47 protein-coding genes, 1 tRNA gene and 1 pseudogene (2 of these 49 cut by a window edge) are annotated in these 57,244 nt (G+C 67.8%); 27 read left to right on the top strand and 22 right to left on the bottom strand.

The genetic code is table 11. The features are described from left to right. From GGC47_RS16585 to glpX, 3 genes are all read left to right on the top strand, one after another. On the top strand, window positions 1-503 hold the 3' portion of the coding sequence (locus tag GGC47_RS16585) for a class I SAM-dependent methyltransferase (RefSeq protein ID WP_429068529.1). Its footprint begins 307 nt before the window's first position; the window shows 503 of its 810 coding nt (coding positions 308-810); the start codon falls outside the window, past its left edge; it ends in the stop codon at window positions 501-503. A gap of 78 nt (window positions 504-581) precedes the next feature. After that, window positions 582-1,928, top strand: coding sequence for a homoserine dehydrogenase (locus tag GGC47_RS16580; RefSeq protein ID WP_133565613.1), 1,347 nt, complete (start codon window positions 582-584; stop codon window positions 1,926-1,928). 47 nt (window positions 1,929-1,975) lie between these two features. Then, complete coding sequence (glpX, locus tag GGC47_RS16575) at window positions 1,976-2,974, top strand: class II fructose-bisphosphatase (protein WP_038368195.1); 999 nt, start codon at window positions 1,976-1,978, stop codon at window positions 2,972-2,974. Window positions 2,975-3,140: 166 nt separating this feature from the next. On the opposite strand, the gene GGC47_RS16570 is transcribed toward glpX, so the two are convergent. Further along, entirely contained in the window at window positions 3,141-4,796 is a 1,656-nt protein-coding gene (locus tag GGC47_RS16570) for an FAD-binding dehydrogenase (protein ID WP_142020732.1), read from the bottom strand. Between the two features lie 134 nt (window positions 4,797-4,930). On the opposite strand from GGC47_RS16570, the gene recJ reads away from it, so the two are divergent. Together recJ and GGC47_RS16560 are read left to right on the top strand one after the other, a co-directional pair. After that, window positions 4,931-6,727 (top strand): single-stranded-DNA-specific exonuclease RecJ, encoded by a 1,797-nt coding sequence (gene recJ, locus GGC47_RS16565; RefSeq protein WP_429068528.1) that lies wholly within the window; start codon window positions 4,931-4,933, stop codon window positions 6,725-6,727. 130 nt (window positions 6,728-6,857) lie between these two features. Further along, window positions 6,858-6,932, top strand: a tRNA-Glu gene (locus GGC47_RS16560). A gap of 16 nt (window positions 6,933-6,948) precedes the next feature. Here the strand turns inward: GGC47_RS16560 and GGC47_RS16555 are convergent. The 4 genes and pseudogenes from GGC47_RS16555 to GGC47_RS16540 form a co-directional block, all read right to left on the bottom strand. Then, window positions 6,949-7,485 carry a chromate transporter gene (locus GGC47_RS16555; protein ID WP_142020734.1) on the bottom strand — a complete coding sequence of 179 codons (537 nt, stop codon included), beginning with the start codon at window positions 7,483-7,485 and terminating at the stop codon, window positions 6,949-6,951. Between the two features lie 6 nt (window positions 7,486-7,491). Continuing rightward, window positions 7,492-8,100: a chromate transporter gene (locus GGC47_RS16550; RefSeq protein ID WP_142020735.1), complete on the bottom strand. Its 609-nt coding sequence runs from the start codon at window positions 8,098-8,100 to the stop codon at window positions 7,492-7,494. 348 nt (window positions 8,101-8,448) lie between these two features. Then, window positions 8,449-9,243: pseudogene (locus GGC47_RS16545) on the bottom strand (endonuclease/exonuclease/phosphatase family protein); the annotation flags it as partial. Window positions 9,244-9,330: 87 nt separating this feature from the next. Next, the gene (locus GGC47_RS16540; protein ID WP_142020737.1) at window positions 9,331-10,785 is read right to left on the bottom strand and encodes a phospholipase D-like domain-containing protein; all 1,455 of its coding nucleotides are present in this window, start codon (window positions 10,783-10,785) and stop codon (window positions 9,331-9,333) included. A 157-nt stretch (window positions 10,786-10,942) separates the two neighbouring features. On the opposite strand from GGC47_RS16540, the gene GGC47_RS16535 reads away from it, so the two are divergent. The 7 genes from GGC47_RS16535 (at window position 10,943) to GGC47_RS16505 (ending at window position 22,369) form a co-directional block, all read left to right on the top strand. Then, entirely contained in the window at window positions 10,943-12,685 is a 1,743-nt protein-coding gene (locus GGC47_RS16535; protein ID WP_142020738.1) for an ABC transporter ATP-binding protein, read from the top strand. Window positions 12,686-12,954: 269 nt separating this feature from the next. After that, the gene (locus GGC47_RS16530) at window positions 12,955-13,836 is read left to right on the top strand and encodes an ImuA family protein (protein ID WP_210245584.1); all 882 of its coding nucleotides are present in this window, start codon (window positions 12,955-12,957) and stop codon (window positions 13,834-13,836) included. After that, entirely contained in the window at window positions 13,742-15,286 is a 1,545-nt protein-coding gene (locus tag GGC47_RS16525) for a Y-family DNA polymerase (protein WP_142020739.1), read from the top strand. Before GGC47_RS16530 ends, GGC47_RS16525 begins: the two co-directional genes overlap by 95 nt. After that, complete coding sequence (locus tag GGC47_RS16520; protein ID WP_429068527.1) at window positions 15,283-18,699, top strand: error-prone DNA polymerase; 3,417 nt, start codon at window positions 15,283-15,285, stop codon at window positions 18,697-18,699. Before GGC47_RS16525 ends, GGC47_RS16520 begins: the two co-directional genes overlap by 4 nt. Window positions 18,700-19,011: 312 nt before the next feature. Continuing rightward, a complete protein-coding gene (locus GGC47_RS16515; RefSeq protein ID WP_142021052.1) occupies window positions 19,012-19,821 on the top strand; it encodes a phosphoadenylyl-sulfate reductase in 810 nt (269 codons plus the stop codon). After that, a complete protein-coding gene (gene cysD / locus GGC47_RS16510; protein WP_112761913.1) occupies window positions 19,818-20,720 on the top strand; it encodes a sulfate adenylyltransferase subunit CysD in 903 nt (300 codons plus the stop codon). The genes GGC47_RS16515 and cysD overlap by 4 nt, the downstream gene beginning before the upstream one ends. Next, window positions 20,720-22,369, top strand: a complete 1,650-nt coding sequence (locus tag GGC47_RS16505) for a GTP-binding protein (protein WP_429068526.1) — start codon at window positions 20,720-20,722, stop codon at window positions 22,367-22,369. The genes cysD and GGC47_RS16505 overlap by 1 nt, the downstream gene beginning before the upstream one ends. Before the next feature lie 82 nt (window positions 22,370-22,451). Here the strand turns inward: GGC47_RS16505 and GGC47_RS16500 are convergent, their stop codons facing one another. The 7 genes from GGC47_RS16500 to GGC47_RS16470 form a co-directional block, all read right to left on the bottom strand. Continuing rightward, entirely contained in the window at window positions 22,452-23,096 is a 645-nt protein-coding gene (locus tag GGC47_RS16500) for an EF-hand domain-containing protein (RefSeq protein ID WP_142020742.1), read from the bottom strand. 139 nt (window positions 23,097-23,235) lie between these two features. After that, window positions 23,236-23,643 carry a RidA family protein gene (locus tag GGC47_RS16495; protein ID WP_142020743.1) on the bottom strand — a complete coding sequence of 136 codons (408 nt, stop codon included), beginning with the start codon at window positions 23,641-23,643 and terminating at the stop codon, window positions 23,236-23,238. A 47-nt stretch (window positions 23,644-23,690) separates the two neighbouring features. Continuing rightward, window positions 23,691-25,331 (bottom strand): benzoate-CoA ligase family protein, encoded by a 1,641-nt coding sequence (locus GGC47_RS16490; protein ID WP_370954148.1) that lies wholly within the window; start codon window positions 25,329-25,331, stop codon window positions 23,691-23,693. Then, window positions 25,297-26,541 carry an acyl-CoA dehydrogenase family protein gene (locus tag GGC47_RS16485; protein ID WP_142020745.1) on the bottom strand — a complete coding sequence of 415 codons (1,245 nt, stop codon included), beginning with the start codon at window positions 26,539-26,541 and terminating at the stop codon, window positions 25,297-25,299. Before GGC47_RS16485 ends, GGC47_RS16490 begins: the two co-directional genes overlap by 35 nt. Before the next feature lies 1 nt (window position 26,542). Then, on the bottom strand, window positions 26,543-27,379 hold the full coding sequence (locus GGC47_RS16480) for an enoyl-CoA hydratase family protein (protein ID WP_142020746.1): 837 nt from the start codon (window positions 27,377-27,379) through the stop codon (window positions 26,543-26,545). Beyond that, window positions 27,379-27,915 (bottom strand): MarR family winged helix-turn-helix transcriptional regulator, encoded by a 537-nt coding sequence (locus GGC47_RS16475; RefSeq protein ID WP_370954150.1) that lies wholly within the window; start codon window positions 27,913-27,915, stop codon window positions 27,379-27,381. The genes GGC47_RS16480 and GGC47_RS16475 overlap by 1 nt, the downstream gene beginning before the upstream one ends. Before the next feature lies 1 nt (window position 27,916). Continuing rightward, window positions 27,917-28,672 (bottom strand): SDR family NAD(P)-dependent oxidoreductase, encoded by a 756-nt coding sequence (locus tag GGC47_RS16470; protein WP_142020747.1) that lies wholly within the window; start codon window positions 28,670-28,672, stop codon window positions 27,917-27,919. A 382-nt stretch (window positions 28,673-29,054) separates the two neighbouring features. On the opposite strand from GGC47_RS16470, the gene GGC47_RS16465 reads away from it, so the two are divergent. Then, complete coding sequence (locus GGC47_RS16465; protein ID WP_142020748.1) at window positions 29,055-31,379, top strand: bifunctional salicylyl-CoA 5-hydroxylase/oxidoreductase; 2,325 nt, start codon at window positions 29,055-29,057, stop codon at window positions 31,377-31,379. Between the two features lie 167 nt (window positions 31,380-31,546). On the opposite strand, the gene GGC47_RS16460 is transcribed toward GGC47_RS16465, so the two are convergent. Further along, on the bottom strand, window positions 31,547-32,803 hold the full coding sequence (locus GGC47_RS16460) for an MFS transporter (RefSeq protein WP_185747828.1): 1,257 nt from the start codon (window positions 32,801-32,803) through the stop codon (window positions 31,547-31,549). A 444-nt stretch (window positions 32,804-33,247) separates the two neighbouring features. Between GGC47_RS16460 and GGC47_RS16455 the strand changes: the two genes are divergently transcribed. Then, window positions 33,248-34,438, top strand: coding sequence for a tlde1 domain-containing protein (locus tag GGC47_RS16455; protein ID WP_142020750.1), 1,191 nt, complete (start codon window positions 33,248-33,250; stop codon window positions 34,436-34,438). A gap of 78 nt (window positions 34,439-34,516) precedes the next feature. On the opposite strand, the gene GGC47_RS16450 is transcribed toward GGC47_RS16455, so the two are convergent. Together GGC47_RS16450 and topA are read right to left on the bottom strand one after the other, a co-directional pair. After that, window positions 34,517-34,747, bottom strand: a complete 231-nt coding sequence (locus GGC47_RS16450; RefSeq protein ID WP_038368152.1) for a hypothetical protein — start codon at window positions 34,745-34,747, stop codon at window positions 34,517-34,519. 32 nt (window positions 34,748-34,779) lie between these two features. Beyond that, window positions 34,780-37,443, bottom strand: a complete 2,664-nt coding sequence (topA, locus tag GGC47_RS16445; protein ID WP_142020751.1) for a type I DNA topoisomerase — start codon at window positions 37,441-37,443, stop codon at window positions 34,780-34,782. A gap of 209 nt (window positions 37,444-37,652) precedes the next feature. Between topA and panB the strand changes: the two genes are divergently transcribed. Beyond that, complete coding sequence (gene panB / locus GGC47_RS16440; protein ID WP_142020752.1) at window positions 37,653-38,474, top strand: 3-methyl-2-oxobutanoate hydroxymethyltransferase; 822 nt, start codon at window positions 37,653-37,655, stop codon at window positions 38,472-38,474. A 7-nt stretch (window positions 38,475-38,481) separates the two neighbouring features. Here panB and GGC47_RS16435 read toward each other — a convergent pair whose 3' ends face one another. Then, on the bottom strand, window positions 38,482-39,618 hold the full coding sequence (locus GGC47_RS16435; protein WP_429068525.1) for a serine hydrolase domain-containing protein: 1,137 nt from the start codon (window positions 39,616-39,618) through the stop codon (window positions 38,482-38,484). A gap of 155 nt (window positions 39,619-39,773) precedes the next feature. Between GGC47_RS16435 and GGC47_RS16430 the strand changes: the two genes are divergently transcribed. From GGC47_RS16430 to dprA, 5 genes are all read left to right on the top strand, one after another. After that, entirely contained in the window at window positions 39,774-40,718 is a 945-nt protein-coding gene (locus tag GGC47_RS16430) for an aspartate carbamoyltransferase catalytic subunit (protein WP_038368145.1), read from the top strand. A gap of 5 nt (window positions 40,719-40,723) precedes the next feature. Next, on the top strand, window positions 40,724-40,966 hold the full coding sequence (locus GGC47_RS16425; protein WP_038368143.1) for a hypothetical protein: 243 nt from the start codon (window positions 40,724-40,726) through the stop codon (window positions 40,964-40,966). Further along, a complete protein-coding gene (gene pyrC / locus GGC47_RS16420; protein ID WP_429068524.1) occupies window positions 40,959-42,275 on the top strand; it encodes a dihydroorotase in 1,317 nt (438 codons plus the stop codon). The genes GGC47_RS16425 and pyrC overlap by 8 nt, the downstream gene beginning before the upstream one ends. 260 nt (window positions 42,276-42,535) lie before the next feature. Further along, window positions 42,536-43,159 (top strand): glycerol-3-phosphate 1-O-acyltransferase PlsY, encoded by a 624-nt coding sequence (gene plsY, locus GGC47_RS16415; protein ID WP_429068523.1) that lies wholly within the window; start codon window positions 42,536-42,538, stop codon window positions 43,157-43,159. Between the two features lie 4 nt (window positions 43,160-43,163). Then, window positions 43,164-44,384 carry a DNA-processing protein DprA gene (gene dprA, locus GGC47_RS16410; RefSeq protein WP_429068522.1) on the top strand — a complete coding sequence of 407 codons (1,221 nt, stop codon included), beginning with the start codon at window positions 43,164-43,166 and terminating at the stop codon, window positions 44,382-44,384. A gap of 33 nt (window positions 44,385-44,417) precedes the next feature. Here the strand turns inward: dprA and GGC47_RS16405 are convergent, their stop codons facing one another. Both GGC47_RS16405 and GGC47_RS16400 read right to left on the bottom strand, forming a co-directional pair. Then, window positions 44,418-44,654, bottom strand: a complete 237-nt coding sequence (locus tag GGC47_RS16405; protein ID WP_113253016.1) for a hypothetical protein — start codon at window positions 44,652-44,654, stop codon at window positions 44,418-44,420. 203 nt (window positions 44,655-44,857) lie between these two features. After that, window positions 44,858-45,820, bottom strand: coding sequence for an AEC family transporter (locus GGC47_RS16400; RefSeq protein WP_429068521.1), 963 nt, complete (start codon window positions 45,818-45,820; stop codon window positions 44,858-44,860). 192 nt (window positions 45,821-46,012) lie between these two features. Here GGC47_RS16400 and GGC47_RS16395 point away from each other — a divergent pair, with 192 nt between their 5' ends. Both GGC47_RS16395 and GGC47_RS16390 read left to right on the top strand, forming a co-directional pair. After that, window positions 46,013-46,408, top strand: a complete 396-nt coding sequence (locus GGC47_RS16395; protein WP_133565593.1) for a hypothetical protein — start codon at window positions 46,013-46,015, stop codon at window positions 46,406-46,408. 159 nt (window positions 46,409-46,567) lie between these two features. Next, entirely contained in the window at window positions 46,568-46,948 is a 381-nt protein-coding gene (locus GGC47_RS16390) for a hypothetical protein (RefSeq protein WP_142020755.1), read from the top strand. A gap of 129 nt (window positions 46,949-47,077) precedes the next feature. Here GGC47_RS16390 and ruvX read toward each other — a convergent pair whose 3' ends face one another. Then, entirely contained in the window at window positions 47,078-47,575 is a 498-nt protein-coding gene (gene ruvX / locus GGC47_RS16385) for a Holliday junction resolvase RuvX (protein ID WP_038368799.1), read from the bottom strand. Between the two features lie 179 nt (window positions 47,576-47,754). On the opposite strand from ruvX, the gene GGC47_RS16380 reads away from it, so the two are divergent. Further along, window positions 47,755-48,339 (top strand): GNAT family N-acetyltransferase, encoded by a 585-nt coding sequence (locus tag GGC47_RS16380; RefSeq protein WP_051988490.1) that lies wholly within the window; start codon window positions 47,755-47,757, stop codon window positions 48,337-48,339. Between the two features lie 115 nt (window positions 48,340-48,454). Here the strand turns inward: GGC47_RS16380 and ade are convergent, their stop codons facing one another. Continuing rightward, on the bottom strand, window positions 48,455-50,155 hold the full coding sequence (gene ade, locus GGC47_RS16375; protein ID WP_142020756.1) for an adenine deaminase: 1,701 nt from the start codon (window positions 50,153-50,155) through the stop codon (window positions 48,455-48,457). A 122-nt stretch (window positions 50,156-50,277) separates the two neighbouring features. Between ade and GGC47_RS16370 the strand changes: the two genes are divergently transcribed. From GGC47_RS16370 to GGC47_RS16355, 4 genes are all read left to right on the top strand, one after another. After that, on the top strand, window positions 50,278-50,976 hold the full coding sequence (locus tag GGC47_RS16370; RefSeq protein WP_142020757.1) for a metal-dependent hydrolase: 699 nt from the start codon (window positions 50,278-50,280) through the stop codon (window positions 50,974-50,976). Window positions 50,977-51,085: 109 nt separating this feature from the next. After that, window positions 51,086-51,373, top strand: coding sequence for an Asp-tRNA(Asn)/Glu-tRNA(Gln) amidotransferase subunit GatC (gene gatC, locus GGC47_RS16365; protein WP_038368128.1), 288 nt, complete (start codon window positions 51,086-51,088; stop codon window positions 51,371-51,373). 83 nt (window positions 51,374-51,456) lie between these two features. Continuing rightward, entirely contained in the window at window positions 51,457-52,971 is a 1,515-nt protein-coding gene (gatA, locus tag GGC47_RS16360; protein WP_142020758.1) for an Asp-tRNA(Asn)/Glu-tRNA(Gln) amidotransferase subunit GatA, read from the top strand. Between the two features lie 202 nt (window positions 52,972-53,173). After that, complete coding sequence (locus tag GGC47_RS16355) at window positions 53,174-53,380, top strand: hypothetical protein (protein ID WP_142020759.1); 207 nt, start codon at window positions 53,174-53,176, stop codon at window positions 53,378-53,380. A gap of 127 nt (window positions 53,381-53,507) precedes the next feature. Here the strand turns inward: GGC47_RS16355 and GGC47_RS16350 are convergent, their stop codons facing one another. Together GGC47_RS16350 and GGC47_RS16345 are read right to left on the bottom strand one after the other, a co-directional pair. Continuing rightward, window positions 53,508-56,708 carry an efflux RND transporter permease subunit gene (locus GGC47_RS16350; protein ID WP_038368120.1) on the bottom strand — a complete coding sequence of 1,067 codons (3,201 nt, stop codon included), beginning with the start codon at window positions 56,706-56,708 and terminating at the stop codon, window positions 53,508-53,510. Window positions 56,709-56,793: 85 nt separating this feature from the next. Then, on the bottom strand, window positions 56,794-57,244 hold the 3' portion of the coding sequence (locus tag GGC47_RS16345) for an efflux RND transporter periplasmic adaptor subunit (RefSeq protein ID WP_038368118.1). It continues 701 nt past the right edge of the window; only the last 451 of its 1,152 coding nucleotides appear in the window; the start codon falls outside the window, past its right edge; the stop codon is at window positions 56,794-56,796.

Raw genomic sequence — 57,244 nt, 5'->3', positions numbered from 1 at the left:
CGGATGAGAGTTTCGATGTTGTCGCCTGCCAGTTCGGCGCGATGTTTTTCCCCGACAAGCCGAAGGGTTATCGCGAGGCCCGGCGTGTCCTGCGGCCGGGTGGGCGCTATCTCTTCAATGTCTGGGATGCGGTCGCCCGCAACGATTTCACGGCGGTGCTGCTGGACGCGCTGGCCGAGGTTTTTCCGGCCGATCCTCCGCGTTTCATCGAGCGCACGCCGCATGGCTATCATGATCTCGGAATGATCGAGCTCGATGTCATGGCCGGTGGCTTCGGGATGCCGGTGATCGAGCGCGTCGAGAAGCGTTCCCGCGCCAATTCCGCGTTGGATGTCGCGACCGGCTTCTGCCAGGGCACGCCGATCCGCGGCGAGATCGAGGCGCGCGGCGCGCCGGGGCTGGCGGCCGCGACCGAGGCCGTGGCGAAGGCGCTGGAGCTTCGCTTCGGCTCCGGCCCGATCGAAGGAGGCATCTCCGCCTTCGTCGTTTCGGCCGAGCGCTAGTCGTGCCGGAGCGATTTCGCAGGGCTGGGAGTGTCGCTCTCCGTTGACACGCATCGCGCCTCATGCGACCCCGCGCCCATGACCAGCGCTGTCCTCCCGAACGTCTCCCAGCCTCTGCGCATCGGCCTCGCCGGTCTCGGCACGGTCGGCGCCTCGGTGCTGAAGATCCTGCAACGGCAGGAGAACGCGCTTGCCGCGCGCTGCGGCCGGGCGATCCGCGTCGTCGCCGTCTCGGCGCGCGACCGCAAGCGCGATCGTGGGATCGATCTCGGCGGTTTCACCTGGTTCGACGATCCGGTGGCGCTGGCGAAATCGGCCGAGGTCGATTGCGTGGTCGAATTGATGGGCGGTTCGGACGGCCCGGCCAAGGCGGCGGTCGAGGCCGCGCTCTCGGCCGGCAAGCATGTCGTCACCGCCAACAAGGCGCTGCTTGCGGCCCATGGCGTCGCGCTCGCGGAACTCGCCGAGAGCAACGGTGTGGCGCTCGCCTTCGAGGCCTCCTCGGCCGGCGGCATCCCGGTGGTGAAGACGCTGCGCGAGGCGCTGGCCGGTAACAATGTCAGCCGCATCTCCGGCATCCTCAACGGCACCTGCAACTACATCCTCTCGCGGATGGAGCAGGAGGGGCTGACCTTCGAAGCCTGCCTGGCGGACGCCCAGCGCCTCGGCTATGCCGAAGCGGACCCGACCTTCGACGTCGAGGGCTTCGACACCGCCCATAAGCTCGCCATCCTGACCAGCCTCTCCTTCGGCACGAAGATCGACGCCGAAGCGATTCATGTCGAAGGCATTTCCGCGATCACGCCGCTCGATCTGCGCATGGCCGACGAGCTCGGCTACCGCATCAAGCTGCTCGGCGTCGCCGAGCGCACCAAGACCGGCATCGAGCAGCGCGTGCACCCGACCATGGTGCCGAAAGCCTCCGCCATCGCGCAGGTGATGGGCGTGCTCAACGCCGTCAGCATCGATGCCGACGCGGTCCGCGAGATCACGCTGGTCGGCCCCGGCGCCGGCGGCGATCCGACGGCCTCGGCCGTGGTGGCCGACATCGCCGATGTCGCGCGCGGCACGGCGGGACTGCCCTTCGGCCTGCCGGTCGGGCGACTGGAGGAGCCGACGCGCGCGCCGATGCAGCGTCACGAAGGCGGCTACTATGTCCGCCTTGCCGTAGCGGACCGTCCCGGTGCTGCGGCTGCGATCGCAACCCGCATGGCCGAAGCCGACATCTCGCTGGAAAGCATCGTCCAGCGCCGCTCGCCGGAAGCCGTGAACCGCGATCCGGGCGGCCGCTCGGGCGCGCCGGTGCCGGTCGTGCTCATCACCTACGCCACGAGCGAATCCGCCATCCGGGCGGCGCTGGAAAAGGTCACGGCCGACGGCCATGTCGCGGAACCGCCGCAAGTCATCCGCATAGAGCGGGAATAGGCCTTCGGGTCGATTCCGCCCGCCATATTGCAAGGGGAAACCATTTCATGTCCGTCGATCTCCGTATCTCCCCGGATCAGATCATCGAGCGCTATCTCTCGATGGAGCTGGTGCGCGTCACCGAGCGCGCCGCCGTTTCCGCCGCGCGCCTGCGAGGCCATGGCAACGAGAAGGCCGCCGACCAGGCCGCCGTCGACGCCATGCGCCGCGAACTGAACCGCCTGCCCATCGATGGCGAGATCGTCATCGGCGAAGGCGAGCGCGACGAGGCGCCGATGCTCTTCATCGGTGAGAAGGTCGGCAACAAGCAGGGGCCGAAGGTGCACATCGCGGTCGACCCGCTCGAGGGCACGACGCTTTGCGCAAAGGACATGCCGGGCTCGATCGCCGTGATGGCCATGGCCGGCGCCGGCAGCCTGCTCTACGCACCCGACGTCTACATGGACAAGATCGCCTGCGGCCCGGGCTATGCCAAAGGCGTGATCGACCTCGACGCCTCGCCGGCCGACAACATCAACGCGCTGGCCAAGGCCAAGGGCGTGAAGCCGCATGAGATCTCGACGCTGATCATGGACCGCCCGCGCCATGCCAAGCTGATCGAGGAGGTCCGCAAGACCGGCTGCTCGATCCGCCTGATCACCGACGGCGACGTGGCCGGCGTGATCTTCTGCACCCAGCCGGAGAAGACCGGCATCGACCTCTATCTCGGCATCGGCGGCGCGCCCGAGGGCGTGCTGGCGGCGGCTGCGCTGCGTTGCGTCGGCGGCCAGATGCAGGGCCGGCTGATCCTCGACACCGAGGAGAAGCGCGTGCGCGCGGCGGGCATGGGCGTCAAGGACCCGAACAAGAAGTACGACATGTCGGAGATGGCCTCGGGCGACGTCATCGTCTGCGCCACCGGCGTCACCGATGGCGGGCTGCTCTCGGGCGTGAAGTTCGGCAAGGACTTCATCGAGACCGAGACGCTGGTCTATCGCTCGATCACCGGCACGGTCCGCCGCATCTTCGGCGAGCATCGCGAATTCTCGAAGTTCCAGCTCGATTGAGCGGAGCCGTGTTTCCGGCGCCGGCCTTTGGCCTGCGCCGGAAATTGCAATAGGGCGTCATTCTCGGGCTTGACGCGGGAATCTCAGGCCGAGAGAGGCGCTGGAGCCTCCATCGTCATAAGATTCTCGGGTCAAGCCCGAGCATGACGGCGCTACGCCGCCGGTCTTATCCCACTGCCTCCGCGGCCGCTCGCCCGGCCGCCCTCCCCGAGAAGATGCAGCCGCCGAGGAAGGTGCCTTCCAGCGCGCGGTAGCCATGCAGGCCGCCGCCGCCGAAGCCGGCCGCTTCTCCCGCCGCATAGAGCCCTGGCACCGGCTCGCCCACGGCGTCGAGCACGCGCGACGACAGATCCGTCATCAGCCCGCCCAGCGACTTCCGCGTCAGGATGTTGAGCCTGACCGCGATCAGCGGACCATGGGCGGGGTCGAGGATGCGGTGCGGCTTTGCCGTGCGGATCAATCGGTCGCCGAGATAGGCCCGCGCGCCGCGCAGCGCTACGACCTGCATGTCCTTGCCGAAGGGGTTGGCGAGCGCCCGGTCACGCGCTTCGATCTGCCCGCGCAGATGCGCCTCGTCGATCAGCGCCTCGCCGGCGAGCGCATTCATGCGCGCGACGAGGCGCGAGAAGTCGGTTTCGACGATGAAGTCCTCGCCCTTGTCCATGAAGGCCTGCACCGGCCCCGGTACGCCGCCGCCCGCGCGCTTCAGCACCTGCCGCCAGCTCTTGCCGGTGAGGTCCGGGTTCTGCTCCGAGCCGGACAACGCGAATTCCTTGGCGATGATGCTGCGGCTGAGCACGAACCAGGAATGACCATGGCCGGTCTTCATGATGTGCTCGAGCGTGCCCAGCGTGTCGAAGCCGGGAAAGAGCGGCACCGGCAGCCGGTTGCCGCGCGCATCGAACCAGAGCGAGGAGGGACCGGGCAGGATGCGGATCGCGTGCCGCGGCCAGATCGGCGCCCAATTGGCGATGCCCTCGACATAGTGCCACATCCGGTCGCCGTTGATCAGCCGGCCGCCAGCGGCTTCCGCGACCGCAAGAATCGCGCCGTCGACATGATCGGGCACACCGGAGAGCAGCCGGGCAGGGGCCTTGCCCAGGCGTTCCGGCCAATTCGCCCGGACGAGGTCGTGATTGCCGCCGATGCCGCCGGAGGTGACGATCACCGCCTGCGCCTTCAGTGAAAAATGCCCGGCGACGGTGCGGCCGCTCTTCTCGCCACGGCCGACGGCACTCGGCTCGAGGACTTCACCCTCGACGCCATCGACCGCGCCGCCGCTCTGCGTGATGCCGGTGACGCGGTGGCGGAAGCGGAACGAGAGCAGCCCCTTGGCTTCGGCCTCCTTGGCGCGGCGCAGGAAGGGTTCCAGCACGCCGGGTCCGGTGCCCCAGGTGACATGAAAGCGCGGCACCGAATTGCCGTGGCCGGTGGCGAGATAGCCGCCGCGCTCGGCCCAGCCGACGACCGGGAACCAGCGCATGCCCATGCCGTGCAGCCAGGCCCGCTTCTCGCCCGCTGCGAAATCGAGATAGGCCTTTGCCCAGCGCTGCGGCCATTCATCCTCCGGCCGGTCGAAGCCGGCCGAGCCGAACCAGTCATCCGCCGCCAATTCGCGCGAATCGCGGATGCGCAGCCGCCGTTGCTCCGGGCTGTCGATGAAGAACAGTCCGCCGAAGGACCAGAAGGCCTGTCCGCCGAGCGAGGCTTCCGGCTCCTGGTCGAGCAGCACGACCTTCCGGCCCGCATCCACGATCTCGCAGGCGGCGACGAGGCCGGACAGGCCGGCGCCGACGATGACGACGTCGGTTTCTGTTTCCATGCGCGTTTCCTGTCCGATCCTGCGCCTTGGCCGGCTGCTTGTGCACAGTATGGCGCCCGGTTACCGGCCGGCCAAGTTCGACGCTGGTTGACCTTCCGTCCCGCTTGCGCGACGCCGGGAGCACGATGAGTCTGATGCAGCCCCGTGCTTTTCTCGGCGTGACCCGTTCGGCGCTCGGCCGACCCTGGCGCGACCGGCTCGACATGGCCGGCCTCGGCCGCGCCGAGGCGTTGAGCCAGCAGCAGGGCTTGCCCGACATCCTCGCGCGCCTGCTGGCCGCCCGCGATGTCGAGCCGGCCGAGGCGCTGCGCTTCCTCGAGCCGAAGCTGCGCGATCTCCTGCCCGATCCCGCCATCCTCACGGACATGCAAGCCGCCGCCGCGCGGCTGGCGCGGGCCGGTGCCGCCCGCGAGCAGGTCGCGATCTTCGGCGACTACGACGTCGATGGCGCCTGCTCCTCCGCTCTGCTTGCCGGCTTCCTGGAGCAGGCCGGCGCCCGCCCGCGCATCCATATCCCCGACCGGCTGATCGAGGGCTACGGCCCCAACAGCGAGGCCATCCGCATGCTGGCGGCGGAGGGCGCGACGCTGCTCGTGACCGTGGATTGCGGCACCACCAGCGATGAGCCTCTGGCCGAGGCCCGCCGGCTCGGGCTCGATGTCGTCGTGCTCGACCATCACCAGGCGCCGGAGCGGCTGCCGGCCGTCGAGGCGCTGGTCAATCCCAATCGTCAGGACGATCTCTCCGGCCTGGGGCATCTGTGCGCCGCCGGCGTCGTCTTCCTCGCCCTCGTCGCGACCAGCCGGGAACTGCGCCGGCAGGGTATTTGGGCCGAGCGTGGTGGCGAGCCCGACCTGCTCGCGATGCTCGATCTCGTCGCGCTGGCAACGGTCGCGGATGTCGTGCCGCTGCGTGGGCTGAACCGCGCCTTCGTCCGGCAGGGCATCGCCATGATGCGCGCGCGCATCCGGCCGGGCCTGACCGCGCTGATGGATGTCGCCGGCCTCGACGGGCCGGTCCAGCCCTGGCATCTCGGCTTCCTGCTCGGCCCGCGCATCAATGCCGGCGGGCGCATCGGCGATGCCGCTCTCGGCGCCCGCCTCCTGCTCACCGCCGACGAGGTCGAGGCGCGTGCCATCGCCGCCGAGCTCAACCGCCTCAACCAGGAGCGGCAGGAGATCGAGCGCCTCGCCGTGCTGGAGGCCGTCTCGCAGGCGGAGCATGAGCTCGCCGGCGCGAATGAGAGCCTGCCGGTCCTGCTCGCGGGCAGCGCCGACTGGCACCCCGGCATCGTCGGGCTGGTGGCGGCACGATTGAAGGAGCGCTTCCGCCGCCCGGCTTTCGCGCTGGCGCTGAACGGGGAGGGCGGCGCCACCGGCTCGGGCCGCTCGGTCGCGGGCGTCGATCTCGGCCGGGCCGTGTGCGCGGCGGTCGAGGCCGGCATGGCGGTGAAAGGCGGCGGCCACGCCATGGCGGCCGGCGTGACGCTCGGGCGCGGACAGGCGAATGCCTTCCACGCCTTCCTGAACGAGCATCTTGCGCGCGAGGTCGCAGGCGCCAGCGAGGCCGAGGCGCTGCTGGTCGATGCCGCCTTGAGCGCGGGGGGCGCCAGCCCGCGCCTCATCGCCGAGATCGAGAAGGCCGGACCTTTCGGCTCAGGCAGCCCCGAGCCGGTCTTCGTCTTCCCCGCCCATCGCTTGACCGATGCCATCCCGATCGGCAGTGGCGGCCATATCCGTATCAAGCTGCGCAGCGGCGATGGGGCCAGCATCGGCGGCGTCGCCTTCCGCGCGGCACAGGAGCCGCTCGGGCAGGCCCTGATCGCAGCCCGCGGCGAAATGGTCCATCTCGCCGCGACCTTGAGCCTCAATCGCTGGGGCGGCAACGAGACGGCGGAGCTGCGGATCCTCGATCTCGTCAGGGTCGTCTAGGCGCGGCCGCCCGGCTTGCTTTGAAAATGGGAGGTCGGCTCACGATTCTTGTGAACGGGTGCTTGCGAAGCGGCACGCCCGCCACTATACCTCGCCCCGCTTCGCAACGCGGCCCCGGCCGCGAGAGCACGCGACCTTCGTCTATCGGTTAGGACACCAGCCTTTCACGCTGGGGAGACGGGTTCGACTCCCGTAGGTCGCGCCATTTTCTGCGAAGCGATTCAAATCAGCGCCGCCATGTGCAGCAGGACGAAGCAGCCCGCTCCGCCGCCGATCAGCACGAGCGGATTGATCGGCGTCGCCATCAGCAGCGCGGTCGAGGCCAACGCCAGCCCGCGCCCGATCCAGCCGCTGTCGAGCGAATTGATCAGCACGTAGCTCGCCGCCAGGATCATCCCGGCCGCGACGGGCCGCAGGCCTCTTTCCAGCGCCTTGAGCAATCGCGCGCCCTCGAAGCGCGACCAGATATGGGCGACACCGTAGATCAGCAGCGCGGTCGGCCCGAAGATGCCGATGGTCGCCGCCAGCGCGCCCCAGAAGCCGGCGATGCGCCAGCCGATCAGCGTCGCGAGCAGCGAGCCCGGGCCCGGCGCCAGCCGCGAGATCGCGAAGGCGTCGACGAATTGGGAGGCGGTCATCCAGCCATGCACGTCGACGATCTGGCGGTGCATGTCTGCAACGGCGCTTTGCCCGCCGCCGATCGTCACCAGCGATAGCGGCAGGAAGACCAGCAGGATGCTGATGGCGATGGCCGGCATTGTCCGTCAGCCCTGGTGGTAGGTCACGGCGACGCTGAGCGAGCCGGCGACGAGCACCGTCCAGATCAGCGGCAATTGCAGGATGGCGACCGCGGCGAAGGTGGCGGCCATGATCGCGAGCGGGAACACGCGGCGCGGCACGCGCCGCGCGGCGACGAGCCCCATCGAGAGCGACAGCCCGATTGCGGCGCAGGCGGCGCCCGCAAGCGCGACATGGGTCAATTCGAAGCCGGCGAGCGCGGTGAAGACGGTGCTGATCAGCGTGATCACGATGGCGGCCGGCACGATGATGCCGAGCCAGGAGGCGATGGCGCCGTTGCGCCCGCCGAGCTTGTAGCCGATCCAGATCGCCATATTGGTGACGTTGACCCCCGGCAGTGCCTGCGCGATCGAGAGCCCGTTCAGGAAATCCTCCTCGCTCATCAGCTTGCGCCGCTGCACGAACTCCCGCAGCAGCCAGCCGCTCAGGCCGCCGCCGAAGCTGGTCAACCCGATGCGCGTGAAGATCAGGAAGAGCTGCACCGCGCCCGGGTGTTCGGCGGGGGCGTCGTTCCGGTCTTTTGGGAGCGCCGCGTTCCGGCTTTCGGGCTGAGGCGTTGGGGAGGAATCCGGCATCTCAACTCCGGGAGACGAGCGACTCTGGAACGTCCCACATTGCCGGCTTTGTCCCGGCTGGCCAGCACGCCCGCGCATGCTGGTCATGACCGGCGCGACGAGGGGCGGGGTGCGCCTGTTTCATCAGCGCGAAGGAGGCTCGCGCCGCCGCAAGGTGCGGCTGACGGCCCGTTTCAGGCGGACGCCGGCTTTCCGGACGAGTTCGCGGTTGCGCCGCTCGCCGGTGTCGCCCGAGAGCGCCTCCGGCAAGGGCAGGGGGCGTTCAGACAGCATGGTGTGCGTGGCCTCGCTTGCTGTCGCGGCATCGGTTTCCGCGCTCTCGGGAAGGGCGAGGCCCTGCAGGCCGGGATCGACATAGGCCTTGATCGGCAGATGGTCCGAGGCGGCCCTTGCCAGCGGCGTGTCGTGGACTTCGACATCGGACAGGATTTCCGGCCGGTTGGCGATGATGCGGTCGAGCGCCAGGAGCGGCAGGCCGGAGGGAAAGCTTGGCACCGGCACCGGCAGCCTGCCGAAGGCCGGACCCAGCTCCTTGAGCGAGGAGCGCTCGCCGAGGCGCCATTCGTTGAGGTCTCCCAGCAGGAGGGTGGGGCGCTCGTCCCGGCTTTGCATGATCTCGATCAGCCGGCGCGCCTGCTGCGAGCGCGAGCGCCGGAGCAGGCCGAAATGAGCGGCGACGAGCCTGAGCGCCGCGCCGCTTTCGAGGTCGAGATCGACGACGAGTGCGCCGCGTGGCTCGAGCCCCGGCAGGCTCACCTGATGGACGTCCTGTACGATGCCACGCCGGAACAGCACGACATTGCCGCGCCAGCCATGGGCCCGGCTCGCATTGCCGAGCGGGACCGGCACCAGCCCGGTTTCCTGCTCGAGCCAGGTGAGGTCGAGCAGGCCCTCGCGCTCGCCGAAGCGCTTGTCGGCCTCCTGCAGGGCAATGACGTCGGGGCCGATCTCGGCGATGACGCGGGCGATCCGCTCCGGATCGAAGCGGCCGTCGACGCCGACGCATTTATGGACATTGTAGGACGCGACCAGCGTGCCGGAGAGCCGTTCGCCGGCGATGCCGGAAAGGGTTCCCGTCCGGTTCCTGCGCTGGCGGAGCGAGGAGATGATGCTGGCCCGCAGGCTTGGGCTCTTCTTCTGCATCGCTGCGCCAGCCTGTGTCGGCACGGAATCGAATCGGGCGGACCCGCAGTCTATACTGCCGAGGAGGCCGGGCTCGTCACCGTTTCGTCAGAGATAGGGCGAGCCGAGCCAGATCACCCGGTCCATCAGACGTACGAGATAGGGCCGCGCACGCAGGCCGGCAAGCGTGACCTTGCCGGCCTTGGCGATCACGGCGTCGATCCGGGCCTCGATCCCGCGTGCGAAGCCGGGATCGAGAACCTCCACGTCGATCTCGAAATTCAGCCGGAGCGAGCGCGGGTCGAGATTGGAGGAGCCGACATAGGCCCAGCTTCCGTCGATGGCGAAGAGCTTGGAATGGTCGAAGGGGCCGGTTGCGCGCCAGATCCGGCAGTAGTTCTTGAGGATCTGGTCGAACTGCGCCGTCATCGCCCGGTCGACCAGCACGAGGTTGTTGACCGAGGGCACGACGATGTCGATGTCGACGCCGCGCCGCGCCGCCGTCACCAGGGCGCTGATCAGTTCCTGGTCGGGCAGGAAATAGGGCGACATGATCCTGACCGAGCGGCGCGCCACCGAGAGCGCACCGATCAGCAGCTTGTGATTGGTCTCGAGGAACGAGTCGGGGCCGGAGGGCACGGCGCGCATCAGCACCGGCCGCTCGACGGGTGCCGGCGCCTGCATCGCCCAGTCCGCGCCGGTCAGCGCCTCACCGGTGGCGAAGCGCCAATCCTCGGCCGCCACGGCGAAGAGGTCGGCGACGACCGGCCCGGTGATGCGGAAATGCGTGTCATGGGCCGAGGCCTCGCCCGCGAATTCCGTCGTGAAGCCCTGCCGGATGTTCATTCCGCCCATGAAGGCGGTCGCGCCGTCCACGACGATGATCTTCCGATGGGTGCGCAGATTGGCATAGGGCAACCGCAAGCCCATGATGATGTTGCCGTTGAACACGGCGACGGTGACGCCGCCGCTGCGCAGGGGGCCGACGATGCTGGGCACCGAGTAACGGGCGCCGACCGAGTCGATCAGCACGCGGACGGAGACACCGCGTCTCGAGGCCGCGATCAGCGCATCGGCGATCCTCAGGCCCAGCGGGTCGCGGTCGAAGATGTAGGTCTCCAGGATCACGCTGCGCTGCGCCGCTGCGATGGCGGCGAGCATGGCGGCATAGGCCTCGTCCCCGGTGTGCAGCGTCTCGATCTGGTTGCCCTTGGTCAGCGGATGGCGCGCGACGCGGTCGCCCAGCGTCTTCAGCGCCGCGAAGCGCTGGCCGAAGACCTCGCCGACCTCGTCATGGCTGATATGGAAGCGTCGGGTGGAATCCGCGGCGGCGCCGGGCCCGGGGCGTTGCGAGAGGATCGTGGCGCGGCGGATGCGGTTGACGCCGGCGACGGCATAGAGGAGCGGGCCGACGATCGGCGACAGGATGATGACGCCCGCCCAGCCGATGGCGGCGCGCACCTCGTCCTTGGTCATCACCGCATGCGCGGCGGCCACGGCCGCCATCACCACGGAAATGACGGCGAGGATGTGCGGCCAGTAGGTCGAGAGAATCTGCCACATGAGGCGAAGCTAGAGCATGGCGAAGGAAAGTGGCACCGCGCCGTTGGGAAACGGGGTCATCGGAGCATCGGGGCGGACTCCCGGCATCGGTCGCGGGATATCGGGGCTGTTGCCGTGAAGCTGACGCAAAACGGCTCCGATCTGCTATGAGCGCGCCATGCTGAGAGAGTTCTTCGCCTATTATCGCCCGCACCGGACGCTGTTCCTGGTCGATTTCGGCTGCGCCGTGCTGTCCGGCCTGCTCGAGCTCGGCTTCCCGATGGCGATGAAGGCCTTCGTCGATCTCCTGCTGCCGCGCGGCGACTGGCCGCTGATCCTGCTCGCGGGCGTCCTGCTGCTCGCGATCTATGGGCTCAACACCGGGCTGATGGCGATCGTGACCTATTGGGGCCACCGGCTCGGCATCAATATCGAGACGGAGATGCGCCGGCGCGCCTTCGACCATCTGCAGAAGCTCTCCTTCCGTTTCTACGACGACCAGAAGACCGGCCATCTCGTCGCCCGCGTCACCAAGGATCTGGAGGAGATCGGCGAGGTCGCCCATCACGGGCCGGAGGATCTGTTCATCGCGGTGATGACCTTCGTCGGCGCCTTCCTGCTGATGCTCTCGGTCCATGTCCATCTGGCGCTGATCACGGCGCTGATCGTGCCGCTCGCCGGCTTCATCGTCGCCCGCTATGGCGGCCGCATGACCACCAACTGGCAGGCGCAATATGGCCGCGTCGGCGCCTTCAACGCCCGGCTGGAGGAGAATATCGGCGGCATGCGCGTGGTCCAGGCCTTCGCCAACGAGGCCCATGAGCGCGCGCTCTTCGCCGGCGACAACCAGCGCTATCGCTCGACCAAGCTCGAAGCCTATCGCATCATGGCGGCGAGCCAGGCGCTGAACTATCTCGGCATGCGCCTGGTCCAGCTCGCGGTCATGCTGGCCGGCACCTGGTATGTCGTGCAGGGCAGCCTCAGCATCGGCGGCTTCGTCGGCTTCCTCTTGCTGGTCGGCGTCTTCTACCGCCCGCTCGACAAGATCGCGGCGGTGATCGAGACCTATCCGAAGGGCATAGCCGGCTTCCGCCGCTACCAGGAACTGCTCGCGACCGAGCCCGATATCGCCGATGCGCCCGATGCGGTCGAGGCGCCGCCGCTCAAGGGGACCATCCGTTTCGAGGGCGTGCGCTTCGGCTATGCCAAGGACAGGCCGATCCTGTCCCATATCGACCTCGCGATCCGGGCCGGCGAGACGGTTGCCTTCGTCGGCCCTTCGGGAGCGGGCAAGACGACATTGCTCTCGCTGCTGCCGCGCTTCTACGAGGTCGATGCCGGCCGCATCACCGTCGATCGTCTCGACCTCCGCGAGCTGACGCTCGCCTCGCTGCGCCGCCAGATCGGCATCGTCCAGCAGGATGTCTTCCTCTTCGCCGGCACCATCCGCGAGAACATCGCCTATGGCCGGCTCGGCGCCTCGGAAGCGGAGATCGTCGAGGCCGCCCGCCGGGCGCGGCTCGACCGAATGATCGCCGATCTTCCGGCGGGGCTGGACACTGTGATCGGCGAGCGCGGCGTCAAGCTCTCCGGCGGCCAGAAGCAGCGCCTCGCCATCGCCCGCATCTTCCTTAAGAACCCGCCGATCCTGATCCTCGACGAAGCTACCTCCGCTCTCGACACCGAGACCGAGAAGGCGATCCAGCAATCGCTGACCGAGCTGGCGCAGGGGCGCACGACGCTGGTCATCGCCCACCGCCTCGCCACCATCCGTCATGCCGACCGCATCGTGGTGGTGACGCCGGCCGGCATCGCCGAGCAGGGCCGCCACGAGGATCTCATCCGCGCCGGCGGGCCTTACCAGGCGCTGCACGAGGCGCAGACGCTGACCTGGCAGGCGGCGGGTACGGCGGCGGAGTAGCTGGCCAAAGAACCGGATGGTTATCCCGGACAAGCCGCGAAGCGGCGCCGATCCGGGATCCATGCCGGAGCGCTTCCGAGTGAGGTTCTGGCATGGATCCCGGATCTGCGCTTCGCTCGTCCGGGATGACAGCGGATATGGGACGAAGCCGAAAACTTTTCTGTGCCACCCGCTGTCAGCGGTCCACTACCGAAACGGGAGACTCGACTCGCCTTCCACCGCGCGACGTTCTATAAAAGAACAAAGAGTGAACAATTGCTTTGTCGCCCATGCAGAACGCCATCTCGCCAGCCTTGTCCGATCTGCGCCGCAGCCTCGCCGAGGCGGCCTTGCGATCGGGGCCGGCTGCGGCGGGCAAGGTGAGCCTCGGCGCCACGGAGATCGATGCGGCCCTGTCCGGCGGGCTCGAACGGGCAGCGCTGCATGAAGTCTACGCCGCCGGCACCGCCGATCTCGCTGCCGCCACGGGCTTTGCGCTCGGGCTGGCTCTGCGGGCGGCGCAAGGGGAGGCGGGAGACGACGCTGCGCGGCCGATCCTCTGGGTGCGGCAGGATTTCGTTGATGCCGAGACCGGCCGTTTGCATGCGCCGGGGCTGAACGAACTCGGCCTCGATCCCGCCCGGCTTCTGCTGGTGCGGGCACGCGACGCCCTGGGCGTGTTGCGGGCCGGCGCCGAGGGAGCGCGCTGTCCGGCGCTCGGCGCCGTGCTGATCGAGCCCTGGGGCGAGCCGCGCGCCTTCGACCTGACCGCGAGCCGGCGGCTTGCGCTCGCGGCCGAGGGTTCCGGCGTGGCGACCCTGCTCCTGCGCGTCGCGGCGGCGGAAGCGCCGAGCGCGGCGCGGACGCGCTGGCAGGTCGTGCCGCTGGCCTCGCGGGCGCTGGAGGCGAATGCGCCGGGCGCCCCGGCCTTCGCCTTGAGGTTGCTGCGCCATCGCGGCGGCGTGCGCGGCGATGCGGCAGAGCGTGAGTGGCGTGTGGAGTGGAACCGTGACCGATGCGCTTTCGAGAACCGAACCGTCTTTGACCGATCCGACAGGCTCATCCCCCGCAGGAACGATGTCCCGCCGCTATCTCGCCCTCTGGTTTCCCTATCTGGCGACGGACAGGCTGCGGCGGCTGGGCCGGATTCCGGCCTTCGGCGCGCCGGCTGAGAAGCCCCATGTCCTCGTCGAGATGCAGGGCAACGCCTTGCGCCTCGCCGATTGCGACCGGCGCGCCGTCCGCCTCGGCCTGACGCGGGCCATGACGCTGGCCGATGCCCGCGCCCGCATTCCCGATCTCGTCGCGCTGGAAGCCGAACCGCAGGCGGATCGGGCCTTCCTCGATGAGGTCGCCACCTTCTGCGACCGCTTCACCCCGCTGGTTGCGCGCGACGAGCCGCACGGCCTCACGCTCGACGTCACCGGCTGCGCCCATCTCTTCGGCGGCGAGGCGGGGATGCTCGATCTCGTGTGGCAGGTGATGGATCGATCGGGCTTGAGCCTGCAAGCCGCCATCGCCGGCACGCCCGAGGCCGCACGCGCCTGTTCCCGCTTCGGACCGCGCGGCATCATCCCACCGGGACGGGACGAAGCGGTGCTGCGCCTGCTGCCGGTCGCCGCGCTGGAGGCGGAGCCCGAGACCGTGATCGCTCTTTCCCGAGCCGGGCTGAAGACCCTGGCCGATGTCGCCGCGCGCCCCTCGGAAACCCTCTCCGCCCGCTTCGGCGAGGCGCTGGCGGTGAAGCTCCGGCGCATCCTCGGCCATGAGGATCGCCGCATCACCCCCTTGCGTCCACCGCCGGACTGCGTGGTCGAGCGTCATTTCCCCGAACCCTTCGCCGATACGGCGAGCCTCGAGGCAGTGGTCGTCCGGCTGATCGGGGAGGCGGCGCGGGTGCTGGAGGCGCGCGGTGAAGGCGGGCGCGCCTTCGAGCTCGGCTTCTTCCGCAGCGACGGCACGGTTCGCCGCCTCGTCATCGAGACCGGCCGGCCCTCGCGCGACGCCAAGGCTTTGTTGCGGCTCTATCGCGAGCGCATCGAGACCCTGGCCGACCCGCTCGATCCCGGCTTCGGTTTCGATGCCATCAAACTCGCCGTGCCGGTCTGCGAGCCGCTCAACACGCAGCAGCACAGCCTCGACGGCCGCGCGGTGGAGGAGGAGGCGGTGGCCGATCTCGTCGACCGGCTCGTCACCCGCTTCGGTCGCGACCGGGTGCTGCGCTTCGCGGCGCAGGACACCCATCACCCCGTCCGCGCGGCAAAGGCGCTCTCGGCCGCTGCGCCCATGCCGGAAGCGGCCTGGCCCGCACCCGAGCCGCAGGAGCCCCCGGCCCGCCCGCTCCAGCTCTTCGAGCCGCCCCAACCCGTCGAGGCGATCGCGGAAGTGCCGGATGGACCGCCGATCCGTTTCCGCTGGCGGCGCCTCATCCACGACGTCGCTCGCGCCGAAGGCCCGGAGCGGATCGCGCCCGAATGGTGGCGCGACGGTTCGGACGAACCGATGCGCGATTATTACCGCGTCGAGGATGCGCAAGGGCGTCGCTTCTGGCTTTACCGCACCGGATTCTACGAGGCCGAGAGCGCGCCGCCGCGCTGGTTCCTGCACGGGCTCTTCGCATGAATCAGTCTGTCAGCCCTTTCGCCGAACCTGTTGCGGCGACAAATTTTTCCTTCCTGCGCGGTGCCTCGCCGGGGCCGAACATGGTGCTGACGGCGCTGCTGCTCGGATATGCCGGCATCGGCATCGCCGACCGCAACACGGTGGCGGGCGTCGTGCGCGCCTGGGCGGCGTTGAGGCAGTTGCGCGAGGATGGCTTGCCGGCGCCCGAGAAAATCCGCGAAGGCGGCAGCCCCGGCGAATATGTCTGGATCGAGAACCCGGATTTCTCAGACCTGCCCATCAAGCCCGAGGAGATGAAGGCGCTGGCGGAGCGCTTCAAGCTCGCGACCGGCACCCGTCTCGTCTTCGCCGACGGCACGCCCGACATCGTCATCTACCCGGCCAATCGCGAAGGCTGGGGCCGGCTCTGCCGTTTGCTCAGCCACGGCAATCGCAAGGACGGCGTGAAGAAGGGCGAATGCCACCTCGTCCTCGACGATCTCCTGAACGATGCCCGCGACCTGCTGCTGATCCTGATGCCGGGCCGCAGGCTCGATGGGCTCCCTGAAGTGCTCGCCCGGCTCGACGAGGCCGCGCCCGGCGCGGTCTGGCTTGCTGCCAGCATGCACCGGCGCGGCGACGATCGCCGCCGCCTCGCGCGGCTCAAGGCCATCGCTGCCGCGACCCGCACCCCGCTGATCGCGAGCAATGACGCGCTCTACGATTCCATCGCGCAGCGCGATCTGCAGGACGTGCTCACCTGCATCCGCGAGGGCGTCACCATCGAGCGGGCCGGGCGGTTGCTCGAATCCAATGCCGAGCGCCATCTCAAGCTGCCGCAGGAAATGGCCCGTCTTTTCAGGGATGCGCCCGAGGCTATCGCCGAGACGCAAACCCTGTTCTCCCGCATCGAATTCGATCTCGGCCAGCTCAAATACGAATACCCCGACGAGCCGATCCCGCCCGGCTGGAAGGATCAGGACTGGCTGGTGGAACTGGTCCGCCGCTGCTGCCTGATCCGCTATCCCGACGGCGTTTCGGACAAGGTTCAGGGCCTGCTGGCGAAGGAACTCGCCCTCATCGAGAAGCTCGAATATGCCCGCTATTTCCTGACGATTCGCCAGATCGTCGAGTTCGCCGACAGCAAAGGCATTCTCTGCCAAGGTCGCGGCTCGGCCGCCAATTCCGCCGTCTGTTATGTGCTCGGCATCACCGCTGTCGACCCGGACGAGAACGACGTGCTGTTCGAGCGCTTCATCTCCACCGAGCGTCGCGAACCGCCCGACATCGACGTCGATTTCGAGCACGAGCGGCGCGAGGAGGTGATCCAGTGGATTTATGAGAAATACGGCCGCCACCGCGCCGGCATCGCCGCGACCGTGATCCATTACCGGCCGCGCAGCGCCATTCGCGAGGCCGGCAAGGTGCTGGGCCTGACCGAGGACGTCACCGCCCGCATCGCCGATACGAACTGGGGGAGCTGGGGCAGCGAGATCGGCGATGCCCGCGTCCGTCAGGCCGGGCTCGATCCGACCAATCCGACGATCCGCCGAGCCGTAGACTTCGCCACCCGGCTCTTGGGCTATCCGCGCCATCTCTCGCAGCATGTCGGCGGCTTCGTGCTGTCGCGCGGGCGCCTCGACGAGACCGTGCCGATCGGCAATGCCGCGATGGCGGACCGCACCTTCATCGAATGGGACCGCGACGACATCGACGCGTTGCAATTGATGAAGGTCGATGTGCTGGCGCTGGGCATGCTGACCTGCATCCGCAAGACCTTCGATCTGATCGCAGCCAATGGCGGAAAATCCTATCAGCTCGCCGATTTCACCGACGGCGACAAAGCAACCTACGACATGCTCTGCGAGGGCAAGTCGCTGGGCGTCTTCCAGGTCGAAAGCCGCGCGCAGATGAACATGCTGCCGCGGCTCAAGCCGCGGAAATTCTACGATCTCGTCATCCAGGTCGCGATCGTCCGGCCCGGCCCGATCCAGGGCAATATGGTGCATCCCTATCTGAAACGGCGGGCGAAGATCGAGGAGGTGACCTATCCGGCTCCCTCGCCGGAACATGGAGACAAAAATGAACTCTATGAGGTTCTGAAAAAGACCGAAGGCGTTCCGCTCTTTCAGGAACAGGCGATGCGGCTCGCCATGGTTGCCGCGAAATTCTCCGACATCGAAGCCAACGGCCTGCGCAAGGCGATGGCCACCTTCCGCAATGCCGGCACCATCGGCAATTACGAGACGATGATGGTCGAGCGCATGGTCGCGCGTGGTTATGAGCGCGATTTCGCCCAGCGCTGTTTCGAGCAGATCAAGGGCTTCGGCAGCTACGGTTTTCCGGAGAGCCATGCCGCCTCCTTCGCCAAGCTGGTCTACATCTCCTCCTTCCTGAAGAAGCACTACCCGGCGGCTTTCGCTGCCGCGCTGCTGAATTCCCAGCCGATGGGCTTCTATGCGCCGGCCCAGATCGTGCGGGAGGCGGAGGAGAACGGCGGCGTCGAACCACGGCCGGCCGATGTCAATTCCAGCTTTTTGGACAACAGCTTGGAAGCCGTTTCGGAATCGAGCTCTTACCATGGCTGGCTGGGTCAGGAGAGCAAAAGGGACCCCTTCGCCCTGCGTCTGGGCTTCCGTCAGATCGACGGCTTCAAGGATGAATGGGGCAAGGCCATTGCGGAGGCGCGGGAAGCGGGCGGCCCCTACCGCGACGTCGAGGAACTGATGCGCCGGGCCGGCCTTCCCGCCCGCGCCATGCGCCTGCTCGCCGATGCCGATGCCTTTCGCTCGCTCGGCCTCGACCGGCGCGAGGCGCTCTGGGCCGTGCGTCGCCTGCCGGATGATGCGGCGCTGCCGCTCTTCCAGGCCGCGCAAGCCCGCGAACTGGGACAGGAGCGGGCGATGGCGCTGCCGAGCATGCCGCTTGCCGAGCATATCGTCGCCGACTACCAGACCGTCCGGCTCTCGCTGAAGGGCCATCCGATGCAGTTGTTGCGCCCGCGCTTCCAACGCGAGGGCATCCTGAGCTGCGCGCAGACCGAGGGGAAGCCGGACGCCGCCTTCGCCTGCACGGCCGGCATCGTGCTGGTGCGCCAGCGCCCCGGCAACGGCAAGGCCATCTTCGTCACGCTGGAGGACGAGACCGGCATCACCAATGTCGTGATCTGGGCGCGGTTGTTCGAGCGCTTCCGCCGCGAGGTGATGGGCGCGCGATTGATGCTGGTCGAGGGCCGGGTGCAGAAGAGCGTCGAGGGCGTCACCCATCTCATGGCCCAGCGCATCGCCGACCGCTCGGCCGATCTCCTGTCGCTCTCGGACACGCATCGCGCCGAGGTTCCGATGCCGATCGACGAATTGAAGAATCCGCCGCTGCCGCGCCATCGCCACCCGCGCAATGTCCGCATCCTGCCGAAATCGCGGGATTTCCACTGAGAGGCAGGCGGTTCAGCCTCCGCGCCGGTCATCCCGGGCGAGCGCAGCGAGACCCGGGATCCATGCCGGAACCTCTATCGGAACCGCTCCGGCATGGATCCCGGATCGGCGCGACTTCGTCGCTCGTCCGGGATGACGGCGAGGAGGCGGCGGCGGCAGAGCCTCCCTCCGATAATGCCTAGCAACGTCCGCTAAAACAAACTTCTCCAATGGAAGTGAAATAAGAAAAAACACGCTACCTGCCGTAAATTGAACCTTTGGGCTCATGGGTATAAATCCAGCGTTCGATTTACCGAACAGATGGCCAGAACGATGGCGGCAAGCCCCGGCCCGGACGAAACCTCGACAAGCCCGCAGCCAACCGCGGTGCTGGCGGCCCGCGCGGCCGCGCTCGATGCGGCGTTCGGCATGGCGGACGTTCCCGAGCGCCTCTCCGGCATCGTCGCGCAAGCCGCCGGCCCCGTCGTCTTCACCACCTCCTTCGGCCTCGAAGATCAGGTGCTGACCCATTTCATCGCGACCGCGAAGCTCCCCGTCATCTTCGCCACGCTCGATACCGGCCGGCTCTTTCCGGAGGTCTACGCCCTCTGGCAGGAGACGGAGGAGCGCTATGGCATCCTGATCCGCCCCTATTATCCGCGCCATGACGCGGTCGAGCTCTATGTTCGCCAGAATGGCATCAACGGCTTCTACGGCTCGCGCGACGCCCGCAAATCCTGCTGCGACATCCGCAAGGTGGAGCCGCTCGGCCGGGCTCTGGCCGGGGCCGATACCTGGCTGACCGGCCTGCGCGCCGACCAGTCAGCCGCGCGCGGCGGCGTCAAGCTGGCGGAGGCCGATGCGGCGCGCGGCCTCGTCAAGGCGAGCCCGCTGATCGACTGGTCGCGCGAGCGCACGCTCGCCTTCGCCGAGGCGAATGACGTGCCGATCAACCCGCTGCACGCGCAGGGCTTCGTCTCGATCGGCTGCCAGCCCTGCACCCGCGCCATCCGGCCCGGCGAGCCCGAGCGGGCCGGGCGCTGGTGGTGGGAGGACGACGCCGCCAAGGAATGCGGCCTGCATGTCGGATCGGACGGAAAGCTGGCGCGAGCCAAAATCGCGCCGGCGGAGGCTCACGCATGATCCAGCTCAGCCATCTCCAGAAGCTCGAGGCGGAAGCCATCTTCATCATCCGCGAGGTGGTGGCGACATCGGACAAGCCGGTGCTGCTCTATTCGATCGGCAAGGATTCCGCCGTCCTGCTGCATCTGGCGATGAAGGCGTTCTACCCGGCCAAGCCGCCGTTCCCGCTGCTCCATGTCGATACGACCTGGAAGTTCCGCGACATGATCGCCTTCCGCGACGAGACGGCGGCGCGGCTGGGGCTCGATCTCATCGTCCACATCAACCAGGAGGGCGTGAGAGCCGGAATCAGCCCCTTCGCCTCGGGCTCGCGCGTCCATACCGACGTGATGAAGACGCAAGGACTGAAGCAGGCGCTCGACCTCCACAAGTTCGATGCGGCCTTCGGCGGCGCGCGCCGCGACGAGGAGAAGAGCCGGGCCAAGGAACGCGTCTTCTCACTGCGCAGCCCGGAGCATCGCTGGGACCCGAAGAACCAGCGCCCCGAGCCCTGGCAGCTCTTCAATACCCGCAAGCATCGCGGCGAGAGCTTTCGCGTGTTTCCGCTCTCGAACTGGACCGAGCGCGATGTCTGGGACTACATCGCGCTCGAGAACATCCCGGTCGTGCCGCTCTATTTTGCCGCGCCGCGCCCGGTCGTCCGGCGCGACGGCGCCTGGATCATGCGCGACGACGAGCGCATGGAGCTTCTCCCCGGCGAGGTCGTCGAGACCCGCATGGTCCGCTTCCGCACGCTCGGTTGCTACCCGCTGACCGGCGCTGTCGAGAGCGAGGCGGCCAGCCTCACCGACATCATCGCCGAGATGCGCTCGTCGCGATCCTCCGAGCGGCAGGGCCGCGTCATCGACCATGACGGCTCGGGCTCGATGGAGCAGAAGAAGCAGGAAGGCTATTTCTGATGAGCTTCGCCATCGCCAGGAATCTGGCCAAGAAGAACAAGGCACTGAGGCCGGCTCAGAACCTTCTCCCCGCCAATGATACGCCCAGCGCCTCCGAAACCGGCCAGCATTCGCTGCTGCGCTTCATCACCTGCGGCTCGGTCGATGACGGCAAGTCGACGCTGATCGGCCGTGTGCTCTACGAGGCCGGCGCGGTCTTCGACGACCAGCTCAGCGCGCTCGACAGCGATTCCCGCAAATTCGGCACGCAAGGCGCGGCGCCCGATTTCGCGCTTCTCGTCGATGGGCTTTCGGCCGAGCGCGAGCAGGGCATCACCATCGATGTCGCCTATCGCTATTTCGCGACCGACAGGCGCAGCTTCATCGTCGCCGACACGCCCGGCCACGAGCAATACACCCGCAACATGGCGACCGGCGCCTCGACAGCCGACCTCGCCATCATCCTGATCGATGCACGCAAGGGCCTGCTGCCGCAGACCCGCCGCCATTCCTTCATCGTCTCATTGGTCGGCGTGCGCCATGTCGTGGTCGCGATCAACAAGATGGACCTCGTCGGCTATGACGAGGCGGTCTTCGAGCAGATCGCCGCCGATTACCGCGCGGCGGTGCAAAACCTCGGCTTCGCCTCGATCCGCTTCATTCCGGTCTCGGCGCGTGACGGCGAGAACGTCATGCGGCCCTCCACCCTGATGCCCTGGTATGACGGCCCGGCGCTGCTGCCCTATCTCGAAAGCGTCGCGATCGCGCCCTCCGCACCGCGCGACGAGGGCTTCGTGCTGCCGGTGCAATGGGTCAACCGCCCGGATCTCGACTTCCGCGGCTATGCCGGCACGCCCGTCACCGGCCGAGCCCGCGTCGGCGATCCGGTCGTGGCGCTGCCGTCCGGCCGCACGAGCCGCATCGCGCGATTGATCGGCGCGGCCGGCGAGGCCAGCCAGATCGCCGCCGGCCAGGCCGCGACGGTGACACTGGAAGACGACATCGACATTTCGCGCGGCGACGTGATCGCTGCCGCGGGTTCGACGCTGCCGGTGAGCCGCGGGCTGAAGGCGCGTCTGCTCTGGACCGGCGAGCGCGCCATGCTCGAAGGCGGGCAGTTCCTCGTGAAGCTCGCGACGCAGAGCGCCAACGCCACGGTCGAGGCGCTGCATCACAGCATCGACATCGAGGGCTTCCAGCCCCTGCCGGCGCAGAGCCTGCGCATGAACGGCATCGGCCTCGTCACGCTCCGGCTCGACCGGCCGCTGGTCTCGCTGCCCTATGCGCGCAGCCATGAGCTCGGCGGCTTCATCCTGATCGACCGCATCAGCAACGAGACGGTCGCCTTCGGCTTCGTCGAGCCGGGCGAGGGCGAGGCCCGGCAGGCGGTGGGCGAGGGCGGGGCGCTGGCACGGGCGCAGCGCGGCGTCCTTCGCATCGTCGGCCGGAAGGGCACGCCCGACCGCAGGGCCTGGCTCGCGGCGGTGAGCTGGCGCGTTCTCAGTACGGCGGGGTTGTTCGTCGCGGCCTTTGCGCTGACGGCGAATGTGCCTGTCTCTCTGGCGCTCGCCTTCGGCGACATCCTGCTGCGACCGGGCCTGCGGGCGCTGCATATGCGGCTCTGGCGGAAGGTGCCGACCGGGACCTTGCAGGACGGGGCAGGGATCTGAGGAGCGGCGCCAGCGGCTTCTGCCGTCGGCGTCGAGAGTGTTGCGGTTGCCACGGTGCGAGGCGGCATCCGGTTGGCGGAAGTCAGGCCGCCTTGGCGTAGGTCGTTTCGGTGGTGCCCTGCGCCGAAAGTTGCGACGCGCTGCCATAGGCTTGTGAGGCGTTCTGGAAGGCTTCCGGCGGCCGCCGGTGATGATGCCTCTCGCCGGATTGTTGCAGCGAGGACTGGAAGGCCTTCACCTCGTCCTGCGAGACCGAGCCGTCGCCATTCTTGTCCAGCGAGCCGAAGAGCTGGTTCAACTGGTCGCTGTTCAGCCGGCTGTCCTTGAAGGCCGCGCTGAACTCGTCCTTGCTGATCCCGCCATTGGCGTCGCTGTCGATCGCGTCGAAAGCCGACTTGCTGTCTTTATCGCTGTCGCTGTCGGAGGCAGTCTGGGCGTTCTGCGTTCCGCCCGCCTGGAGTGAGAACAGGAAGGACTGCAGCAGGCTGTCGGCCTTCTTGGCCTTGTCCTTGAACGCATCCGACTCGGCCTTGGTGATCGAGCCGTCGCCGTCCGTGTCGATCTTCTTGAAGAGCTCTTCGCTCTTGGCGCTGTCGGCACCCTTGGGGGCGGCGCTCTCGAACTCGTCGAGGCTGATGCCGCCGTCGCTGTTACTGTCGATCTGGTCGAAGCTGGGAGGTTTGTGGTGGGGGCGGAAGCCGCCGCCCACCCCGCTGATACTGGACATGGAGATACTCCGGGACGCGTCGCGATCTTGCGACGCGTCCCGGATTCTGCGCTCGGAATCTTGGTGAATGCCTAATGAATGACGTTGCGTGAGCTGTCTTCTCGGCCGTGGAATCGCGGCGGTTTGACGCAGGTTGTCCTCAGCCGTCCACCACCGCCGTTGCCTCGATCTCCAGCAACGCCTCCGGCTCGACCAGCGCGGTGACCGCGACCACGGCCATCGCCGGGAAATGCCGGCCGAAGACTTCACGATAGAGCGGCCCCATTTCCTTCAGGCTGGCGCGATAGGTCGCAATGTCCGTGACGTACCAGGTCAGCCGCACGATATCCTCGACGCGCCCGCCGCCGGCTTCGACCACCGCCCTGATGTTGAGGAAGGTCTGGCGGAGCTGGCCGAGGAAGCCCTTGGCGAAGACACCCTGCGCGTCCCAGCCGACAAGGCCGCCGGTGACCAGCACGCGGCCTTCCGCCACCATGCCGTTGGCATAGCCGCGCGGCTGCGGCCAGCCCTCGGGCAGGATGGCGCGGGATTGCGAATGGTCGGACATGGCGTATCGCCTCGATTTCGGCCGTTCAGGCTCTGTTGGAAGAAAGGTCAGCTCTCGCCTTGCGCGATCTGGCGGAGCGCGAAGCGTTGCAGCTTGCCGGTCGCCGTCTTCGGCAGGGCTTCGACGAAGGCGATGGCGCGCGGATATTTATAGGGCGCGATACCGGCCTTCACATGCTCCTGCAAGGCCTTGACCAGGGCGGCATCGCCGATGACGCCCTCGCGCAGCACGATATAGGCCTTCACGATCTGCCCGCGCTCGGGGCAGGGCGCGCCGACGACGCCGCATTCGGCCACGGCCTCGTGCGTCAGCAGGGCGGCTTCCACCTCTGGCCCGGCGATGTTGTAGCCGGCCGAGATGATCATGTCGTCGGAGCGCGCCTGATACCAGAAATAGCCGTCCGCATCGCGCAGATAGGTGTCGCCGGTGATGTTCCAGCCGTTCAGCACATATTTCGCCTGCCGCGGGTCGGCGAGATAGCGGCAGCCGGTCGGGCCGCGCACGGCGAGCCGCCCCGGCGTGCCGTCCGGCACGTCGCGCCCTTCCTCGTCGACGATCTTGGCCTCGTAGCCCGGCACCGGAATTCCGGTCGAGCCCGGCCTGATCCTGTCGCGTGGCGCGCCGATGAAGATGTGCAGCATCTCGGTCGCGCCGATGCCGTCCATCAGCGGGATGCCGGTGCGCGCCTGCCAGGCATCGAAGGTCGCCTTGGGCAGGGCCTCACCGGCCGAGACGCAAACCCTGAGCGAGGCGATGTCGCGCCCGTCGAGCTTGTCGAGAATGGCGCGGTAGGCGGTCGGCGCGGTGAAGACGACGCTGACCTTGTAGCGCTCGATCGCGTCGATCAGATCGGCGGGGCCCGCCTTCTCGGGCAGCACCATCGCCGCGCCGATCCGCATCGGGAACAGCACGAGCCCGCCGAGCCCGAAGGTGAAGGCCAGCGGCGGCGAGCCGGTGAAGCGGTCATCGGCCGAGGCCTTCAGCACGCAGGCGCCGTAGCAGTCGCAGATCGCCAGCATGTCCTGATGAAAATGCATCGTGCCTTTCGGCTCGCCGGTCGTGCCGGAGGTGAAGGCGATCAGGCAGACATCGTCGCGCGCGGTGTCTACGGCCTCGAAACGCTCATAGCCCGGCTGCGCCATCAAGGCTTCCAGCTCGCTCTCCGCGCCGCCGAAGGCGACGATGCGGGCAAGCTCCGGTACTTGCGCTCCGGCGGCTTCGAGATCGGCGGTGAGCCGATGGTCGCAGAGCGCCAGAGCGATCTTCGCCTTGCGCAGGGGATAGACGAGCTCGCCCACCCGCAGCATCGGCATGGTCGCGACCGCGACGCCGCCGGCCTTGATGACGGCGAGATAGGCGGCGACCATCATCGGCGTGTTGCCGGCGCGCAGCAGCACGCGGTTGCCGCTGATCATTCCGAGATCACGGCTCAGCACATTGGCGATGCGGTTCACTTTCTCGGCGAGATCGGCATAGCTCCACTCGAGACCGGCGGCGACAACGGCGGTGCGTCCGCCGCGTCCCTCGGTGATGTGCCGGTCGAGCAGTTCGGCGACGCAGTTCAGCCTTTCGGGATAGGCCAACCCTGCCTCTGCAAGTGTGAGATCGGGCCAGCTTTCGCGCGGCGGCAGGTTGTCCCGCGCAAAGCTGTCCTTATGTCCTGATCTCGCGAATCCGGTTGCTGTCATTGCGTTCCCCTGCCTTTTCGGCATGTAATTTCAGCAGGTCGCGCGCGATCACGACCTTCTGGACCTCGCTGGCGCCCTCGTAGATGCGCAGCGCTCTGATCTCCCGGTACAATTCCTCCACCTTGACGCCCTTGGTGACGCCGAGGCCGCCATGGATCTGGACAGCTCGGTCGATCACGCTCTGGGCGTTCTCCGTCGCGACGAGTTTGGCCAGCGCCGCCTCCCGGGTGACGCGGGGCGCGCCGCGATCCTTGGTCCAGGCGGCGCGGTAGACGAGCAGGGCGGCGGCATCGACCTCAGCCGCGCTGTCGGCGATGGCCGCCTGCGAGAGCTGGAGGTCGCCGAGCGTGCCACCGAAGAGCTTGCGACCATTGGCGTGCGAAATCGTCTCGTGCAGCGCCCGTCGGGCGAAGCCGAGCGCGGCGGCGCCGACCGTCGAGCGGAAGATGTCGAGCGTCGCCATCGCGACCTTGAAGCCCTCGCCCGGCCCGCCGATGCGGTTTTCGAGCGGCACGCGGCAACCCTCGAAGCGCAAGGTCGCCAGCGGATGCGGCGCGATCACCTCGATGCGCTCCGCAATGGTGAGGCCAGGCGTATCGGCTTCGACCAGGAAGGCGGAGAGCCCGCGCGCGCCGGGCGCCTCGCCGGTGCGGGCGAAGACGATGTAATGGTCGGCGATGCCGCCATTGGAGATCCAGCTCTTCTCGCCATCGATACGGACATGGCTGTTGCCGTCCGGCGTCGCGGTCGTCGCCATGGCGGCGACGTCCGAGCCCGCTTCCTTCTCTGAAAGCGCAAAGGCGGCGATGCGCTTGCCGGCCGCGACATCCGGCAGGATGCGCTGCTTCATCGCCTCCGAGCCTGCGATGCTGATCGAGCCGGTGCCGAGCCCCTGCATGGCGAAGGAAAAATCGGCGAGGCCGTCATGCGCGGCCAGGATCTCGCGGGCGAGGCAGAGCGTGCGCACGTCGAGCTTGTCGGTCAGCCCGCCATAGGCCGCCGGCACGGCAGCCTTCAGGAAGCCAGCCGCACCCAAGGCCGCGACGCGCGCCCGGCAGGCCTCGTCGACATCGTCATGCGGCAAATCGGCGAGATAGGAATCGGCCCAGCCGGAGAGCTCCGTGGCGAAGGCGCGGTGGCGATCCTCGAAGAACGGCCAGTCCAGCGTGTCGCCGAGGATATCGAGGCCGAGGCGAGGGGAGCCGCTCATCTCAGTTGCCCTCGAAGACCGGCTTCTGCTTCGCGGCGAAGGCATGATAGGCGCGGGCGAAATCCTCGGTCTGCATGCACAAAGCCTGCGCCACGGCCTCGGCCTCGATGGCGCTCTCGACCGACATCGCCCATTCCATTTCGAGCATGCGCTTGGTCATGGCGTTGGCGAAGGTGGGGCCGTCCGCCAGCTCGGCCGCGAGGGCTTGCGCTTCCGGCAGCACGGCCTCGGATGCGCAGAGCCGGTTGAGGAAGCCCCAGCGCTCGGCTTCCTCGCCCCTGAGCACGCGGCCGGTATAGAGCAGCTCGGCGGCGCGGCCCTGGCCGATGATGCGCGGCAGCATCGCACAGGCGCCCATGTCGCAGCCGGCCAGGCCGACGCGGTTGAACAGGAAGGCGATCTTGCTGCCGGCCGTGCCGAGCCGCAGGTCGGAGGCCATGGCGACGATCGCGCCGGCTCCCGCGCAGACGCCGTCGATCGCGGCGATGATCGGCTGCGGGCAGGCGCGCATCGCCTTGACCAGCTCGCCGGTCATCCGGGTGAATTTCAGCAGGTCCTTGGTCTCCATCGCGACCAGCGGCCCGATGATCTCGAAGACGTCCCCGCCCGAGGAGAAATTGCCGCCGGCACCGGTCACGACGATCGCCTTGACCTCTTCCTCCTTCTGCGCGGCGAGGAAGAAATCCGTGAGTTCGCGGTAGCTTGCGAAGGTCAGCGGATTCTTTTTCTCAGGCCGGTTCAGTGTCACCGTCGCGACCTTGCCGGAGACGGAGAGCGCGAAATGCTCGGGCTTGAAGCCTGCCAGCGGCAAGGTGGTGGCATTGGCGATCTCTGCCATCAGGCATCTCCCTTGGCGGCGTCTTCGGCCCGCCCCGCGATGGCACGATGCAGCGAGGTCTTGGTTTCTCCGAGCAACCGGAAGAGCTGCGCGAGCTCGGGCTGGTCGAGCCCGGCGAAGAGCTCGGCGATCCAGCCTTCATGGCGTTCGGCCATGGCGCGGAAGGCCTTGCGACCCGAAGCCGTCAGCGTGAGGATCTGCACGCGCCGGTCCTGCGGGGCGGAGCGCTTGTCGACGAGCCCATCCGTCACCAGCCCGGCGACGACGGCGGTGACATTGCCGTTCGAGACCATCAATCGCTGCGAGACCTCGCCCACCGTCATACCGACGGCGGTCTTGTCGAGCTGGGCCATCAGATCGAAGCGCGGCAGCGTGGTCTTGAATTCCTCACGCAAACGGTTGCGGATCTCGGTCTCGATCAGGGTCGAGCAGGTGAGCAGGCGCAGCCAGAGCCTGAGCTCGTCCTTGTGGTCGCCGGGGCGTTCGCTGGCCTTGGTCTCCCGGTCGAGCATCGGGGCGGAGGAGGGTGTCTCCATCTCAGAACTCCCCACCATTGATCATGAGAGACTGGCCGGTGACGGCATCGCTGCCGGGCCCGCAGAGATAGAGCACGGCGGCCGCGACCTCTTCGGGCGCGATGAGCCGGCCCTGCGGATTGTCCCTGACCATCTCGGCCAATGCCTGCTCGCGGCTCTTGCCGGTCTTCGCCGCGATGGTGTCGAGCCCGCTCGCGACCATGTTGGTGTCGGCGTAACCGGGGCAGACGGCGTTGACGGTGACGCCGGAGCGGGCCGTCTCCAGCGCCAGCGACTTCACCAGCCCGACCACGGCATGCTTCGCCGCCACATAGGCGCTGACATAAGGATAGCCGCGATGCCCGGCGGTCGAGGCGATGGCGATCAGCCGGCCGCGGCGCTGTTCCAGCATCGCCGGCAGCACGGCGTGGAACAGATTGACGGTGCCGATCAGGTTGATCTCGACCATCCGGCGGAAACGTTCGCTGTCGCTGCGCATGAACGGGCCGGTCTCGACCGCGCCGGCATTGGCGATGGCGATGTCGAAGCCATGTCCGCCGGAGAGATGATCGAGCGCGGATGAGACGGCACTCTCGTCGCGCACGTCGCAAGGAGCGAAATCGGCGGCGACTCCCGCAGCCACGGCGTCGCGCAGAGAGGTTTCATCGCGCCCGAGGATGCTGACCCGCGCTCCGGCCTGCGTCAGTGCCGCGGCGATGGCCCGGCCGATGCCGCGTCCGCCTCCCGTCACCAGCGCGTGCCGTTCCCGCAGAGTCATGATCGCTCGACCTCCTCCGCAGAACATATTTTAAGTCTCAATCAATTTGCAAGCGGCTCGTCGGGCGCCGGCGGACACGCCGGCGCCGTTCTGGGGGCGTCGGGGCTGGTCTGCAGGGCCTGAAGCCCTCATCCTGAGGAACTGCCCCGTCGGTAATGGCGTCTCGAAGGGTGCTTCCGGAGGCACCTGCAGGTCTCTCGACCGTCTTTCGAGACGCCGCTGCGCGACTCCTCAGGATGGGGGCTGCGGGGGTTCGATGGGGTTTCGGCTCCGTTGTTGAGTGTCCGATTTGAAGGTGGCAAAAGTCTCTTGAGCTCAAAAATATTTTAGGCTTAAAATAATATCATCAGCCGGATCGGCTGGTGCTCTGGAGGAGGCGTCGATGCGCATTGCGGTCGTGGGCGGCGGGCCGGCAGGGCTCTATTTCGCGCTGCTGATGAAGCGTGACTGGCCGGAGATTGCGGTCGATGTCTTCGAGCGCAACCAGGCGGACGACACCTTCGGCTTCGGCGTCGTGTTCTCCGATCAGACGCTCGACACGTTCAAGGCGGCGGATGCCGAGAGCTATGCCGCGATCCGCGACAATTTCGCCTATTGGGACGACATCGAGATCCACTTCAAGGACACGGTCCACCGCGTTCCCGGCAACGGCTTCTGCGGCTGCTCGCGTCGCTCGCTGCTGATGCTGGTGCAGGCGAGGGCGCGCGCTCTCGGCGTCGGGCTGCATTTCGGCGACGAGATTGCCGATATCGAGGCGCTGAAGCGCGATTACGACCTTGTCGTCGCTGCCGACGGCATCAACAGCCGCATCCGCGAGAACTGGCGCGATCGCTTCCAGCCGGAAACCGACCTGCGCCCGAACCACTTCACCTGGATGGGCTCGACCCGTCCCTTCGACGCCTTCACCTTCTTCTTCAAGCAGACGGAGCACGGGCTCTTCATCGCCCATTGCTACCAGTACGAGGCCGGGCGCTCGACCTGGGTGCTGGAAACCGACCCCGAGACCTTCGAGAAGGCCGGGCTCGGCAAACTCGACGAGGCGCAGTCGGCCACCTTCCTCGAAGGCGTCTTCGCCGAGGAGCTCGAAGGCCACAAGCTCATCACCAACCGCTCGCTCTGGCGCAATTTCCCGATGATCCGCTGCCGGAATTGGGTGAGCGAGAATGTCGTGCTGATCGGCGACGCCAAGGCGACGGCGCATTTCTCGATCGGCTCCGGCACCAAGCTCGCGATGGAGGATGCCATTGCCCTGCACAAGGCGATGGGGCAGGCGAAACTCGATGTCGCCGCCGGCCTCAAACTGTTCGAGACGCAGCGCCGCGAGGAGGTCGAGAAGACCCAGCACGCGGCGGATGTCTCGCTGGTCTGGTTCGAGGAACTGAAGCGCTTCTGGGATTTCGAGCCGCTGCGCTTTGCCTTCGGCCTGATGACCCGCTCCAAGGCGATCACCTACGACAACCTCGCCCTGCGTGCGCCGGAGATGGTCGCAGCCGTCGACAATCTCGTCGCGGATGGGCTCGGAGACCTCGCCAAGCGCCGCAAGGACGGCTCGCCGGTCCCGCCGGCCTTCCAGCCCTTCAAGCTGCGCGAGATGCAGGTCGAGAACCGCATGACGCTCTCGCCGATGTGCCAGTACTCCGCCGAGGACGGCCTGCCGGGCGATTGGCACCTGATGCATTACGGCTCGCGCGCCATCGGCGGCCCTGGCCTCATCTTCACCGAGATGACCTGCATCGCGCCCGATGCCCGGATTACGCCCGGCTGCACCGGCCTGTGGAACGACGAGCAGGAAGCCGCCTGGAAGCGGATCGTCGATTTCGTGCACGGCCACTCGGCCGCGAAGATCTGCCTCCAGCTCGGCCATGCCGGGCGGAAGGGGGCGACCAAGCTGATGTGGGAGGGCATGGACCGGCCTCTGCCGGAAGGCGCCTGGCCGATCATCTCGGCCTCGCCTCTGCCCTATTATCCGGAAAGCCAGGTGCCGCGCGAGATGACCCGCGCCGACATGGACCGGGTCAAGGCGGAATTCGTCGCGGCCGCCGAACGGGGGATGCGCGCCGGTTTCGACATGCTGGAGCTGCACTGCGCCCATGGCTATCTGCTGGCGAGCTTCCTCTCGCCGCTGACCAACAGGCGCACCGACGACTATGGCGGCTCGGTCGAGAACCGCCTGCGCTATCCGCTGGAGGTCTTCCGGGTGCTGCGCGAGGCCTGGCCGCGCGAGAAGCCGATGTCGGTGCGCGTCTCCGCGACGGACTGGGCCGAAGGCGGGCTCTCGGCGGCGGATTCCGTGGCGATCGCCGAGGCTTTCGCCGCCGAGGGCTGCGATCTCGTCGACGTCTCGACCGGCCAGACCACGCGGGAATCGCGCCCCATCTACGGCCGCATGTTCCAGACGCCTTTCTCGGACCGCATCCGCAACGAGGCGCAGATCGCGACCATGTGCGTCGGCAACATCACAAGCGCCGATCAGGTCAACACGATCGTCGCCGCCGGCCGGGCCGATCTGGTCGCGCTCGGGCGGCCGCATCTGGCCGATCCGTCCTTCGTGCTCCGCGCCGCCGCCTGGTACGGCGTCGATACAGAGCAGCCGGTGCAATATGCGCCCGGCAAGGACCAGCTCATGCGCAACACCCCGCGCGAGCGTCAGGACCTGGAAGAGATGAAGCTCAAGGCCAAGCCGACGCGCCACGCCGCCCAAGCGTAGGCCTGGTTTAGAGCTTGCTGATCTCGAGCGGAAAACGCGCCGGCATCCCGGGTTTGACCCGGGATCCATGCCGGAGCGCTTCCGTTTGAAGTTCAGGCACGGATCCCGGCTCTTCGCTTCGCTGCGACCGGGATGACTCGCGTGTCGGCGCAAGCTGGAACGCTGTCCTACTTGCCGCCCTGCGAACGCCCCGAAGGCGAGACGTCGGGGATGGTCGGCGCGGTCGTCGGGCGTTCCCCGAAAGGATTGGCCGAGGGCGGGTTACGCCGCAGGCGGAAGGCGAGATAGACGCCGGTCGCGGCCGAGAGCAGGCCGAGATAGATCAGCATCCCCTGCGGCCCTATGACCTGCATGAAGGCGGTCGAGACCAGCGGGCCGATGGCCGAGCCCGTCGCCCAGAGGAAGAGGAGCTGCGCCGAGAGGCCGAGCGCCCGCTCGCGGCCGAGCCGGAAATAGGCATGGGCGACGGCGACGGTATAGATCGGCATGCTGCCGGCGCCGATCAGCGCGAACAGCCCGAACAGCCAGAACCGGCTATGGGGCAGGGCGAACCAGAGCACGACGCCCAGCGCCAACGTGCAGAGCACCACCGAGGCGGTGGCGCTCAGCATGATCTTGCGGCTCTCGACCCGGTCCGCCAGCAGGCCGAGCGGCCATTGCAGCACCAGCGCGCCGATCTGGATGCCCGCGGTCAGCAGGATCGCCCATTTCTGGTCGAGGCCGATCAGGATGCCATAGGCCGGCGCGACATTGGAGAGCGCCCCGCCCATCAGCCCGACATAGAGGCAGCCGATGACGGCGGCCGGGGCATACTGCCAGATCGTGTTCAGCCTGACCGAGATCACGGCGCCCGATTCCGGGCCCCTGGCTTTCGTCATGCCGACCGGGATCAGCGCCAGCGAGAACGCAGCGCTAGCGAACAGGAAGATCTCGCTCGACTGCATCGCGACATAGCCGACGCCGATCTGCGAGCCGATCAGGGCAAGCCGGTTGATGATCTGATACAGGCCGAAGATGCGCCCGCGCTGGCCGGCCTTCGCCTGGCCGCTGATCCAGCTCTCGATGCAGATGGCGTGGCCCGCGCCGGCGAAGCCCATGCCCAGCCGCGACAGGCCCCAGATGTCGATCGGCGTCTGCCCGAAGCTCAGCGTCAGCATTGCCTGCAACGCCGCGAAGACGGCAAAGGCGCGGATATGCCCTACGCGCCGGATGAAGGCGGGAATGATGAAGCAGCCGGCGAGGAAGCCGACCGAATAGGCCGAGCCGACCAGGCCGATCAGCAGCGGCGCCTTCTGGGCGAGCGCCATCTTGAGCGGGATGACCGTGTTCACGATCGTCGCGGCGATCTGCAGGATGAGCGCGCCGCTCACGATGGCGCCGAGCGCCGCGACCGAACTCGTTCTCGCCTCGGCTGGCGGCGTCACGGGAGGCGCTGCCTCCTGCGTGGCCGTCTCTGCGGGCTGCGGTCCTTGCGACATGTGCGATTCGGCCAGGCTGGGGAGAGGACCGGGTCCCTTCGCCCGGAAAGATGAACTAATCGCGGCGGGTGAGCCAGAAAAACCCTCTCTTTGCGAATGACCGCCCTGCGCCTTGCAACCCGCGCCTTGATGGTGCCGCCTTTGCGTGGCCTTCGGGGCCCGCGACACGTCGCGCCGCTTCACCACCCACCGCCTAAAAAAAAGCGCGGTCGGCTTCACCGACGATTAACCAACACGGCGCTTTATCGGAGAAGAACGTAGTTTGGGTTCTCCCAGCATGGCCGGGCGCATCGTCACGCGCCGCGCATCCCGTTGCCTCGGGGTGTGGCGGAACGAGCATGCGCGCCTGTCGAGGCCGGGCGTGGCGTTGGCGTATCGAGAGTGCGGGCAATGAGCTATGGCAGACATGCGCGGCGGAGCGGGGCGCCCCATCTGCGTCTTCGGCGGCGTCGTCGCTCCATCGGCCGGACCCTGTTCTGGGCGGCCGCGCTCTGCCTCGGAGCGATGACGGGCTTCCGCTTGCTCGATCATGTCGCGCCGCACGATCCCAGCGTCGATGTTGCCGCCAACGACAAGAAAGCCGCCATCTCCCAGGTGATCAGGCCACCTGCGCCGGAGCGCCTCGCCGGCACGACCACCGAGCGGGCCTATGGCGGCCTGCTCGATCCGCATTTCGCCGGCACGACCCCGACCTCGCTCGCGCAGAGCCGGCCGGTCGGCTCCGCGATGCGCCTGGCCGCGGTGCCGGAAGCGCTCGATCTGCCGGATTCGGGTTCGGTTCTGCCGCTGCCGTCGCAGGCGCCCGTGAGCCTGGCCGAAAAGGCGCCGCTGCCGGCGTCGCGTCCCTCGGAGCTGATCGCGTCCGTTCCGCCCGAGACGGCCTCGCAGGAGATCGCCGGCCTCGCTGCCGCTCCGTTCCCCGTGCCGCGTCCGGCCGAGCTGGTGCCGCCGCCTGCCGAGGCCCAGCCGCGGCGCCTGGCGCAGCAGCCGGTGACATCGGGCCGCCGCAGCCGGGTCGCTGCCGCCACGCCCGCGCCGACGCCTGAGGACAACCGCAATTTCTTCGAGAAGCTCTTCGGCGTGCAGAAGCAGCAGCCGGCGGGTACGGCGCTGGCCTATGCCGCGCCGCAGGATGACGTCGTCGACCGCGGTCGCGTCGCGCGCCTCAGCCCCTCGGCCGGCACGCCGCCGCGCACCGCCGAGGCCGGCACCGCGATCTACGATATCAGCGCCAAGATGGTCTACATGCCCAATGGCGAGCGGCTCGAGGCCCATTCCGGCCTGGGCGAGATGATGGACGATCCCAGCTACGCCCATGTCCGCATGAAGGGCGTCACCCCGCCGCACACCTACACGCTGACCGAGCGCGAGGCGCTGTTCCATGGCGTGCGCGCCATCCGGCTCAATCCGGTCGGCGGCTCGGGCGCGATCCACGGCCGCGCCGGTCTCCTCGCCCACACCTATCTGCTCGGGCCGCGCGGTGACTCGAACGGCTGCATCTCGTTCAAGGACTATGAGCGCTTCCTGCAGGCCTTCCTGCGCGGCGAGGTGAGACGGATCGTGGTGGTCGCGAGCCTGTGACGGAAGCACGCCGTCATTAGGGGCATGTCACAAGCATGAGCCCGGAACGACCCGTGGTCCGGGTAAAGCCAGCAAGCTCTAGCGCCGTTGCGAACGGTTCCCGATCCACAGCACGGCGCCTGTGACCATCAGAACGCAGCCCAGGAAGAAGGGCGGGATGAACAGGCTGAGCGCCTCGGTATCCTCCCAGCGCAGGCGGAAGTTCTTGCAGCCTCCGCAGGCGTAGGCGTTGAGCCAGACCCAGCCCGCGAAGGTCACGGAGCAGACGAGTGCCCCGAGACCTGCAAATAACCAGCTCGCCAGACGCATGACCGCGCTGTCTCTCGCGAAAGCGAGCGGCCTCAGCCGCTTGCCGTCTTGGCCTTGGCGGGAGCCTTCGCGGCTGCAGCCTTCTTGGCTGGCGCCTTCTTCGCGGCGGGCTTTTTCGCCGGTGCCTTGGCCTTTGCCGCAGCACCCGCGGCCTTCGCCTTGCCCTTGGCGCCGCCCTTCGCCTCGGCCTTGGCGTTCGCCAGCTCGATGGCCTGCTCCAGCGTGATGCTCTCCGCGGTCATCGTCTTGGGCAGTGTCGCGAAGATCTTGCCCCAGGCGACATAGGGGCCGTATTTGCCGGCCTTCACTTCCAGCGCGCCGCCGGCGGGATGATCGCCGAGCGCCCGTCCCGGTGTCGATGCCCGACCGCCGCGCCCACCGCCGCTCTCCTTGGCGACGATCAGGTCGATGGCGCGGTTGGCGCCGAGTTCGAGCACATCGTCGCCCTTGTCGATATTGGCGTAGGTCTTGCCGTGCTGCACGTAAGGCCCGTAGCGACCGATGCCGACGAGGATCGGCTCGCCGCTTTCGGGGTGCCGCGCCACTTCGCGCGGCAGGGAGAGCAGGGCGAGTGCCTTATCCAGCGTTACGCTGGCCGGGCTCATGCCCTTGGGCAGGCTGGAGCGCTTCGGCTTCTCGCCCTCGCCGAGCTGGATATAGGGGCCGAAGCGGCCGTCGCGCATCGTGACCTCGAGGCTCGTCACCGGATCGGTGCCGAGGATGCGCACGCCGGGCGCGCCCTGGCCGCCCTCGGCCGAGGCCTCGCCATCGGCGGCGGGCACGGAGAGGGGCCGCGTATAGCGGCATTCCGGATAGTTCGAGCAGCCGACGAAGGCGCCGAACTTGCCGAGCTTGAGCGAAAGCTGGCCGTTGCCGCAGGTCGGGCAGATCCGCGGGTCGGAACCGTCGGCCTTCTGCGGGAAGATATAGTCGCCGAGGACGCCGTTCAGCGCCTCCAGTACGTCGCCGACGCGCAGATCCTTGGTCTCGCCGATGGAGGCGGTGAATTCCTCCCAGAACTCGCGCAGCAGCGCCTTCCAGTCGATCTCGGCGTTGGAGACGCGGTCGAGCTTCTCTTCCAGGTTCGCTGTGAAGTCGAACTCGACATAGCGCTTGAAGAAGCTCTCCAGGAACGACGTGACCAGCATGCCCTTGTCCTCGGGCACGAGGCGCTTCTTCTCGATGCGGACATATTCGCGGTCGCGCAGGGTCGAGAGCGTCGCGGCATAGGTCGAGGGCCGGCCGATGCCGAGCTCTTCCATGCGCTTGACCAGGCTCGCTTCCGAGAAGCGCGGCGGCGGCTCGGTGAAATGCTGGTCGGCGGCGATGGCGCGCTTCTCCAGCCTGTCGGCCGCCTTCATCGCCGGCAGCTTCTTGGAGTCCTCGTCTTCCTCGTCGTCGCGGCTTTCCTGGTAGAGCGTCAGGAAGCCGTCGAAGAGCACGACCTGGCCGGAGGCGCGCAGCTCCAGATTGCGGGCGCCGACCTTGGCCGCGATATCGACCGTGGTGCGTTCCATCTCGGCCGATTCCATCTGGCTCGCGATGGTGCGCTTCCAGATCAGCTCGTAGAGCTTCGCCTGTTCCGGCTCGAGATGACGCATGACCTGCGCCGGCAGGCGGCCGAGATCGGTCGGGCGGATGGCCTCGTGAGCTTCCTGCGCGTTCTTGGCCTTGACCGTGTATTTGCGCGGCACGCTCGGCACGTAGCGGTCGCCGAATTCCTTGCCGATGACGCTGCGCGCGGCGGTGATGGCCGAGCCGTCCATGTCGACGCCGTCGGTTCGCATATAGGTGATGAGGCCGACCGTCTCGCCGCCGATATCGACGCCCTCATAGAGGCGCTGGGCGAGCTGCATGGTCCGGGCCGGGGCGAGACCCAGCTTGCGCGAGGCTTCCTGCTGCAGCGTCGAGGTCTGGAAGGGCGGGTAGGGGTGGCGCTTGACCGGCTTGGCCTCGACCTCGGTCACGGTGAAGAGCGCGGTTTCCAGGGCCTCCTTGAAGGCCTTGGCCTCCTCGGCATTGCCGATGTCGAGCCTTGCGATCTTCTTGCCGTCGGCGCCGACGAGACGGGCCTCGAAGGTCTGACCGGATTCGGTCGCGAGCGTCGCGACGAGCGACCAGTATTCGCGGGCCCGGAACGCTTCGATCTCGCGCTCGCGGTCGCAGACCAGGCGCAGCGCCACGGACTGGACGCGCCCGGCCGAGCGGGCGCCCGGCAGCTTGCGCCACAGCACCGGCGAAAGGGTGAAGCCGACGAGATAGTCGAGTGCGCGGCGGGCCAGATAGGCATCGACCAGCGCCTGGTCGATCGCGCGGGGATTGGCCAGCGCCTTCTGCACGGCGTCCTTGGTGACGGCGTTGAAGGTGACGCGCTCGACGGGGATGCCCTTGAGCACGCGCTTCTGGTTCAGGGCCTCCAGCACATGCCAGGAGATCGCCTCGCCCTCGCGATCCGGGTCGGTGGCGAGGATCAGCTTCTCGGCGCCCTTCACGGCGCGTGCGATCTCGGCGACCTGCTTGGCGCCGCGCCCCTCGATCTCCCACTTCATCGCGAAATCATTGTCGGGCTCGACCGAGCCGTCCTTGGCCGGCAGGTCGCGAATATGCCCGAACGAGGCGATGACCTCGTAGTCGGAGCCGAGATATTTGTTGATCGTCTTGGCCTTGGCCGGCGACTCGACGACGAGGAGCTTCATGGTTTTCGTGTCTCGATGACAGCCCTGATCAGAGCGCGGAACCGGCCGTAACGGACGGGTCCGCGACCCGCAAGACCTGTGCGGTTCGGAATTGCGCGCGAAAGTGGTTCAGCGGGCGAGCCGTGTCAAACGCCGATTGCGCTTTCCGGGATGGGGGAGAGCGTTTAGGGCCTTCCACGGGGTAGCACCCGTCACATGGGGAGAAGAGCGTGTCGTCGCAAGCACAGATCAAGCGCATGACGGCGCTGGACATCCGCAGCCGCAAGGCGGCTGAGCCGATCGTCTCGCTGACGGCCTATACCGCGCCGATGGCGGCGCTGGCCGACCGACATTGCGATTTCCTGCTCGTCGGGGACTCGCTGGGCATGGTCGTGCACGGCCTCGACAGCACCGTGCCGGTGACGCTGGAGATGATGATCCTGCACGGGCAGGCGGTCATGCGCGGCTCCCGTCGCGCGCTGATCGTCGTCGACATGCCCTTCGGCAGCTATGAGGAGAGCCCCGAGCAGGCCTTCCGCAACGCCGCCCGCATCATGCAGGAGACCGGCTGCGGGGCGGTGAAGCTCGAAGGCGGGCAGCGCATGGCCAGGACCATCGCCTTCCTCGTCGAGCGCGGCATTCCGGTGATGGCCCATGTCGGCTTGACGCCGCAGGCGGTCAACGTGCTCGGCGGCTTCAAGGCGCAGGGGCGTAACCGGGCCGAATGGCCGGCGATCATCGCCGATGCCGTGGCGGTGACCAAGGCCGGCGCCTTTGCGGTGGTGCTGGAGGCCGTGGCCGAGCCGCTCGCGGCGGAGATCACCGCCAGGATCGCGATCCCGACCATCGGCATCGGTGCCTCGGCCGCCTGCGACGGGCAGGTGCTCGTGCTCGACGACATGCTCGGCTTGACCGGGCGCGTGCCGAAATTCGTCAAGCTCTTCGGCAACCTCGCCGAGGGCGTCGACAAGGCCGTGGCGGATTACGCCGCCGAGGTTCGAGCCCGACGCTTTCCCGGACCCGAGCAGGTTTATGCCGTGAAGGAAGGCTGAGGCGCGCTCAGGCCTGCGCCGCCAGCAGCCGGTCGATGAAGCCCTCGGTCGAGGCGCCCTCGATCCAGCGCAGCACCGCGACGATGTCGCGCTCCGGCTCGATCCAGATCACGTTGCTGCCGGCGCCCAGCGCCGAGAACGCGGTCTGGGGAACGCCCGGCCGCGCCGCCGGGCCGCGCGCCAGCCACCACAGATAGCCGTAATTGCCGAGCGTGGGGGAGGGCGTCAGCGAGCGTTCGATCCAGTTGCGGGAAACGAGCTGCCGGCCGTTCCACTCGCCCTTGCGGCCGATCAGCAGGCCGAAGCGGGCATGGTCGCGGGCGCCGATGAAGAGCCCGCCTCCCCAATGCCCGCCGCCGGGCACGGACTGGATGCGCCGGCCATCGATCTCGACGAAGGACGAGCTGTAGCCCTCCCATCGCCAGTCGGGCGAGGCGCCGACCGGGTCCATGATCCGCTCGCGCAGCACCTCCGGCAGCGGCCGGCGGAAAAGCTGGAGCAGGGCATAGGCGAGGACGTTCACCCGCACGTCGTTATATTCGTAGAAGGAGCCGGGCTGCCTGAGCTCGCGGCGCTGGCCCTTGCGGCTGTTGTCGGCGCCGGGGCCGATCTGGCGGTTGTGATCGACCTGATCGGATTTCCCGAAGATCTCGCCTTGCCATTCGCTCGATTGCTGCAGCAGGTGCCGCCAGGTGATCTGGCCGTTATGCGGCCCGGCGAAAGCGGGATCATCCACGCTTTTGCCGATGGGGTCCTCGACATCGCGGATCAGCCCGTCGTCGAAGGCGACGCCGGCGAGCACCGAAAGATAGCTTTTCGCAATCGAGAAGGTCATGTCGGTGCGGCCGGTGTCGCCCCATTCGGCGGCGATGCGTCCGCCTTTCAGAATCAGCCCGGCCGGGCCGCCGCGCTCGCGCACCGGGCCGACGATCTCGGTCCAGGGGCCGGTCTCGTTCCACTCGACATTCCCGACATAGGAGCCGTCCGGATAATAGAGGCTGCGCGGCCAGGGGCTCTCATGGCCTTGCGCGAAAGTGACGGCCTCGCCGAGCCGCCCGGCATCGAAGCCGGCCTCGGCCGGGGCGATGGTCTGCCAATCGGCTCCGTGAGGCGCCGGAACATGAGCGGTCGTGGAAGCGGACAAGGCGAATTCCTTCGGCAAACGCAGGCAGCGGACGGATCGGCTTCTGACCTAGCGCCAATCGCAGGCAAGCTCCACCGCTGCGCGCGGCATAGCGGTCTTTCCTGTTCGGAGCGGCTTGCACCTCGGGCGAGTCGCGCCTAAACAGCCTGCTTCAAATGACATCGCCAGCGCCGCTCTATCCGCACCGCCACCTGCTCGGCATCGAGGGGTTGTCCCATCTCGACATCGAGGGCCTGTTGGACCGGGCCGAGGATTATGTCGCGCTGTCGCGGCAGGTCGAGAAGAAGGCGGCGACCTTGCGCGGCCGCACCCAGATCAACCTGTTCTTCGAGCCTTCGACCCGCACGCAGGCCTCCTTCGAGCTCGCCGGCAAGCGGCTCGGCGCCGACGTCATGAACATGTCGGTCGCCTCTTCCTCGGTGAAGAAGGGCGAGACGCTGATCGACACCGCCGCGACGCTCAACGCCATGCGGCCCGACATCATTGTCGTGCGCCACCATGCCGCCGGCGCGGTCAACCTGCTCGCCCGCAAGGTGGGCTGCTCGGTGGTCAACGCCGGCGACGGCGCCCATGAGCATCCGACCCAGGCCCTGCTCGACGCCCTGACCATCCGCCGCAACAAGGGCCGCATCCAGGGGCTGACGGTGGCGATCTGCGGCGACATCCTGCATTCGCGCGTCGCCCGCTCCAACATCATCCTGCTGAATGCGCTGGGTGCAAAAGTCCGGCTGATCGCGCCGACGACGCTGCTGCCGCCGGGCATCGAGCGCATGGGCGTCGAACTCTTCACCGACATGAACAAGGGGCTCGAAGGCGCTGACATCGTGATGATGTTGCGCCTCCAGCTCGAACGCATGCATGGCGCCTTCGTGCCGTCCCCGAAGGAGTATTTCCGCTATTACGGGCTCGACCGCGAGAAACTGGAACGTGCCGCGCCCGATGCGCTCGTGATGCATCCCGGCCCGATGAACCGCGGCGTCGAGATCTCCTCGGAGGTGGCCGACGGTGCCCAGTCGCTGATCCGGGAGCAGGTCGAGATGGGCGTCGCCGTCCGCATGGCGGTGCTCGACGCGCTCGCACAGCACCTGCCGAATGTCTGAGGCCGATGGACGGAGCTCTCGCCTGGCTGCTTCGAACGATGCGCCGGGTGCGGTTCGTCTTCGTCGGGCTCTATCTCGTGGTCGCGGCCGGCTATCTCTGGGCCGATCCGCACGCCGGCTGGACCTGGTTCATCGTCCTGGCCGGTGCAGGGCTCTGTCTGCTGTTCTGGGGGCTCGTCGCCTTCTGGAGCTTCGTCTTTACGCGCCGGCCGGATGCTGACGGCCGCAATGGAACGGATCATGGCTGAAACGCAGGACATCGCAGCGCAGGACATCGCGATCGTCAACGCCCGGCTGGTCGATCCGGCCACGGGTCGCGAAGGGGCGGGTTCGGTCCTGCTGCGCGATGGCGCCATCGCGGCCGTGGAATGGGGCGCGGCGCCGGCGACAGGCGAGAGCGTCCGCCGCATCGATGCGAAGGGACTGGTGCTGACGCCCGGCCTCGTCGATCTGCGCGCCTTCCTCGGTGAGCCCGGCGCGGAGTTCCGCGAGACGCTCGGCTCCGGCTCGCATGCGGCGGCTGCCGGCGGCGTCACCACCGTCGTCTGCCGGCCGGACACCGATCCGCCGATCGACGACCCCGCCATCATCGACTTCCTCAAGCGCCGCGCCCGCGACAAGGCGATCGTCAACGTGCTGCCCTGCGCCGCCCTGACCAAGGGGCTCGAGGGCCGGGAGATCACCGAATTCGGCCTGCTGCTCGAGGCCGGCGCGGTCGCTTTCTGCGACGGCGCCCGGGCGCTGCGCAATCCGCAGGTCATGCGGCGCGCCATGATCTATGCCGGCAATTTCGACGCGCTGATCATGAACCATGTCGAGGATCCCGAGCTGCGCGGTTCCGGCGTGATGAACGAGGGCGAGTTCGCCAGCCGCAAGGGCCTGCCGGGCATTCCGGCCGAGGCCGAGACCGTGATGCTGGAGCGCGATCTGCGCCTCGCCCGCGCCACCGGCGCCCGTTACCACGCGGCGATGATCTCCTGCGCGGAATCGGCCGAGTTGGTGCGCCGGGCGAAGCAGGACGGCGTGCGCGTCACCTGCGGCGTCTCGATCAACAACCTCACCCTCAACGAGAACGACGTCGGCGACTACCGCACCTTCTGCAAGGTCTCGCCGCCGCTGCGGTCCGAGGATGAGCGTCTCGCCATGGTCGCGGCGCTGGCCGAGGGCGTGATCGACGTCATCGTCTCCGACCACGATCCGCAGGATGTCGAGACCAAGCGCCAGCCCTTCGCCGAGGCGGCCGACGGCGCGCTCGGCATCGAGACCATGCTGGCGGCCGCGCTGCGCATGGTGCAATCGGAGCAGATCGGCCTGTCCGCGCTGCTGGCCGCCCTCTCGACGCGCCCTGCCGGGCTGCTCGGGCTTGGCGGCGGCAGGCTCGCTGCAGGCGCCCCGGCCGATCTCATCCTGCTCGACCCCGATGCGCCCTTCGTCGTCGACAAGCGCAAGCTGAAATCCCGCGCCAAGAACTCGCCCTTCGACGAGGCGCGGCTTCAGGGCGTCGTGCAGACGACCTTCGTCGGCGGGCGGGCCGTTTACGAGCTCGGGCCGGGCTGAATACCTGTTTGGGAGCCTGAGCCCTCATCCTGAGGAGCCATTCCCAAAGGAATGGCGTCTCGAAGGATGTTCCAGAAGGCTCCGGCGCAATCTGGAGCATTCTTCGACACGCAGCCTACGGCTGCTCCTCAGGATGAGGGCTCCGGGTTTGGACGGAGTCCGGATAGGTCGCTTTGCGGCTTGTCCGGCATGACGGCGCGCTTTCCATTCATCGGTACCGATTCTATTCTGCCGGCCGCTGACCGGGGCGAGGGGACTGCATGGCTGAGACGTTGACCTGGGGCCTTTCCGGCTCCGCCACGCTGATCGCCCTCGTTACCGGCTATCTCTTCGGCTCCATCCCCTTCGGCATCATCCTGACGAAGCTCGCCGGCGGGCCGGATCTGCGCAGCATCGGCTCGGGGAATATCGGCGCGACCAATGTGCTGCGCACGGGCAACAAGAAGCTCGCGGCGGCGACGCTCGTCGGTGACATGCTCAAGGGCACGGTGGCCGTTCTCCTCGCCTGGCACTGGCTCGGCGGGCCGCAGGCGGCGCTGGCCGCCGCGGTCGGCGCCTTTCTCGGCCATCTCTTCCCGGTCTGGATCGGTTTCAAGGGCGGCAAGGGTGTCGCGACCTATCTCGGCGTGCTGATCGGACTCAATGGCTGGATCGCGCTCGCCTTCGCCGCGATCTGGCTCGGCGTGGCCTGGCTCTCGCGCTATTCCTCGCTCGCCGCGCTGACGGCGAGCGTGCTGACGCCGCTGCTGCTCTGGTTTGCCGCCGGGATGCATCAGGCGGCGGCGGTGATGGCCGTCCTCACCCTCCTGCTCTGGATCATGCACCGGACGAATATCGCCCGGCTGTTGGCCGGCAGCGAAGGCAAGATCGGCCAGAAGGGCTGATGGCATGGCTGCTGGCATCGTCCTCTCCGATCGCCAGCGCCTCGATTGGTTGAGGCTGATCCGCAGCGACGGCATCGGGCCGCGCAGCTTTCGTTCTCTCACGAACCGCTTCGGCGGTGCCGGCCCTGCGCTGGAGGCATTGCCCAACCTCGCGCGGCAGGCCGGCCGCAACATCCGCATCTTTCCGGAGGCCGAAGCCGAGCGCGAGATGGATGGGTTGCACCGTCTCGGCGGCCGCTTCGTCGCGCTGGGCGAGGCCGATTATCCGCTGCCGCTGCGAGCGATCGATTCCGCGCCGCCGCTCGTCGCGATCCGCGGAGAATTCCCGGTGCTGCCGGCGGTGGCGCTGGTCGGCTCGCGCAACGCCTCGGCTGCGGGATTGACCTTCACCCGCCGGCTGGCGCGCGAGATTGGCGAGGCGGGCTTCGCCATCGTCTCCGGCCTCGCACGCGGCATCGACACCGCCGCCCATCAGGCGAGCCTCGCGACGGGAACCATCGCCGTCCTGGCCGGCGGCCTCGACCGGATCTACCCGCCTCAGAATGGGGGGCTTGCCGAGCGTATCGCAGCCGAGGGCGCCATCGTCAGCGAGATGCCGCTCGGCTACGAGCCGCGCGGCCGCGATTTTCCGCGCCGCAACCGCATCGTCTCAGGGCTCGCGCTCGGCACGGTCGTCGTCGAGGCGGCGCGCCGGTCCGGCTCGCTCATCACCGCGCGCTTCGCCAACGAGCAGGGCAGGCAGGTCTTCGCCGTGCCGGGATCGCCGCTCGACCCGCGGGCCGAGGGCGGTAACCATCTCATCCGCGAGGGGGCCACGCTCTGCGCCGAAGCCGCGCATGTCGTCGAGGCGCTGCGTCCGATGGTGGGGCGGCGGGAAGACCTTTTCCACCAGCATCAGGCCATGCGGGAGGAGGCTGTGGCGAGCGCGGGCGAACCGCTCTGGGACGAGCTCGACCTGCCGGATGTGACGAAGCCGCCGGTCACCGAGGCGGCCGGAAGCGACCGCGATGGCTTTGCGCCCGCGCCGCCGGCCGGGACGGGCGAGGCGGACGATATCGGCTCGAACCTGCTCGGGCTCCTGAGCCCGACGCCGGTCGCTCTGGACGATCTGGTGCGCGCGAGCGGCTATCCGGCGCGGGATGTCGGGCGCGCGCTGATCGAACTGGAATTGACCGGAGCCGTGCTGCGGCATCCTGGAGGCGGCCTGTCGCGCGCGGGCGCCTGAGGGCTTCCCGCTTCGCTACAGGACTGGTCCGGATCAGGCGTCGAGCTTCCGCTCTGCGATCTGCTCGATCTGCGCCGAGGCCTCGATCCGCGCCATTTCGAGGAAATAGGACAGGGTGTCGAGCTTGGCGTTCCGGGCCATCCGGCGCAGCTCCGCCGTCATCCCTTCGATGAAACTCGCGGCCTCGAACGGCGAAAGCGGCCGTTCCGGCAGTTCGGTTTCCTGTTCGGCATCGCTATACGCGGACCGGACCTTATCGACCGGATTCATCGCGGGCAGACTCCCTCATGGTTGGAGGCCAGTCGTTCACTGTCGCCGGCTCAACGCCAGTGATGCACTTATAGGGTGTATATGTAATTAAATACAAGTTTTAGGATATGGTTCCGCCCTGTGCTCGCATAAGGCGCCAGCCTTCGGGGCAAGCGGAAGAGAGCCGGTGCGATTGGGCGCTTTTCCTCCAAAATCGGCGGATTCTATCCCAGAAGAAGGACTGCCACCGGTATCGTGGCGAGCGCGAGCAGCGTCTGCAAGGTGGTGATCTCGGCCATGAGCGGCGCGTCTCCGCCGAGGTCCCGGGCCAGGAAATAAGCAGCCGTCGCCGTGGGCACGGCGCCCGCGATGATCGTCATCGTCAGGGCGGGGCCCGTTACGCCGAAAAGCCCGGCAAAGACCCATGCCGCCAGCGGCATCGCGACGAGCTTGAGCAGAACGGCGACGCCATGCGCCAGGTTCGGTCGGGCCAGCCGCTTCAGGTCGAGCCCGGCCCCGACCACGAGCAGCCCGATCCCGAGCGAGGCGCGGCCGAGCACGTCGAGATAGCCGATGAAGGCCGTGGGCATGGCCCATTGCACCTGGTTGAGGGTGAGCCCCACCGCGGACGACCAGATGAAGGGGTTGTACAGGATCGAGCGGATGGTCGCGCTGGCGCTCATCGGTTTGCCATTGGCGAAGCGTGCCAGCACCAGCACGCAGATCACGTTGAGCAGCGGAATCATCGACGCCACCGCGATCGCCATCAGCGTCGCGCCGGTGCGGCCCTGCAACCCGGAGGCGAGGGCGAGCGCGACGAAGGTGTTCCAGCGCACCGAGCCTTGGAAGATCGAGGTGAAGGCCGGCCCGCCGATGCCGGCCCGCGCAAGCAGCGGGCGCGCCAGCAGCAACAGGGCCGCGACGCTGAGAATGGCGAGGACGAGGCTAAAGCCCATGGCCAGCACGGGCAGGTCGCCGAGATTGGCCATCGCCAGCGTGTAGATGACGACGGCCGGGAAGAGCACCTGATAGGTCAGCCGCTCGACGCCGATCCAATGTGCCGGCGAGACGATCTCGCGAACCTTGAGGAACCAGCCCGTCGCGATGACGAGGAAGACGGCGATCAGGCTGTCGAGCATGACGGGCGGGAACTCGTGGAAATGGCCGGAGGGAACAAAGGCTTCCATCACCGGTTGTGGAGTCGGATGGAAGACCGGCCTGTCCCTCCCATGGCAGGCGGATCGGGAGCAAGCGCGTTGCCATTCGGTCGCCTTTGTCTCCGCCGCATTGCCGCCGTGATTGGTTCAGGTCTCATTCAAGAGTGGCGGCGCAAGATATCCGCAAGGTTCGGGCGCTGTCCCGGGAAAGGAGATATCGTCATGATGTCTTTGAGGAAGAAATGGATTGTCGCTCTGACCGCGGCCAGCGTCGCGGTGGGTAGCGTTGCGGTGCCGGCGATGGCGCAGGAGCGCCGTTCCTTCGATCCGGCCAGGCTCGACAAGGCGCAGGCCGAATACAGCCAGTATCGCTATCGCGGTTACTATCGCGGCGGCTGGCGTGGGCCTTCGAGGGGCTCGGCCATTGCGGCCGGCGTCGGCCTGGGCATCCTCGGAGCGGCGGCTGCCGCGGCGAGCGCTCGCTCCTATGACCCGTATTACGATGGCGGCTATTATGCCGCACCGGTCTACGCGCCGCCGCCGCCGGTCTATGTGGCGCCGCGCTACTACGCGCCCTACGGCTACTATGCGCCCTACGACTTCCGCGATCATCGCTGATCGCGGATGATGATCGGAGCGAAGGGCGGAACTCGCTCCTTGCTCCGATAAGATAACAAGATCGAGATTCGGTCGCCACTTCGGCCGGACGGAGAAACGCCACCGTGAGCCGCTCCGGCTCGCGGTGGGCCTGAATTGGGGGAATGTCGGATGATTGGGTTGAAACGCTACGTGTCGGTCAAACGAGCGCTGATGGTTGGGGTGCTCGCCCTCGGGCTGGCGCCGGCCGCCTCGCTCGCGCAGGACATGCCCTACGGCAATGACTACGGCCGTGGCGGGAGCTATCAGGCCAACCCGTATTCCCGGGGCGGCAACTATAACTACAATTATCAGCGGCCACCGGCCGCCGGCGGTCCGATCGACAACGGCGCGCCCAGCTATCGCGGCGGCCCGGGGTATCGTAGCGGGCCGGCCTATGGCGGTGGACGCGCTTACGGCCGGCGCGGCAATCCCTATTACGGCATGTCGATCGAGCAGCAGAAGCGCGCGATCCGAAACCAGCGCGAAGCGCAGAAGCGGGCCATCAAGCGCGGCTTCTGACAGCCTCGCCGGCACTCCGACATCAATCACGACCCGGGCCGGGACGGAAAACCCTTCCGTTCCGGTCTTCGCCATGTCGGGACGGCGGACAGGCTTCGATCTGATCGGGGGGCCGGCGTGGCGCCGGGCTCACGCCGTTTCCGGCCCGAATGCGTCGTCGGCCAGTCGCGCGAGCCGGTCGAGCGCGCCCTGAAGGATGTAGGCGGCCGCCATCTTGTCGACCACGGCCGCGCGCTTGGCCCGTGAGGCGTCGGCGTCGAGCAGGGTGCGCGTGACCGCAAGCGTCGACATGCGCTCGTCCCAGAACACGATCGGCAATTCGGTCAGCGGCGCGAGATTGCGCACGAAGGCGCGGGTCGACTGTACGCGCGGCCCCTCGCTGCCATCCATGTTGAGCGGCAGGCCGATCACCAGCCCGGCGACCTGATATTTGCCCGCGATCTTGAGCAGCGCGGCAGCGTCGAGCCCGAACTTGACGCGCTGGATGGTTTCGAGCGGCGTCGCGATGCTGCGCTCCACATCCGACAGCGCGAGCCCGATCGTCTTGGTGCCGAGGTCGAGCCCGAGCAGCCGCGCGTGATCCGGCAGATCGAGAAGGCTTTCGAGCGGAACGATGGCACTGGTCATCCCAGCGCGGTAGCACGCGGGGCCCGCGCTTACGAGCGATTGCTGCGCGAAGAGCGCCTTGCATCCCGGGAATGGCCACCGTCGCGCCAGATCGTGCCGGAGCCGTCGCGCATGGCGACCGAGCGCTCTATCCTCGATGCACGAAGGCGGGATCGCCGCCATGGAAGGATACACTGCGCGTGCCGGCTCTGATCTCGTTGCAAGTTCCCGACAGAGCCCTGCTCGCGCCCTATGAGGCGGCGCTGCGCGGCGGCTGGTCGCCGAATACGACACGCGACGTCGCGCCGGAACAGCTCGCCGCCATCGCTGCCGATCCCGACGCCTTCCTCGCCGAACTCCGCGGTGGACCGGGCCTTATCCGCCTGCCGGATGGCCGCGAGGTCGAGCGCCTGCCGGGGCCGACGCGCTGGATCTTCGCGCAGGACAGACCCGGGCGTCCCTTCGTCGGCTCGATCAATCTGCGCTGGCAGGCGGATGCAGAAGGCCGCCCGATGCTGGCCCTGCCCGAGCATGTGCTCGGACATATCGGCTACGCCATCCTTCCGGCCTTCGCCGGCCACGGCTACGCCACCGCCGCGCTCGGCGCCATGCTGCAGGTGGCGCATCAGGCCGGCTTGCCGGAGGTCGTCATCACCTGCGACGAGTCCAACCACGCCTCGCGGCGCATCATCGAGAAGAACGGCGGGCGGCTGGTCGAAGCCTTCACCGCGCCGCTCTATAGCCCCGACCCGCATCTGCGTTTCCAGCTCAGCACCGCTCGGTGATCAGCCTCGCCAGAGGGCCAGCAGGTGAATCGTTGGATGAAGCCGTGATCGGAAACGATTCCGCTTATTGAAGAATCGGCCCGCTCGAATGCGCCGAGATCGCGCGAGATGTCCCTCAGACGAGCGCGAACCGGTCGACATCGACCAGTCCCTTGTCGGTGATCTTGAGATGCGGGATCACCGGCAGGGTCAGGAAGGCGACCTGCAGGAAGGGTTCCGCCAGCACGACGCCGAGCGCCTTCGCCGCCGCGCGCAGCGTTTCAAGATCGTGCCGCACCGCTTCGAAAGGCGCTTCGCTCATCAGCCCGGCGACCGGCAGCGCCAGCTCCGCCACGATCTTGTCGCCATCGGCCACCGCGAAGCCGCCGCCGGTCTCGATCAGCCGGTTGGCCGCCGCCGCCATCGCGACGTCATCGACGCCGACCACGCAGAGATTGTGGCTGTCATGGCCGACCGAGGAGGCGATGGCGCCGCGCTTCATGCCGAAGCCATGGACGAAGCCCGTGGCGATGCCGCCGCTCCTGCCATGGCGCTCGATCACCGTGACCTTGACCGCATCCTGCGCGAGATCGGGCAGGGCCTCGCCATCGCGCGCGGGCAGGGACATCGCCAGCCGCTCGGTGATGATCCGGCCGGGCACGACGCCGATCACCGGTGTCTCGCCCTCGCGGGCCTGTGCTCGGAAATCGGCCGGCGTGAGCCTGCGGCTCTTCACGCTGCCATGTCCGACCGCCGGAACCTCAGTCCGGCCCTCGAACAGCCCGGCTTCGACCAACCGCCCCCCGGTGAAGACATGGCGCACCGAACAGGTGGCGAGATCCTCGACCAGCACGATGTCGGCGCGTTTGCCCGGCCCGATGAAGCCGCGGTCGAACAGGCCGAAATTCCGCGCCGCCGAGAGTGAGGCGATGCGGTAGGTCGCCAGCATATCCGCGCCGTTCGCGATGGCGGTGCGGATCATGTAGTCGAGATGACCTTCCTCGCCGATATCGAGCGGGTTGCGGTCATCCGTGCAGAAGGCGAGGAAGGGCGAGGCATCGCGCGAGATCAGCGGGATCAGCGCATGCAGGTCCTTCGAGACCGAGCCCTCGCGGATCAGGATCGCCATGCCTTTGCTGAGTTTTTCGCGCGCTTCGTCGGCGGTGGTCGTCTCGTGGTCGGTGCGGATGCCGGCGGCGAGATAGGCGTTGAGGTCCATGCCCCGCACCAGCGGCGCATGGCCGTCGATATGGCGGTCCGAGAAGGCCTCGAGCTTGGCGAGGCAGCCGGGATCGCGGTGGATCACGCCCGGAAAGTTCATGAATTCGGCGAGGCCGATGACCTTGGGATGGTCCATCATCGGGGTCAGGTCGGCAGCCTCGAGCTGCGCGCCGGCCGTCTCCAGATGCGTCGCCGGCACGCAGCTCGACAGGTTGACGCGCAGATCCATCCGCATCGCCTCAGAGCAGGCGAGGAAATAGCGGATGCCCTCGGCGCCCAGCACGTTGGCGATCTCGTGAGGATCGCAGATCGCAGTGGTGACGCCGTGCGGCAGCACGCAGCGCTCGAACTCGAAGGGCGTCACCAGCGAGGATTCGATATGCAGATGCGTGTCGATGAAGCCGGGCACGGCGATGAGGCCGGCGGCGTCGAAGACGCGCTTGCCTTCGTATTGGCCATAGGTCCCGACGATGGTGTCGCCGCAGAGGGCGATGTCGCTCTCGACGAGATCGCCGCTGACAAGATCGAGGAGGCGCGCCCCCTTGATGACGAGATCGGCCGGCTCGTCGCCATGCCCCTGGGCGATCCGGCGGGCGAGCGTGGCTGCGTCGGTCATGGAGCGATTCCGTTGGCTGGTCATGCCGACAGCCTGCATGGCTGCGCGCGCATTGTCGACTTGGTCGGGCGGTCGGATCGGCCTAGATAGGGGCCGGCAACTGAAAAGCCTGGAGTCCCCGCATGAAGCTCACCTGGTACGGCCATTCCGCCTTCCGCGCCGAGATCGACGGCGCCGTCATCCTGATCGACCCGTTCTTCACCGGTAATCCGGGCTTCGAGGGCGATATCGCGGCCATCTCCAGCGGCGTGACCCATATCGTCGTCACCCACGGCCATGGCGACCATGTCGGCGACACGCTCGACATCGCCGAGAAGACCGGCGCGACGGTCATCACCAATTACGACCTCGCCATGCATCTCGCCGCGAAGGGGCTGAAGAAGTTCCAGCCGATGAACACCGGCGGCACCGTCGATCTCGGCCCGTTCAGCGTCACGCTGGTCCGCGCCGACCATTCGGCGGGAATGGGCGAGGCCGGCGTCGCCGTCCCGGTCGGCAGCCCCAACGGCGCCATCATCAAGGCGAAGGGCGAGAAGACGCTCTGGCATATGGGCGACACCGACATCTTCTCGGACATGGCGCTCCTCAGCGAGATCCATGGCGTCGAGGCCTGCATCTGCCCGGTCGGCGACCGCTTCACCATGGGCGGCAAGGTCGCGGCGCTCGCCATGACCCGCTTCGTCAAGCCGAAGGTGGCGATTCCCTGCCATTACGGCTCGTTCCCGATCATCGACTCGAACGCCGATGCTTTCGTCGCCGGGATGCAGGGCAGCGGCATCGAGGTCGTGGTGCCGAAGAAGGGCGAAGCCTTCGCGGTCTGAGCCGGGCTCCCGGATCGTCAATGTTGATTTACGTCGGGGTGTTCGCCGCGCTATAGCCCCGGCGAACCGTTTTCAGGCGCATAAGCCGCGCCCCATTCAGGAGTCCGCCATGTCGGTCGATCTCGCCACCGTCAAGCGCGTCGCGCATCTCGCGCGCATCGCCGTTCCGGAGGCCGATCTGCCCAAGCTGCAAGGCGAGCTCAACGCCATCCTCGGCTTCGTCGAACAGCTCAACGAGGTCAATGTTGAGGGCGTCGAGCCGATGACCTCGGTGACGCCGATGGCGATGAAGCAGCGCGAGGACGTGGTCGATGACGGCGAGATCGCCGACGAGATCGTCGCCAACGCCCCGGTTTCCGAAGACGATTACTTCATGGTGCCCAAGGTGATCGAATAGGCGCGAAACGCGCTTGTTCGATCACCCCGGACGCGCGCAGCGCGATCGGGGGTCTTTTGACCAGATAACTCCGGAATTTTCCCGTGACCGATCTCACCCGCCTGACCCTGACCGAGGCCCGTGACGGCCTGAAGGCCAAGACCTTCACCGCGACCGAGCTGACCAAGGCGCATATCGCCGCCGTCGAGAAGGGCCGCGCCCTCAACGCTTACGTGCTCGAAACGCCCGAGCATGCCCTGAAGCAGGCCGCCGCGTCAGACGAGCGCATCGCCAAAGGCGAGGCCGGGCCGCTCGAGGGTCTGCCGCTCGGCATCAAGGACCTCTTCGCGACACAGGGCGTGCGCACCACCGCCTGCTCGAAGATCCTCGGCAATTTCGTGCCGCCCTATGAATCGACCGTCTCTAGCCAGCTCTGGCGCGACGGCGCGGTGATGCTCGGCAAGCTGAACAACGACGAATTCGCCATGGGCTCGTCCAACGAGACCTCGGCTTTCGGCAGTGTCGTCAACCCCTGGCGGCGCAGCGGTTCCAATGTCGGAGCCGGGCAGGGCGGGGCGGTCGAAGGCAACCATCTCGTGCCGGGCGGCTCCTCGGGTGGCTCGGCGACCGCCGTCGCCGCCGATCTCTGCCTCGCCGCCACCGCGACCGACACCGGCGGCTCGATCCGCCAGCCGGCCGCCTTCACAGGCACGGTCGGCATCAAGCCGACCTATGGCCGCTGCTCGCGCTGGGGCATCGTCGCCTTCGCCTCCTCGCTCGACCAGGCCGGGCCGATCGGCAAGAGCGTGCGCGACTGCGCCGTGATGCTGCGCTCCATGGCCGGGCACGACCCGAAGGACACCACCTGCGTCGATACCCCGGTGCCGGATTACGAATACGCCGTCGGCCGTTCGGTGAAGGGCATGAAGATCGGCATTCCCCGGGAATACCGGCTGGAGGGGCTGAACCCCGAGATCGACGCGCTCTGGCAGAAGGGCATCGAATGGCTCAAGGCCGCCGGCGCCGAGATCGTCGAGATCTCGCTGCCGCACACGAAATACGCCCTGCCGGCCTATTACATCGTGGCCCCGGCCGAGGCCTCCTCGAACCTTGCCCGCTATGACGGCGTCCGCTACGGCCTGCGCGAGAAGGGCAAGGACATCGTCGAGATGTATGAGAAGACCCGCGCCGCCGGCTTCGGCGCCGAGGTCAAGCGCCGCATCATGATCGGCACCTATGTGCTCTCGGCCGGCTATTACGATGCCTATTATCTGCGCGCCCAGAAGGTCCGCACCCTGATCAAGCGCGATTTCGAGACGGTCTATGCCGACGGCATCGATGCCGTGCTGACGCCGGCGACGCCTTCGGCGGCCTTCGGCATCGGCGAGAAGGGCTCGGCCGACCCGGTCGAGATGTACCTGAACGACATCTTCACCGTGACGGTGAACATGGCCGGCCTGCCAGGCATCGCGGTGCCGGCAGGGCTGGACAGCCAGGGCCTGCCGCTCGGCCTCCAGCTCATCGGCCGCCCCTTCGACGAGGAGACGCTGTTCTCGCTCGGCGAGGTGATCGAGCAGGCGGCGGGCCGCTTCCCGGTGAGCGAGCGCTGGTGGGGCTGAGGCGCCCGCCCTGAAGCTTTCCGAGCCCTCATCCTGAGGAGCCGTTCCGCAGGGAACGGCGTCTCGAAGGATGCTCCATTGGGCTCCCGTGCATGCTGGATCATCCTTCGAGACGCGCCTGCGGCGCTCCTCAGGATGAGGGCTCGCTATTGACCGCTGGCTCGTAGAGATTGGCGATCGGATGCCCCGCGAGGAGACGGCCATGATCTTCAGCCGCGCCATGGCCTATGCCTGCCTGACGGTGCTCGCCGGCATCCTCGCCTTCGTCGCTGTCCTGCTGGTCCTGCTGACGATCGTCCAGATGGCGCGAGGGGAGGCTGTTCCCGATCCTGCCGCGAGAGCCATCGCGACCGTCATTGCGATGGGCCTCGCTCTGGGCTGCCGGGCGGTGGCGCGGCGCCTGGTCTGATCCTTTCCGAAAGGCTTCGCTGCTCGGGCTCCGAAAGCCCCGGAGTGGAGGCGAAACGAAAAGGGGCCGCAATTGCGGCCCCTTTCTTGTTCGTGGCTCCGGTTGCCGGAGCGGCCGCCGGCGGCTTTCAGTGCGCCGCTGTCGGCTCGGCCGGCGGCGGGGCCTGCACCTTCCGCTTGGTCCCGCGCAGATCCGCCAGCCAGCGCACCATCACGTAGAACACCGGCGTGAAGATCAGGCCGAAGAAGGTCACGCCCAGCATGCCGGAGAACACCGCGATGCCCATCGCCTGGCGCATCTCGGCGCCGGCGCCGACCGAGATGGTCAGCGGCAGCACGCCCAGGATGAAGGCGACCGAGGTCATCAGGATCGGCCGCAGTCGCGTCCGGGCCGCGGCGATGGCCGCGTCGCGCCGGTTCATGCCTTCGTCCTCGGCCTGCTTGGCGAACTCGACGATCAGGATCGCGTTCTTCGCCGCCAGGCCGACGAGCACCACCAGGCCGATATCGACCAGGATGTTGCGGTCGAGATTGGCGTAGTTCACCCCGAACATCGCCGCCAGGATACACATCGGCACGATCAGGATGACCGCCAGCGGCAGCAGCCAGCTCTCGTAGAGAGCCGCCAGCAGCAGGAAGACGAAGACCACCGCCAGGCCGAAGGCGACGATCGCGGTGTTGCCGGCGAGCTTCTCCTGCAGCGCGATCTCGGTCCATTCGAAGCCGAAGCCGGCCGGCAGGCGCTCGGCCGCGATCTTCTCGACCGCCGCGATGCCCTGGCCGGTGGAGAAGCCGTGCGCCATCGAAAGCTGCACTTCCGCTGCCGGATAGAGATTGTAGCGCGGCACGCGATAGGCACCGGTCGTGTCCTTGAAGGTGGCGACCGAGCCGATCGGCACCATCTCGCCATCCGCGTTGCGGGTCTTGAGATTGGCGACGTCGCGGGTGGTCAGGCGGAACGGATTGTCGGCCTGTGCCGTGACGCGGAAGGTGCGGCCCAGCAGGTTGAAGTCGTTGATATAGGCCGAGCCCATATAGATCGACAGCGTCTCGAAGATGCGGGTGACGGGCACGCCGAGCATCTCCGCCTTGGTGCGGTCGATATCGGCGTAGATCTGCGGCGTCTTGGTCGAGAACAGGGTGAAGGGCTGCACGATGAAGGGCAGCTGGCCGGCCGAGCCGGCGACCGTCCAGGCCGCGCCTTCGAGCGCCGCGAGGCCGCGCCCGCTGCGATCCTGCACATAGCCCTTGAGGCCGCCGCCATTGCCGATGCCGGAAATCGCCGGCGGCTCGATCAGCAGGGTGAAGGCTTCCGAAATCCCGAACATCTGCTGGCGGAGGTCGCCGAAGATGCCCTGGGTCGTCAGGCCCTGCTTCACGCGCTCTTCGAAGGGGGAGAGCGTGACGAAGGCGACGCCGGTGTTCGGCGCGATGGTGAAGGTCGCGCCATCGAGGCCGGCGAAGGCGACGGTATGCGCAACGCCGGGGCGGGACTGCAGGATCTCGTTGGCCCTGCGCAGCACGGCGTCGGTACGCTCGAGCGAGGAGCCGGGCGGCAACTGGATCACGGCGATGAAATAGCCGCGGTCGAGCTGCGGAACGAGGCCGGTCGGCGTCTGGACCAGCCGCTGCGCGGTCAGCGCGATCAGCCCGGCATAGACGATGAGCAGGATCACGGCGAGGCGGATCAGCCGCGAGGTGACGCGCCCATAGCTACGCGAAAGCCAGTCGAAGGCCGCGTTGAAGTAGTGGAAGAACCAGCGCACAGGCGCGCCCAGCTTGTAGATGAAGCCGTGCTGCTCATGCGGGTCATGCGCCTTGTGCGGCTTCAGCAGCAGCGCCGACATCGCCGGCGAGAGCGTCAGCGAGACAAAGCAGGAGATCGCGGTCGAGGCCGCGATGGTGACGGCGAACTGCTGGTAGAACGTGCCCTGCAGGCCGCTGATGAAGGCGGTCGGGATGAACACCGCGCAGAGCACGAGCGCGATCGCGAGCAGCGCGCCGCCGACCTCGTCCATGGTCTTGTGCGCGGCCTCCTTGGGCGACATTCCCTGCGCCAGATAGCGCTCGACGTTCTCGACGACCACGATCGCGTCGTCGACGACGATGCCGATCGCCAGCACCAGCGCGAGCAGCGAGATCGTGTTGAAGGAGATGCCGACCGCGCTCATGATCAGGAAGGTGCCGACCAGCGAGACCGGGATCGCGACGATCGGGATCACCGCCGCCCGCCAGGTCTGCAGGAACAGGATCACCACCACGACGACGAGGATCATCGCCTCGAACAGCGTGTGCACGACCGCGTCGACCGACTGCGCGATGAACTCGGTCGGGTTGTAGATGATGCGGTGCTCGAGTCCCGGCGGGAACTGCTTGGACATGTCGCTCATCGTCGCGATCAGCTTGTCCGAGGTCGCAAGCGCGTTCGAGCCGGGCCGCTGGAAGACGCCGATGGCGACGGTGTTCCTGTTGTCGAGATAGGCGTTGGTTGTGTAGTCCTGCGAGCCGAGCTCGACGCGGGCGATGTCGCGGACGCGGATGGTGCCGCCATCGGCGTCGGAGCGCACGACGATGTTCTCGAACTCGGAGACGTCGGTCAGGCGGCCGAGCGTATTGACCGAGAGCTGGAAGGCCTCGTTCGACTTCGCGGGCGGCTGGTTCAGCGCGCCGGCGGCCACCTGCACGTTCGCCGCCCTGAGCGCGGCGACGACGTCGCTCGCCGTCAGGTTGCGCGAGGCGACCTTGGCCGGATCGAGCCAGATGCGCATCGAGAAGTCGCGCGCGCCGAAGACCTGCACATCGCCGACGCCGTCGACGCGGGTCAGCACGTCCTTCACATAGAGCGAGGCGTAGTTGGAGATGTATTGCGCGTCGCGCGACCCGTCCGGCGAGATCATGTTGATGACCATCAGGAAGTCGGGCGAGGCCTTGCGCACCTGGACGCCCAGCGCCCGCACGTCCTGCGGCAGGCGCGGTTCGGCCTGGGAGACGCGGTTCTGCACCAGCACCTGCGCCTGGTCGATATCGGTGCCGCCCTTGAACACGACGTTGATCGTCACCACGCCGTCGCCGGTCGACTGCGAGGTGATGTAGAGCATGTCGTCGACGCCGTTCACCTCCTGCTCGATCGGCGTCGCCACCGTGGCGGCGACCGTCTCGGCCGAGGCGCCGGGATAGGTGGCGCGGATCGACACCGTCGGCGGGGCGATCTCGGGATATTCGGCGATCGGCAGGGAGCGCTGGGCGATCGCGCCGGCGATCGTCAGCAGGATCGAGAGGACCGTGGCGAAGATCGGCCGGTCGATGAAGAAATGGGCGAAGCGGAACATGGAAGGTCCTGTCCGGAAAAGGCGGACGGGCGCCGCAAGGCGCCCGGATTGTCGTGTCAGGGGCCGAGGGTCGGCCCCCGACCGGTCAGTTCGTTGTCGCGACCTTGATCTCGCCCGGCTGCGGCGTGACCGCCACGCCAGGACGGACCATCGGATTGGCATTGCCGCCGACGATGACCTTGTCCTGCGAGGTCAGGCCGGCGCGGATCACGCGCAGGCCTTCGCTGAGCGGGCCGAGCTCGACGATCTTCGGCACCACCTTGTTCTCGGGGCCGACGGTCAGCACGACCTTGTGGGACTGGTCCGAGGCGATGACGGCGTCGGGCACCAGCAGCGCATCCGCCTCACCGGCGAAGAAGCGCAGGCGGCCGAACACGCCGGGCGTCAGGAACTGGTCCTTGTTGTCGAACACGGCGCGGCCGCGAATGGTGGCCGAACGCGCATTGAGCGCGTTGTCGAGGAAGTTGACCTTGCCGCGGCGGTCCCACTTCGCCTCGTCGGACAGGCGCACTTCGACCACCGTGCCGGAATCGCGG

Source organism: Allobosea sp. OAE752, assembly GCF_050433265.1.
GTDB classification, from domain to species: Bacteria; Pseudomonadota; Alphaproteobacteria; order Rhizobiales; family Beijerinckiaceae; genus Allobosea; species Allobosea spartocytisi.
This window is presented reverse-complemented; position numbering and strand designations above follow the sequence as displayed.

Excerpts from the sequence above, each read along its gene's own strand:
- GGC47_RS16580 (WP_133565613.1), top strand. The coding sequence starts at position 582 with ATGACCAGCGCTGTCCTCCCGAACGTCTCCCAGCCTCTGCGCATCGGC.
- glpX (WP_038368195.1), top strand. The coding sequence starts at position 1,976 with ATGTCCGTCGATCTCCGTATCTCCCCGGATCAGATCATCGAGCGCTAT.
- GGC47_RS16570 (WP_142020732.1), bottom strand. The coding sequence starts at position 4,796 with ATGGAAACAGAAACCGACGTCGTCATCGTCGGCGCCGGCCTGTCCGGC.
- recJ (WP_429068528.1), top strand. The coding sequence starts at position 4,931 with ATGCAGCCCCGTGCTTTTCTCGGCGTGACCCGTTCGGCGCTCGGCCGA.
- GGC47_RS16555 (WP_142020734.1), bottom strand. The coding sequence starts at position 7,485 with ATGCCGGCCATCGCCATCAGCATCCTGCTGGTCTTCCTGCCGCTATCG.
- GGC47_RS16550 (WP_142020735.1), bottom strand. The coding sequence starts at position 8,100 with ATGCCGGATTCCTCCCCAACGCCTCAGCCCGAAAGCCGGAACGCGGCG.
- GGC47_RS16540 (WP_142020737.1), bottom strand. The coding sequence starts at position 10,785 with ATGTGGCAGATTCTCTCGACCTACTGGCCGCACATCCTCGCCGTCATT.
- GGC47_RS16535 (WP_142020738.1), top strand. The coding sequence starts at position 10,943 with ATGCTGAGAGAGTTCTTCGCCTATTATCGCCCGCACCGGACGCTGTTC.
- GGC47_RS16530 (WP_210245584.1), top strand. The coding sequence starts at position 12,955 with ATGCAGAACGCCATCTCGCCAGCCTTGTCCGATCTGCGCCGCAGCCTC.
- GGC47_RS16525 (WP_142020739.1), top strand. The coding sequence starts at position 13,742 with ATGTCCCGCCGCTATCTCGCCCTCTGGTTTCCCTATCTGGCGACGGAC.
- GGC47_RS16520 (WP_429068527.1), top strand. The coding sequence starts at position 15,283 with ATGAATCAGTCTGTCAGCCCTTTCGCCGAACCTGTTGCGGCGACAAAT.
- GGC47_RS16515 (WP_142021052.1), top strand. The coding sequence starts at position 19,012 with ATGGCGGCAAGCCCCGGCCCGGACGAAACCTCGACAAGCCCGCAGCCA.
- cysD (WP_112761913.1), top strand. The coding sequence starts at position 19,818 with ATGATCCAGCTCAGCCATCTCCAGAAGCTCGAGGCGGAAGCCATCTTC.
- GGC47_RS16505 (WP_429068526.1), top strand. The coding sequence starts at position 20,720 with ATGAGCTTCGCCATCGCCAGGAATCTGGCCAAGAAGAACAAGGCACTG.
- GGC47_RS16500 (WP_142020742.1), bottom strand. The coding sequence starts at position 23,096 with ATGTCCAGTATCAGCGGGGTGGGCGGCGGCTTCCGCCCCCACCACAAA.
- GGC47_RS16495 (WP_142020743.1), bottom strand. The coding sequence starts at position 23,643 with ATGTCCGACCATTCGCAATCCCGCGCCATCCTGCCCGAGGGCTGGCCG.
- GGC47_RS16490 (WP_370954148.1), bottom strand. The coding sequence starts at position 25,331 with ATGACAGCAACCGGATTCGCGAGATCAGGACATAAGGACAGCTTTGCG.
- GGC47_RS16485 (WP_142020745.1), bottom strand. The coding sequence starts at position 26,541 with ATGAGCGGCTCCCCTCGCCTCGGCCTCGATATCCTCGGCGACACGCTG.
- GGC47_RS16480 (WP_142020746.1), bottom strand. The coding sequence starts at position 27,379 with ATGGCAGAGATCGCCAATGCCACCACCTTGCCGCTGGCAGGCTTCAAG.
- GGC47_RS16475 (WP_370954150.1), bottom strand. The coding sequence starts at position 27,915 with ATGGAGACACCCTCCTCCGCCCCGATGCTCGACCGGGAGACCAAGGCC.
- GGC47_RS16470 (WP_142020747.1), bottom strand. The coding sequence starts at position 28,672 with ATGACTCTGCGGGAACGGCACGCGCTGGTGACGGGAGGCGGACGCGGC.
- GGC47_RS16465 (WP_142020748.1), top strand. The coding sequence starts at position 29,055 with ATGCGCATTGCGGTCGTGGGCGGCGGGCCGGCAGGGCTCTATTTCGCG.
- GGC47_RS16455 (WP_142020750.1), top strand. The coding sequence starts at position 33,248 with ATGAGCTATGGCAGACATGCGCGGCGGAGCGGGGCGCCCCATCTGCGT.
- GGC47_RS16450 (WP_038368152.1), bottom strand. The coding sequence starts at position 34,747 with ATGCGTCTGGCGAGCTGGTTATTTGCAGGTCTCGGGGCACTCGTCTGC.
- topA (WP_142020751.1), bottom strand. The coding sequence starts at position 37,443 with ATGAAGCTCCTCGTCGTCGAGTCGCCGGCCAAGGCCAAGACGATCAAC.
- GGC47_RS16430 (WP_038368145.1), top strand. The coding sequence starts at position 39,774 with ATGACATCGCCAGCGCCGCTCTATCCGCACCGCCACCTGCTCGGCATC.
- GGC47_RS16425 (WP_038368143.1), top strand. The coding sequence starts at position 40,724 with ATGGACGGAGCTCTCGCCTGGCTGCTTCGAACGATGCGCCGGGTGCGG.
- pyrC (WP_429068524.1), top strand. The coding sequence starts at position 40,959 with ATGGCTGAAACGCAGGACATCGCAGCGCAGGACATCGCGATCGTCAAC.
- plsY (WP_429068523.1), top strand. The coding sequence starts at position 42,536 with ATGGCTGAGACGTTGACCTGGGGCCTTTCCGGCTCCGCCACGCTGATC.
- dprA (WP_429068522.1), top strand. The coding sequence starts at position 43,164 with ATGGCTGCTGGCATCGTCCTCTCCGATCGCCAGCGCCTCGATTGGTTG.
- GGC47_RS16405 (WP_113253016.1), bottom strand. The coding sequence starts at position 44,654 with ATGAATCCGGTCGATAAGGTCCGGTCCGCGTATAGCGATGCCGAACAG.
- GGC47_RS16400 (WP_429068521.1), bottom strand. The coding sequence starts at position 45,820 with ATGGAAGCCTTTGTTCCCTCCGGCCATTTCCACGAGTTCCCGCCCGTC.
- GGC47_RS16395 (WP_133565593.1), top strand. The coding sequence starts at position 46,013 with ATGATGTCTTTGAGGAAGAAATGGATTGTCGCTCTGACCGCGGCCAGC.
- ruvX (WP_038368799.1), bottom strand. The coding sequence starts at position 47,575 with ATGACCAGTGCCATCGTTCCGCTCGAAAGCCTTCTCGATCTGCCGGAT.
- ade (WP_142020756.1), bottom strand. The coding sequence starts at position 50,155 with ATGACCGACGCAGCCACGCTCGCCCGCCGGATCGCCCAGGGGCATGGC.
- GGC47_RS16370 (WP_142020757.1), top strand. The coding sequence starts at position 50,278 with ATGAAGCTCACCTGGTACGGCCATTCCGCCTTCCGCGCCGAGATCGAC.
- gatC (WP_038368128.1), top strand. The coding sequence starts at position 51,086 with ATGTCGGTCGATCTCGCCACCGTCAAGCGCGTCGCGCATCTCGCGCGC.
- GGC47_RS16355 (WP_142020759.1), top strand. The coding sequence starts at position 53,174 with ATGATCTTCAGCCGCGCCATGGCCTATGCCTGCCTGACGGTGCTCGCC.
- GGC47_RS16350 (WP_038368120.1), bottom strand. The coding sequence starts at position 56,708 with ATGTTCCGCTTCGCCCATTTCTTCATCGACCGGCCGATCTTCGCCACG.